The sequence below is a fragment of the Enterococcus sp. BWR-S5 genome (genome assembly GCF_016745255.1).
GTDB lineage: Bacteria > Bacillota > Bacilli > Lactobacillales > Enterococcaceae > Enterococcus_L.
This window is the reverse complement of the sequence record NZ_JADOEQ010000014.1, coordinates 57,672-115,342: the sequence shown is the minus strand read 5'-3', so window position 1 is coordinate 115,342 and position 57,671 is coordinate 57,672. Positions and strand designations below refer to the sequence as shown.

55 protein-coding genes, 2 pseudogenes and 1 other annotated feature (1 of these 58 only partly in view) are annotated in these 57,671 nt (G+C 40.2%); of the genes and pseudogenes, 1 reads left to right on the top strand and 56 read right to left on the bottom strand.

Annotated features, from left to right (window positions below):
• From IW510_RS15725 to IW510_RS15705, 5 genes are all read right to left on the bottom strand, one after another.
• A protein-coding gene (locus tag IW510_RS15725) for a glycoside hydrolase family 2 protein (protein WP_202061267.1) crosses the window boundary here: on the bottom strand, positions 1–902 show its 5' end (the start). Its footprint begins 907 nt before the window's first position; only the first 902 of its 1,809 coding nucleotides appear in the window; it begins with the start codon at positions 900–902; its stop codon lies off the left edge, out of view.
• A gap of 15 nt (positions 903–917) precedes the next feature.
• Entirely contained in the window at positions 918–1,328 is a 411-nt protein-coding gene (locus tag IW510_RS15720; protein WP_202061265.1) for a hypothetical protein, read from the bottom strand.
• Between the two features lie 6 nt (positions 1,329–1,334).
• The gene (locus IW510_RS15715; RefSeq protein WP_202061263.1) at positions 1,335–2,171 is read right to left on the bottom strand and encodes a carbohydrate ABC transporter permease; all 837 of its coding nucleotides are present in this window, start codon (positions 2,169–2,171) and stop codon (positions 1,335–1,337) included.
• Positions 2,172–2,182: 11 nt separating this feature from the next.
• Entirely contained in the window at positions 2,183–3,091 is a 909-nt protein-coding gene (locus tag IW510_RS15710; RefSeq protein ID WP_202061350.1) for a carbohydrate ABC transporter permease, read from the bottom strand.
• 198 nt (positions 3,092–3,289) lie between these two features.
• Positions 3,290–4,558 (bottom strand): extracellular solute-binding protein, encoded by a 1,269-nt coding sequence (locus tag IW510_RS15705; RefSeq protein WP_202061261.1) that lies wholly within the window; start codon positions 4,556–4,558, stop codon positions 3,290–3,292.
• 245 nt (positions 4,559–4,803) lie between these two features.
• Between IW510_RS15705 and IW510_RS15700 the strand changes: the two genes are divergently transcribed.
• Complete coding sequence (locus IW510_RS15700; RefSeq protein ID WP_202061259.1) at positions 4,804–5,715, top strand: ArsR/SmtB family transcription factor; 912 nt, start codon at positions 4,804–4,806, stop codon at positions 5,713–5,715.
• A 387-nt stretch (positions 5,716–6,102) separates the two neighbouring features.
• Here IW510_RS15700 and IW510_RS15695 read toward each other — a convergent pair whose 3' ends face one another.
• The 51 genes and pseudogenes from IW510_RS15695 to IW510_RS15445 all read right to left on the bottom strand — a co-directional run bounded on the left by IW510_RS15695 (position 6,103) and on the right by IW510_RS15445 (position 57,627).
• On the bottom strand, positions 6,103–6,360 hold the full coding sequence (locus IW510_RS15695) for a hypothetical protein (protein WP_202061257.1): 258 nt from the start codon (positions 6,358–6,360) through the stop codon (positions 6,103–6,105).
• Positions 6,360–6,698 carry a hypothetical protein gene (locus IW510_RS15690; protein ID WP_202061255.1) on the bottom strand — a complete coding sequence of 113 codons (339 nt, stop codon included), beginning with the start codon at positions 6,696–6,698 and terminating at the stop codon, positions 6,360–6,362. The genes IW510_RS15695 and IW510_RS15690 overlap by 1 nt, the downstream gene beginning before the upstream one ends.
• Before the next feature lie 16 nt (positions 6,699–6,714).
• Positions 6,715–7,902, bottom strand: a complete 1,188-nt coding sequence (locus IW510_RS15685; RefSeq protein WP_236674771.1) for a hypothetical protein — start codon at positions 7,900–7,902, stop codon at positions 6,715–6,717.
• A complete protein-coding gene (locus IW510_RS15680; RefSeq protein ID WP_202061254.1) occupies positions 7,899–8,444 on the bottom strand; it encodes a hypothetical protein in 546 nt (181 codons plus the stop codon). The genes IW510_RS15685 and IW510_RS15680 overlap by 4 nt, the downstream gene beginning before the upstream one ends.
• Positions 8,445–8,555: 111 nt before the next feature.
• Positions 8,556–9,035, bottom strand: a complete 480-nt coding sequence (locus IW510_RS15675; protein WP_202061252.1) for a hypothetical protein — start codon at positions 9,033–9,035, stop codon at positions 8,556–8,558.
• 305 nt (positions 9,036–9,340) lie between these two features.
• A pseudogene (locus tag IW510_RS15670) lies at positions 9,341–9,640 on the bottom strand (DNA/RNA helicase domain-containing protein); the annotation flags it as partial.
• 48 nt (positions 9,641–9,688) lie between these two features.
• Positions 9,689–12,673, bottom strand: coding sequence for a type I restriction endonuclease subunit R (locus tag IW510_RS15665; RefSeq protein WP_202061251.1), 2,985 nt, complete (start codon positions 12,671–12,673; stop codon positions 9,689–9,691).
• Complete coding sequence (locus tag IW510_RS15660) at positions 12,663–13,985, bottom strand: restriction endonuclease subunit S (RefSeq protein ID WP_202061250.1); 1,323 nt, start codon at positions 13,983–13,985, stop codon at positions 12,663–12,665. The genes IW510_RS15665 and IW510_RS15660 overlap by 11 nt, the downstream gene beginning before the upstream one ends.
• Positions 13,978–15,990, bottom strand: coding sequence for a type I restriction-modification system subunit M (locus IW510_RS15655; protein WP_330932663.1), 2,013 nt, complete (start codon positions 15,988–15,990; stop codon positions 13,978–13,980). Before IW510_RS15655 ends, IW510_RS15660 begins: the two co-directional genes overlap by 8 nt.
• A 113-nt stretch (positions 15,991–16,103) precedes the next feature.
• Complete coding sequence (locus tag IW510_RS15650; protein ID WP_202061249.1) at positions 16,104–16,241, bottom strand: hypothetical protein; 138 nt, start codon at positions 16,239–16,241, stop codon at positions 16,104–16,106.
• A gap of 268 nt (positions 16,242–16,509) precedes the next feature.
• Entirely contained in the window at positions 16,510–17,904 is a 1,395-nt protein-coding gene (gene sufB / locus IW510_RS15645; RefSeq protein WP_202061248.1) for a Fe-S cluster assembly protein SufB, read from the bottom strand.
• A gap of 88 nt (positions 17,905–17,992) precedes the next feature.
• Positions 17,993–18,454, bottom strand: a complete 462-nt coding sequence (sufU, locus tag IW510_RS15640) for a Fe-S cluster assembly sulfur transfer protein SufU (protein ID WP_202061246.1) — start codon at positions 18,452–18,454, stop codon at positions 17,993–17,995.
• Complete coding sequence (locus IW510_RS15635) at positions 18,441–19,676, bottom strand: cysteine desulfurase (protein WP_202061244.1); 1,236 nt, start codon at positions 19,674–19,676, stop codon at positions 18,441–18,443. Before IW510_RS15635 ends, sufU begins: the two co-directional genes overlap by 14 nt.
• Positions 19,673–20,959, bottom strand: a complete 1,287-nt coding sequence (gene sufD / locus IW510_RS15630) for a Fe-S cluster assembly protein SufD (protein WP_202061242.1) — start codon at positions 20,957–20,959, stop codon at positions 19,673–19,675. The genes IW510_RS15635 and sufD overlap by 4 nt, the downstream gene beginning before the upstream one ends.
• 14 nt (positions 20,960–20,973) lie before the next feature.
• Positions 20,974–21,747, bottom strand: coding sequence for a Fe-S cluster assembly ATPase SufC (gene sufC / locus IW510_RS15625; protein WP_202061240.1), 774 nt, complete (start codon positions 21,745–21,747; stop codon positions 20,974–20,976).
• Positions 21,748–22,088: 341 nt separating this feature from the next.
• Positions 22,089–23,114, bottom strand: coding sequence for an amidase family protein (locus IW510_RS15620; RefSeq protein ID WP_202061239.1), 1,026 nt, complete (start codon positions 23,112–23,114; stop codon positions 22,089–22,091).
• 268 nt (positions 23,115–23,382) lie between these two features.
• Positions 23,383–24,597: a phosphopentomutase gene (locus IW510_RS15615; protein ID WP_202061238.1), complete on the bottom strand. Its 1,215-nt coding sequence runs from the start codon at positions 24,595–24,597 to the stop codon at positions 23,383–23,385.
• 5 nt (positions 24,598–24,602) lie between these two features.
• Complete coding sequence (locus IW510_RS15610) at positions 24,603–25,754, bottom strand: YhfX family PLP-dependent enzyme (protein ID WP_202061237.1); 1,152 nt, start codon at positions 25,752–25,754, stop codon at positions 24,603–24,605.
• A gap of 8 nt (positions 25,755–25,762) precedes the next feature.
• Complete coding sequence (locus IW510_RS15605) at positions 25,763–26,113, bottom strand: PRD domain-containing protein (RefSeq protein WP_202061236.1); 351 nt, start codon at positions 26,111–26,113, stop codon at positions 25,763–25,765.
• Between the two features lie 11 nt (positions 26,114–26,124).
• Positions 26,125–27,048 carry a GntR family transcriptional regulator YhfZ gene (gene yhfZ / locus IW510_RS15600; RefSeq protein ID WP_202061235.1) on the bottom strand — a complete coding sequence of 308 codons (924 nt, stop codon included), beginning with the start codon at positions 27,046–27,048 and terminating at the stop codon, positions 26,125–26,127.
• A 21-nt stretch (positions 27,049–27,069) separates the two neighbouring features.
• On the bottom strand, positions 27,070–28,161 hold the full coding sequence (locus tag IW510_RS15595; protein ID WP_202061234.1) for an aminotransferase: 1,092 nt from the start codon (positions 28,159–28,161) through the stop codon (positions 27,070–27,072).
• 55 nt (positions 28,162–28,216) lie between these two features.
• On the bottom strand, positions 28,217–29,098 hold the full coding sequence (locus tag IW510_RS15590; RefSeq protein ID WP_202061232.1) for a phosphotriesterase family protein: 882 nt from the start codon (positions 29,096–29,098) through the stop codon (positions 28,217–28,219).
• 21 nt (positions 29,099–29,119) lie between these two features.
• Entirely contained in the window at positions 29,120–30,430 is a 1,311-nt protein-coding gene (locus tag IW510_RS15585) for a YhfT family protein (protein WP_202061230.1), read from the bottom strand.
• Positions 30,431–30,445: 15 nt separating this feature from the next.
• A complete protein-coding gene (locus tag IW510_RS15580; RefSeq protein WP_202061228.1) occupies positions 30,446–30,814 on the bottom strand; it encodes a DUF2620 domain-containing protein in 369 nt (122 codons plus the stop codon).
• A gap of 315 nt (positions 30,815–31,129) precedes the next feature.
• The gene (locus tag IW510_RS15575; protein ID WP_202061226.1) at positions 31,130–31,981 is read right to left on the bottom strand and encodes a MetQ/NlpA family ABC transporter substrate-binding protein; all 852 of its coding nucleotides are present in this window, start codon (positions 31,979–31,981) and stop codon (positions 31,130–31,132) included.
• 18 nt (positions 31,982–31,999) lie between these two features.
• The gene (locus IW510_RS15570) at positions 32,000–32,686 is read right to left on the bottom strand and encodes a methionine ABC transporter permease (protein WP_202061224.1); all 687 of its coding nucleotides are present in this window, start codon (positions 32,684–32,686) and stop codon (positions 32,000–32,002) included.
• A complete protein-coding gene (locus IW510_RS15565) occupies positions 32,679–33,713 on the bottom strand; it encodes a methionine ABC transporter ATP-binding protein (protein WP_202061222.1) in 1,035 nt (344 codons plus the stop codon). Before IW510_RS15565 ends, IW510_RS15570 begins: the two co-directional genes overlap by 8 nt.
• 175 nt (positions 33,714–33,888) lie before the next feature.
• Positions 33,889–34,160 (bottom strand) — a binding site (T-box leader).
• Positions 34,161–34,220: 60 nt separating this feature from the next.
• Entirely contained in the window at positions 34,221–34,541 is a 321-nt protein-coding gene (locus tag IW510_RS15560; RefSeq protein ID WP_202061220.1) for a glycine cleavage system protein H, read from the bottom strand.
• Complete coding sequence (locus tag IW510_RS15555) at positions 34,538–34,897, bottom strand: arsenate reductase family protein (RefSeq protein WP_202061218.1); 360 nt, start codon at positions 34,895–34,897, stop codon at positions 34,538–34,540. Before IW510_RS15555 ends, IW510_RS15560 begins: the two co-directional genes overlap by 4 nt.
• Positions 34,898–34,967: 70 nt before the next feature.
• Positions 34,968–36,146, bottom strand: coding sequence for an FtsW/RodA/SpoVE family cell cycle protein (locus tag IW510_RS15550; RefSeq protein WP_202061216.1), 1,179 nt, complete (start codon positions 36,144–36,146; stop codon positions 34,968–34,970).
• 483 nt (positions 36,147–36,629) lie between these two features.
• Positions 36,630–37,068, bottom strand: a pseudogene (locus IW510_RS15545) (peptidoglycan amidohydrolase family protein); the annotation flags it as partial.
• The gene (locus IW510_RS15540) at positions 37,058–37,303 is read right to left on the bottom strand and encodes a phage holin (RefSeq protein ID WP_202061213.1); all 246 of its coding nucleotides are present in this window, start codon (positions 37,301–37,303) and stop codon (positions 37,058–37,060) included. The pseudogene IW510_RS15545 and the gene IW510_RS15540, both read right to left, overlap by 11 nt.
• A 2-nt stretch (positions 37,304–37,305) precedes the next feature.
• Positions 37,306–37,635 carry a hypothetical protein gene (locus tag IW510_RS15535; RefSeq protein WP_202061212.1) on the bottom strand — a complete coding sequence of 110 codons (330 nt, stop codon included), beginning with the start codon at positions 37,633–37,635 and terminating at the stop codon, positions 37,306–37,308.
• Positions 37,636–37,654: 19 nt separating this feature from the next.
• Entirely contained in the window at positions 37,655–38,755 is a 1,101-nt protein-coding gene (locus IW510_RS15530) for a hypothetical protein (RefSeq protein ID WP_236674770.1), read from the bottom strand.
• Between the two features lie 18 nt (positions 38,756–38,773).
• Positions 38,774–40,249: a hypothetical protein gene (locus IW510_RS15525; RefSeq protein ID WP_202061208.1), complete on the bottom strand. Its 1,476-nt coding sequence runs from the start codon at positions 40,247–40,249 to the stop codon at positions 38,774–38,776.
• Positions 40,246–40,725, bottom strand: a complete 480-nt coding sequence (locus IW510_RS15520; protein WP_202061206.1) for a hypothetical protein — start codon at positions 40,723–40,725, stop codon at positions 40,246–40,248. The genes IW510_RS15525 and IW510_RS15520 overlap by 4 nt, the downstream gene beginning before the upstream one ends.
• Positions 40,715–40,906: a hypothetical protein gene (locus IW510_RS15515; RefSeq protein ID WP_202061205.1), complete on the bottom strand. Its 192-nt coding sequence runs from the start codon at positions 40,904–40,906 to the stop codon at positions 40,715–40,717. The genes IW510_RS15520 and IW510_RS15515 overlap by 11 nt, the downstream gene beginning before the upstream one ends.
• 5 nt (positions 40,907–40,911) lie before the next feature.
• Positions 40,912–41,577, bottom strand: coding sequence for a hypothetical protein (locus IW510_RS15510; protein WP_236674769.1), 666 nt, complete (start codon positions 41,575–41,577; stop codon positions 40,912–40,914).
• Complete coding sequence (locus IW510_RS15505) at positions 41,574–44,138, bottom strand: phage tail tip lysozyme (RefSeq protein WP_202061204.1); 2,565 nt, start codon at positions 44,136–44,138, stop codon at positions 41,574–41,576. Before IW510_RS15505 ends, IW510_RS15510 begins: the two co-directional genes overlap by 4 nt.
• Before the next feature lie 18 nt (positions 44,139–44,156).
• Complete coding sequence (locus IW510_RS21345; protein WP_236674768.1) at positions 44,157–44,867, bottom strand: hypothetical protein; 711 nt, start codon at positions 44,865–44,867, stop codon at positions 44,157–44,159.
• 167 nt (positions 44,868–45,034) lie between these two features.
• On the bottom strand, positions 45,035–45,832 hold the full coding sequence (locus IW510_RS15495) for a hypothetical protein (RefSeq protein WP_202061203.1): 798 nt from the start codon (positions 45,830–45,832) through the stop codon (positions 45,035–45,037).
• Between the two features lie 2 nt (positions 45,833–45,834).
• A complete protein-coding gene (locus IW510_RS15490; RefSeq protein ID WP_202061202.1) occupies positions 45,835–46,368 on the bottom strand; it encodes a hypothetical protein in 534 nt (177 codons plus the stop codon).
• A 28-nt stretch (positions 46,369–46,396) separates the two neighbouring features.
• Positions 46,397–47,479, bottom strand: a complete 1,083-nt coding sequence (locus IW510_RS15485) for a hypothetical protein (protein ID WP_202061200.1) — start codon at positions 47,477–47,479, stop codon at positions 46,397–46,399.
• A 14-nt stretch (positions 47,480–47,493) separates the two neighbouring features.
• Positions 47,494–52,734, bottom strand: a complete 5,241-nt coding sequence (locus tag IW510_RS15480) for a hypothetical protein (protein ID WP_202061198.1) — start codon at positions 52,732–52,734, stop codon at positions 47,494–47,496.
• Between the two features lie 232 nt (positions 52,735–52,966).
• The gene (locus IW510_RS15475; RefSeq protein ID WP_202061196.1) at positions 52,967–53,188 is read right to left on the bottom strand and encodes a hypothetical protein; all 222 of its coding nucleotides are present in this window, start codon (positions 53,186–53,188) and stop codon (positions 52,967–52,969) included.
• Positions 53,189–53,271: 83 nt separating this feature from the next.
• Complete coding sequence (locus IW510_RS15470) at positions 53,272–53,829, bottom strand: hypothetical protein (RefSeq protein ID WP_202061194.1); 558 nt, start codon at positions 53,827–53,829, stop codon at positions 53,272–53,274.
• Between the two features lie 74 nt (positions 53,830–53,903).
• Positions 53,904–55,226: a hypothetical protein gene (locus tag IW510_RS15465; RefSeq protein ID WP_202061192.1), complete on the bottom strand. Its 1,323-nt coding sequence runs from the start codon at positions 55,224–55,226 to the stop codon at positions 53,904–53,906.
• 16 nt (positions 55,227–55,242) lie between these two features.
• Positions 55,243–55,401, bottom strand: coding sequence for a hypothetical protein (locus tag IW510_RS15460; RefSeq protein WP_202061189.1), 159 nt, complete (start codon positions 55,399–55,401; stop codon positions 55,243–55,245).
• A 234-nt stretch (positions 55,402–55,635) separates the two neighbouring features.
• On the bottom strand, positions 55,636–55,878 hold the full coding sequence (locus IW510_RS15455) for a hypothetical protein (RefSeq protein WP_202061187.1): 243 nt from the start codon (positions 55,876–55,878) through the stop codon (positions 55,636–55,638).
• Between the two features lie 45 nt (positions 55,879–55,923).
• Positions 55,924–56,250 (bottom strand): hypothetical protein, encoded by a 327-nt coding sequence (locus IW510_RS15450; protein WP_236674767.1) that lies wholly within the window; start codon positions 56,248–56,250, stop codon positions 55,924–55,926.
• Between the two features lie 957 nt (positions 56,251–57,207).
• The gene (locus IW510_RS15445; protein ID WP_202061186.1) at positions 57,208–57,627 is read right to left on the bottom strand and encodes a transcriptional regulator; all 420 of its coding nucleotides are present in this window, start codon (positions 57,625–57,627) and stop codon (positions 57,208–57,210) included.
• Positions 57,628–57,671: the final 44 nt, after the last annotated feature.

The window sequence follows — 57,671 nt, the reverse complement described above, 5'->3', positions numbered from 1 at the left end:
TGGTTATTCAGGAAAATCATGCCGTTTTCTACATGAATTTTTCTCATTCCGAAATAGCTCTCTACACAATCGGTTACTTCACCATCAACCAGCAGCTCCAATGACACATCAAACAAATTCGGATGCTCCGGAGACCAAGTCCAACCATGGTCATGAAAATTCGTCCGAAAAATCTTGTGGTTGTAAATATCAACACTTCGTTTTGTACAGGGTGAAAGCAACGTCGTTTGATCCTCTACAATTACCGTGTCCTTAAATGAAATCTTGTAACGCAACACACTCCCTAAAGCTTGTTTAGGCACAGTAACCGATAAAAGAACACTGCCTTCGTCCAGATTTGGTGTGAACGCTACTTTTTCTATGTGCCTAGTATCGACTTCTTCCAACCAGACCGTCTGCCAAATACCAGTGCTGTTCGTATACCAAATCCCTCGCGACTCTGCTTCCCAAAACTGCTTGCCTCTCGGAATCGTTTCATCATCATGAGGGTCCCAAGCGCGAACGGTGATGGATTGCTGCCCATCAACCAGAAAATTCGTGATATCAAAGCTAAAAGACGTATGGCCACCGATATGTTGACCGACATAACGGTCATTCACATACACATCCGCCTGATAATCGACGGCACCAAAATGCAGCAGCGTTTTCTTGTTTTTTCTTTTTTCCCAGTCAAACCCTTTTTGATACCAAACAATATCATGAACGCTTCGATCATCGATACCGCTCAATGAAGCTTGATAGACAAAAGGCACTTGGATTGTCTGGTGGAAGGCTTTCGAGTGCTCATACCAGCTTTCCTCCAACCCACTATTCTCATCATCAAATGCAAAGGACCACTCCCCGTTTAAAATCAAAAAGCTTTCACGCCTAAACTGCGGACGAGGATATTCAACACGCATCATATTCTTAACTCCCAACTAAGTTTTTTGAGTCTGCCATTTAATCCCTTTGTTTCGAGCCAATAAGATAACTCCTGCCGACATTGCCAACGCAAGGCTGATAATATCCAAAATAAAATAGGATAGAAGCCCTTGAAGGATTAAATACACACCAATTTTGACATTTACCTGATTATCCTTTATGTAACGTTTACTAATGACCAGATTGATTAAGCCCAAACCAATCAGTAACGTGCCAAAGGTGCAAACAAACATAAAGACATTACCAAACACCGCTTGAATCGCATTCACCTGTGTTTCTCCAGCAGTAGTGACTCCGGAGAACACCTGTTGTTGATAGAATCCATAAACAACTATTGTCAGCAGTCCATCCAATATTTGCCAAATCCCTAGAATTCGGATGAGCTGTCGTTCTCTTTTTCGATTCATTTTCTCCTATCCTTTCACGCCGGCAGACAATGACATTGACTGCAAAAAGTATTTTTGAGCTACTAGATACAAGATAAATGTCGGAATAATCGCAACCAAGGCTCCTGCCATCAATAAGGTTGGCTGCGCCTGATACATCCCCTGAAGCAGTTGTAAACCGGAAGTAATCGGCATTTTTTCAATATCATTGAAGACAATAGATGGCCATAGGAAATCATTCCACGAACCAGTGAAAGCAAAGAGCGACACAACCAATAGAACCGGCTTAATCAACGGAAAAATAATTTTTCTGAAAATCAGCCATTCTCCTGCCCCATCAATCTGAGCTGCTTCGTCGAAATCCTTTGGAATGTTATCCATAAACTGCTTCACCAAAAAAATATTGAACACGCCGGCTGCTCCCGGAACAATCATTGCCAACGGTGTATTTACCCAGCCTAAAATATCAACGATTTTATAGAGAGGAATCAAGTTCACTACGCTGGGAAACATCATGCTCGCCAGCAAAAAAGAGAACAAAACATTCTTTCCCTTAAAGGAAAGCCGACTGTAAGCAAAGGCAGAGAAGGAAACCACGACAACAACCAACAAGGTGTGAGTGACAGAAATAAACAATGAATTCAGAAACCACTTCACAAGAGGAGTACTGGAATTATTTACTAAAAGCTCCGTGTAGTTTGTCAGCACCCATTCAATCGGTAACAGCTTAAATCCGGCAGTCATCAACTCCATTTCTGATTTAAACGAAGTCAGTACACCGTATAATAATGGCACGATCCAAATGACGGCCATCAACACTAAAAAGATAAATGCAATGATTTTTGATATTGGACTCTTTTTCATCCTCGTGCCTCCTAATCTTTATTTCGCAAAAATTTGAACTGAACAGCTGATACAGCCATAATACAGACGCCTAGAATCACGGCCATTGCTGATGCAATTCCGGCGATGGATTGACCTGAGCCGAAGGCATTTTGCTGAATATACATTAGCAACACCCGTGTTGAGTTATTGGGGCCGCCCGCTGTCAGCATCAACGGCTGACCATACACATTGAATTGAGCAATCGTAGTCATCACAACAGTGTATAAAATCTGCCCTCTAATCGCTGGCAAGGTAATCTTAAAAAATTTCTGAAAGGCTGTTGCGCCATCAATATCGGCTGCCTCATAAAAATCCTTGGATATCCCATTCAGCGCAGCCTGATAGATAATCATATTCCCGCCGATAGTCCACCAAACAGTCACCGCTACCAACGCAAGCCAGGCATAAGGCTGCGTACCTGTCCAAGGTGTGTCTGTCTCCAACAAAGTATTAATTGGTCCATAGTTTACATTGAAAATCAGTGTCCAAATAATCACCACTGCCGATATCGCAAAGAGAGACGGCATGTAAAAAATAGACTGGAAGAGCTTTCCTAATTTTGGTTTTGTATTCAGTGCAGCAGCCAATAACAACGGAACTGCGATACAAAACGGCACGGAGAACAAGACGAAAAGAAATGTATTTTTCAAACCAATCCTTAACTGCTCATAGAAGGTCGAATCTACATTGAAGAGCAGGTCCTTATAATTATCCAGCCCAACAAAGGTCGGTGAACTGAACAAATCCCAGTCTGTAAAAGAAATATAAATACCAAAAACCACAGGAATCAGGAAAAATATCGAAAAAATAATCAAGTGCGGTGCCAAAAACAGCCATGGCACCAGCTTCTTTTTCTTCGAACGGCGTCTCTCTGCAGGTATCGTTTCTGTAGAAGTCATCATGTTGCGAACAATCCTTTCTTGGTTAAATGCTTATCTCAGGAGTATGGCAAAAGGGACAGCTCTATTCGTTTCAAGTCGCTGATTGAAACCTTCAACAAGCAATCTGATTTACAACCGTCTGCCTTTGCCATTTCCTTCCAGCTGTTTGTGATGAGGTATACTCAGTATTGAAGAGTACCCAATAGCCCAAACAGCTTAGTCATTTGAACGATCCTTAGCGATTTTATCTGTTACTTCCTTTTGCATCCCAGAAGTGAAATCGTCAACTGATTGTTTGCCAAAAATCGTATCGAATCCATGAGCATCTAAATATTCAGAAACGTAGCCATTGTATTTATAGTCAAAAATTGACAAGGTCTCCTGCTGCTCCGGTGTATTAATAAAGAAGGACTGCGGCATTTCCTTGTATTCTTCGTTTGTCAAAATATCCAAGGTCGCCGGATTTTGTCCTGCCTTCGCCCACTCCAAAGAGTTTGTACGCAGCCACTCGATGAAGTCCATGATACCTTGTGTTTTTTCTTCTGAACGGTCTGCGTTTTTAAACATCACAAACTGATGAGAAGAAGCCCAATTGACAATTTTCGTTGCATCATCTGACAGCTGCGGAGAGTTAGTCAATCCCCACTCAAAGCCAGCATCCTTGATATTGTTTTGCAGCCAGATACCTTCAGGGAAGAAAAGAAGCTTGCCGGCTAAAAACAGCTGTGTCGGATCCTCTCCATCTTTTGTGGTGACACCTTCTTGATACAAATCAGCCCACACACTCATCGCATCTTTTGACGCTGAAGTGTCCAGCGTTGGTGCTGTACCATCTGCCGTCAACTCCCCACCTTCTTGTTTAAAGGTAGCCAAGAAATTAGGCTTAGCCCAAGTAATCGCGATGCCTCTCACATCATCCGCTTTTGCCTTTTCACCGGCAGCCTTGATTTCATCAAACGTCAGAATGTTATCCTCTAATGCCTCAGGCGCATACTTTTCTAAAAGCTCTTTATTGTAATAGGTTCCCCAGTTATGGATATCAAACGGCAGACTATATCTCGCACCATCAAGCTCACCAAGATTCCACGCTTCAGCAACATAATTGTCTGCTTTTATATCAGAGTAGTTCGAAAGAAGATCATCATAAGTTTCCAGCATATCGTTATCTTTATAATTCTTGATTCGTTCTGCATGGACAATGTTCAAGTCCGGAATATTCTTACCTGAATTGACGACTGTCGGAATTTTCGCATACATATCTGTTTCCTTTAACGAAACATTTTTGATTTTAAAATCCGGATTTGTTTTATTGTATTCATCGATTAACGCTTTTAGATTAGAGCTGTCAGCACCTGTAAATGGATTCCAAAAAGTGATTTCCTTTTCATTGGATGAAGAGGAGCCTCCTGAACCTCCACATGCTGCTAATGCCATAAAACACGCCCCAGTAATAAGTGCTGCACCGATCAATTTCTTCATCTTCATTGTTCTTCCTCCGTTTTACCAAAAAGTTAAATATATTAATAATTCTGATTCTTATTAATTTAACTTTTTAGTATTTTTTATTTCTTCTTCGTACTTATAAGGCTAAATTATCATCAAATGTAAGCGTCGTCAACACTAATATATCAAAGATTACCAAAAACAACTATACAGTTAAAATCAATATGAGGTATAATGTTGTTACATAGAAAAGGATTAACTTTTAAGTTAAAAGGATGTGATTAATTATGGAACTCTCACTAGATTCGCTTTCATTACCTGTTTTTGAATGCTTGGCCAGCAACACTCGACTAGAGATTCTAAAGTTTATTGGAAGTGAAAAGAGAAGTATTGGAGAAATAGCTGCACACATGCAGATTAGCAACGCAATTACAACACGACACGTTCAGCAGATGGAGGATGCCGGTCTCCTAGGCTCTGAAAGAGGCATTGGAGAAAACCGAAACAAGAAGATGGTTTATCTAAAAGTGGATGATATTCATATTTCATTCCCTGAAAAAATTTATCAGGAATTTCAACTTCATTCTACCAGTCTAAAGCTGGGACATTTTGTGGATTTTTCAGTTACGCCGACTTGTGGATTGGCAACAGTGGATGATGTGGTTGGAAAGTCAGATGATCCAAAATATTTCATGGATTCCAAACGAGTCGATGCCGGACTCCTTTGGTTCAGCAGCGGCTTTGTGGAATACAAGGTGCCCAACCTGCTGCAAGAAAACGAATTGCCTGAACTATTGGAAATCAGCTTCGAGATTGCTTCAGAGTTTCCCTTGTCAAACAACATTTGGCCAAGCGACATCTCGATTTATGTCAATGATGTCAAAGTTGCCGTCTACACCGTACCAGGCAACTTTTCCGACACACGCGGACGTTACACGCCTAAATGGTGGAACGACAGCTTCAGCCAGTATGGCCTGCTGAAGCATCTCCGTATCAATAAGCTAGACACCGGCATCGACGGCCAAGCCTATTCCGATGTAACCATCTATGACCTGAAGCTTCACGAACAACCCTTTATCAAGCTGCGCTTCGCCGCCGAAGACGATGCCAAAAACCACGGTGGCCTAACCCTGTTTGGCGAAGGCTTTGGGAATCATAATCAGGATATCTTGATTAATACGTATTATTTGGATAAATAAAAAAGAGTAACAAGCAGCATGTTCGGATGAACAAATGCTTGTTACTCTTGGTTTTTGTGAGAGCGCCATTTAGAAACCTTCTTAAAATAAATCAATATATAATATATTTAATCAATTGTTGAGCAATTTCAGGAGAAACTTCAATCTCTTTTTCCGAAGGATAGTCGTAGTATATTGGAATACCAGTCAAAAAAACTTGCTTCTAATTGAATATAAATTTTGAAGAAAACAACATTTTGGCACATTTGATTAAATCCATTCATTTTTCCTTTTAGTAAATACTCTAAGAACAAATCAATTATCTGTATGATAAAGTACAACCTCTCCAACCATAGCCTAAACGTCAGTCTTTTAATCTTTAAAACCAAATTGTATGTAGCTGATACCCTAAAATTTATCTAGTTTTTCGCTTTGTGTTTTAAATGTTTCTTTTACTTGTTTCCCAAATTGCCCTTTTACAGAACTTCCAATATTTTCTGAAACACTGGCTAGATTAGATTTTACAGATGATAGTTCACTTTCACCAGCTTGCTCGGCCTTTTGTTTATTAGAATCCTTCTTTTGATTCATCGAACTACCAATTGCTGTACCAATAATCATTTTTTGTGCCTTTTTCTTTAACTCCTTTAATACATCTTCCAACATCAGAAATTCTCCTCTTTCTTAGATGATTCCTGTTCAGATAATTTGCGAAGATCACGATAATAATTATCTTCCAACTCTTCTACTTCTCGTTCGATTTTCTTTCTATCGTGTTGAGCAGCCTCGTAGACCTCTTCTTTCATATCCTCCAAGTTACGTAAAGCCTGTGCAATTACTTCTTGCTCCGCAACATAATCCTTCAAATAGTATTGAGCTCTATCTGCAATTTCTTCTAAATCCTGAATTCCCTTATCTCTTTCAAAAAGAATCTCTTCTTCTTTTTCTTCATAATTTCGCTTTTTTAATCGGAAATCACTTTCCAGCAATTCTTGTTTTTCCACCTACGTCCCCCCTCTATCAAAGCTGACTAGCCAAATCTCGATCACTTTGAACAAGCTTTTCAATACCAGACTGAATTTCAGAAACTAAAGCATCAAAGCTTTCGCCCATTTGTTTTGCCTTTGCTATTTTCTTTTCGTAAAATGCTGTAGGTTCAGTGACAACACTTGCTTCTGTCGCTCCTGCTGAAGCTAATGCTTCAATAATTTCTGATTCATTTAAATCTGTTCCAATCGACCGTGCACGTTGCAAACCATCAGTCCAGAGCTGCTCCGTTTCAACAATAGCATCCTGATAAAGTTTTATTACTGAAGCCAAACCTGTTTTCATCGTCTGCGAAGCAGCACTCACAGCTAATAGGGCTTGGCTGTTATTCAGATAAATTTCTTCATTTGCTGATAAACTACCTCCGCTTGCCTTAAGTCTATCTCTTAGTAATGATAATGAGTACATTGCTAATGCTGACTGATTTTGAATTTGAGCCAATTTAACTGCTCTTTTCTCTTGGCTATCTCCATTTACAATAAGGCGTCCATTTTTATCGAATTCCCATCCTTTTATATTATGACTATCCCCTTCAACCCAAATAATGGTTCCAAAATCTTCTCCTGTATATAAAGAAGAATTGAAATCATTCAAAAAAGTTGTCATATCTTTGTTATGGCGATAATTGATAAACAAATGTGGATTTTCTTTAATAAATTTTCGTGCCTCCGGTGATAGATTATTATAAATGAACCAACCATTAAATACTGTTGTTGGGATACCCAATCTCCCACCTACTTCAAGCATGTACGCAGATTGAGAATAGCCACTTAGCTGTGTAACTGTATATCCGTCTACATCGTTAACTCTATTTACAAAGTCTTCAGCAACCCCTAGCTGTCCCTCCTCGTGAAAAGGTGCTTTTCCATTAAATAGAGCACTCCACACATCCGTTGTTTTTTGACTAGGGTCTGTTCCAGCAGCTACTATTGAAATCTGATTATAATCCGGTTTACCATTGACAATTGGTGCTACAGCCAATCCTTGAAAACCGGTTTTATCATCATCCAACGTATCAACTACATGTACTACCTTATTATTTTTCATAGGAAGATCCTGTCCTTTTATAGGACGATCCAGCTTAGGTTTTTCAAGTTTTTCTTGATCCACATTATACACATACTCATTTAAAAGATTTAAATCCTCTTCAGTTAGGCTCATTCAGATTCCTCCCAATTATAAATAATCTCAGCATTTGGGCTACCTTCTTTTGATTTCCTTACTCCTTGCTCTCTCAATGTTTTAATCATCTCACCCTTAGTTCCTTTTGAAGTGTCATTTTCATCACGTGGATAAAATTCAAATATTCCGTCTGTATATTTCTCAACCCACTCTGGATGTCCAGCACTATATGAAAAAAATCCATTTCCCTCATCCACAGAATAATCATTGATTATCATAGAAGTATCAACACTAAGTGGTCCAGGACCTACGCTCCACCCAGTCCATTCAATTTTTTTTATTCCAACATAATTTTCAATGATATATTTTGATGCTTGTTCTTGTATTTCCCTTACTGCCTGATTTCTCTCTTCTCGTATTTCTTCTTGTTTGTCCATATACATTTTGCCTCCAATTCCTAAAATAATTATTGCGACACTACTTATTAATAGTACTATTTTCTTTTTATTCACAATATCTCCCATTTCTTTCGAATAATAAAATATATTTATACCTTCATTGCAGTCAGTAACTGAAGACATTACTTGCTGCTATCCAACAGGCTTTTCCAACACAGATTTCATTGATAATAGTTCAAAAAAATTAGTGATATGTAAATCAATAGCTAGAAAAATATTTCTCATCAACTAGCACTATTTATTCTCCTTTAAATTATAAATTATCTTTGCATTCGGACTTCCTTTAGCATCTTTTTTTACACCTATTTTTTTAAACTTATTTTCTTGTGTTTTTCCATCAATAATAGCATCATTATTTAAAACGGAATCCGTATATTTTTTTATCCATTCTGGATTTAAAGCACTGTAGCCTAACTGCACCTTACCATTTACCTCATCTTCATACCCATTAATTGTCATTGAAGTATCTATTCCTTTGGGACCTGAATAAAGAAGTGTATGGTTATCTGTACTCCAACCATTCCATTCAATCGTTTCAATACCTAAATAATTTTCAATGATGTACTTAGACGCTTCCTCTTGTGTTTCTTTTACAGCCTCCACATATTCTTTTCGTTCTTTCTCTGTCTGTTTATCCATGTACACTTTCCCCAAAATTCCTAAAATAAGTACAATTATAATTCCAATCAACAGCGCTAATCTTTTTTTAGACACAATATCCCTCGCTTCTATTTAAAAGAATATAACATTAATAATTATAGCAAACAGCATGTTTATAATACATACAAAAAACCATGTTTTTTCATTCTTTAAATCTTTTTCTATTTCGTATATCTTAAATGGGAAGTTGACTTCTTCAGTATTTATCCAAAATAGAAATAAATAGTACCAGCAATAAAGTCTAATAAATTCTCAAGAAATATTTTCTTTAAAAAATCAATTTGGCTCATATAATATGTTCTCCTCCAAAGAAAAAAAGTCTAGTGATTATATTTAAATCACCAGACTTCAGTTCCTTATTATTTTCCTTGAGCTTTTAGCAATGCTTCTCGCAGCTCATCATCTACAGCATAGATATATAGTCCGTTGACACCTCTGGTCAAAAGAACATTAAGTTCGTTCTTCAATAGCTTTTCTGCAACATACTCAGCCTCACCATTTTTCAATGTCCTGCGATTTTTAGCTTTGCGGTTCATGCTTCCTTCCCTATCAAAAATGATTTCTCCATTCCGATACTTTACAGAAGGACCGATGATAACTCCAGCATAATTCAAATCGAATCCTTGAACAGTAAATGTTGAGCCTACCTCACCAATGGTAAATTTGAACAAGACTTTCATCAATAGTGTAACACTTTTTTAGATGTATTAACTATGCACTTTTTTATAAACATCTTTAAGCATATAAGTTAGAACAAAGCTCTTAAATTCGTCATCTGTCAGATATTTATCGACAAACTTACTATTTGTTTCATACTTATCTATTAAGATATCTTGTGATTGTTTTTCAACACCTAAAACAAAATTGTCAAATGAGTTATTCTTAGCTTTCATTACGAAGCTTTCATCACTATGCATTTTGCTTGTCACTTGATCCATAAATAACTTATCTTCTGGATCAAAGTCAGTACCAAAACGCTCGTTAATTTTATCAATAATATCAGATAACCGAACCTTTTCCTCTTCTATAATTGAACTTACGCCATGACCAACACCTTCAATATATTCGATACCTGTTTTTTCCAAACCAATAGTACCAACAGCGGTTTGTTTAATTTTATAATAGTTCAAAGCTACATCATCAGGTAACGTAAAAGTATCTCTTTTTTTCTTAGGCAATTTTTTAATTAAGTAATTGACATAGAGATACATTTTATGAAGATCAACATCAGCAAAATCAATAATCTGTAATAGAAAGCCATAAGTTCTCAGATATTTAATTATTGCCTCTCTAACAATCTCCTGATCTTCTGCATTCAGTCTTTGATATCTTTCCACACCTTTGTCAATAATAGAGTTAAGTTTTCCTTGTTCAGATGCTGAGGATTCTAAATTCCCACTCATTACCAAGCTTGCTACTTTGTCTAGTTCCTCTAAAGTAACAATTTCATATTGATCAATTGTGTCTTTTAGTTCATATAACAGGTTAGGATCCGTTTCACTTTCTAGAGCTGTTGTTTCATAGTAAGGTTGAAATGCCTTTTTTATTTCTTCTGTTTCATTAACGAAGTCAAGAATGAATGTATCCGATTTTCCTGGGCAAGTTCGGTTTAACCTTGATAATGTTTGTACCGCTTTTACACCACTTAAAGGTTTATCAACATACATTGTTTGTAACAACGGTTCATCAAAACCGGTTTGATATTTTTCAGCAACAATCAGCACTTGGAAATCATCAGTATGAAATTTATCTGGTAGTTCACTTTCCGAAAAACCATTCATATTAGTCTCTGTATATGAAGTATCATCTCCATCTTCAACTTTTCCTGAGAAAGCAACCAATGTCTCCATGTCTTTATAGTGTCTTCTTTTGATATAATCATCCATCGCTAATTTATATCTTACGGCGTGTAGTCTACTAGATGTTACCAGCATCGCTTTTGCACGTCCATCTAGTTTATGCTGAGTACGTTCTCTGAAGTGTTCTACAATCACTTCTACTTTTTGTGCAATATTGTGTGGATGCAGAGAAACAAAACGACCAATTTTTTTCGTAGCTTCACTTTTTAGTACTTTCTCATCAGATGCAGAAATGATATTATAGTATGTTTTGTAGGTTGTATAATTCTGTAATACATCTAAAATGAATCCTTCTTCAATAGCTTGCCTCATAGAATATAAATGAAAAGGAGCAAACTTTCCTTCAGAGTTTTTACGCCCAAATCGTTCTAGTGTTTTAGGTTTAGGCGTTGCTGTAAAAGCAAAATACGAAACATTGGTTTGCTTACCACTTTTTACAATATCTTCTACAATCATTTCTTCTACATCCGTTAAATTATCCTCAATCAGTCGATCTTGTTCGTAAGCTTCTTCCAGCGTCATATTAGACAGCACCTGTGACATCGCTTTGGCTGATTTTCCACCTTGTGATGAATGGGCTTCATCAATCACTACTGCATAATTTTTACTGCTAAGTTTTGCTAGCTTATCCAAGACATATGGGAATTTTTGTAGAGTTGTTATAACAATACGCGTACCACTTTGAATCGCTTGTGCCAATTGATTCGAATCTTTATCAATTCTTTCAACTGTTCCTGCTTTATGTTCTAGCTGATAAACAGCATCCTGTAATTGTTTGTCTAATACTCTTCTATCTGTAATAACAATCACACTATCAAAAAAAGCTTTATTCTTTTGGTTATGCATTTTAGATAATCGATGTGCGAGCCATGAAATACTATTTGTTTTTCCGCTACCAGCCGAATGTTGGATTAAATAGTTTTGACCCACAGAAAATTTCCGAACATCATCTTCAATTTTTCTCACAACATCTAATTGATGGTATCGAGGAAATATTAGCGATTTTCTTTGATATAATAACTCTCCATTTGAATCTTTAATATCGTCTTTTTTGATATACATAAACTTAAAAATAATATCCAACAAACTATCTTTTTGTAAAACATTCTCCCACAAATAATACGTGCGATAATTTCCTTCACTTGGAGGATTCCCTTTTCCACCTTGGTTGCCAAGATTAAACGGTAAAAAGTTAGTATGCTCAGCTTTAAGCTCTGTCGTCATATATACTTCATCGGTATCAACAGCAAAATAAACGAGAGCTCTTTTGTTGAATTGAAACATTAATTCTTTGGGACTACGTGTTTCTCTAAATTGTTTCATTCCATCATACACTGTTTGATTAGTTAACTGGTTTTTTAATTCCATTACAACTAGTGGAAAACCGTTCACGAATAAAACCATATCTAAACTATTTTTTGATTCATGAGTATAGTAAACTTGTCGACTAACTGCAAAGATATTTTTCTCATAGTTCTCCACTAGTGTTCGATTTAATTCCGTTTCAGGTTTATTGTAGATTAATTTAAGATGTACCCCTCTATCTCTTACTCCATGACGAAGAACATCTAATAAACCTTTTCGATCTATTTCGCTCAAAATACGCTCCAGAATTTTATCATCTGCATTTCCTAAAGAATACTTACGCCGTAAATGATTGAGTTCTTTTTCTTGTGTAGACTCTAAAAAGCGCCATAACATCTTTTTATCAATTCCTGAAGATCGAAGAGAAGTTAGAGAAGGCTTATCAAAAACTAACGATTCATAGTTTGTATTCATCAAATAGTGTTCTATATTTCCCTCAAATCCTCGTTCTGATGTATCAATCGCCATTTTTTTCAGCCTCCTTTAAATAAGACTCCATTTCTTCAATAGGTATCTTCCCAGTAACCGCTTCGTGAATTAATGATTGACGGTATTCTTTCATTTTGGATATTTGTATTTTTATTAAATCTATACCGAGTACAATATCATCATTGCTACATTTTATTGTTTCTATAATCTCAATCTGTTCTTCTTTTGGAGGTACCATTATAGGAAAATTTTTAAACGTTTTAGTTTGAAGTCTCCATCTACCTAGTTTGGACACTCCCTGACCTAATCCATAAAAGATTTTCTGTTTATAGCACATTTGAAAATACATTAAAAAATATTCAGCCAAATCTTTACTATTATTCAGTGTAAAAACTCTATAATCTGGACTAGTTACCCCATACTTATAATTAGAGATATCTATATATCCTGTTAATAAATCCATTCCATTCATAACAAAATCATTCTTTAAAACTTGCTGATACTTTGAATAAGATTCTGCATGTTGTCCGGAGTAATCTTCAATGTTTTTCTCTTTTATCCCCCGTTGAGTCATAGAAAAAACTACAGGATTATCTATACAATTTACTCTTTTGTTGATTGTAAATTTATTTTTTATTTTGCTAATTTCCCAATGTTCAGGAATCTCTCCAATCCAATCTACTCCAGAGTTTTTCATTTTTACATTAGGATTTAATCCTTTTGTGACAGCTTCTGTTATCATTGCTTGACGTTGCTCTTCAAGAAGTTTGATTTGTTTTTCTTTGATGACAATTAGTATATCAACTTCCATTATTTTACTATTTAAAAAATCAACAATAAGTTTTTGAATGTAAAGTGGGGGCAACAATAATCGTAAATTATACAATTTACTAGCTTTAATTCCTAAAGCAGTTGATCCTGTTGCTAAAGATAATAAATTTTGATTAAACCCTTTTGATAGCACCCAATATTTAAAAAAATAATTGTCTAATACATCTTTTTTTCCTCTAAATTTAATCACTCTCTGAGCTAGTGCTATGTCTTCTCTATCAACATTAGCTACTTCACCAAGTGGAGCTTCAGTCGTGAACAAAACATCACTTAATTTTGGTAAACCTCTAGACATCACTGTAGGATAATCATCTATTGCTATATACTCTTTAGATATTTCATAATCAATCTTACCATTTTTAATATTTTTTGCTGTAACAAGAAATATACCTTCATCTGTTTTTTTAGGTGTTTTTCCTCGATAGTCTACCAATGTATCAATATATTTAGTCATTCCAACTAATTTCCAGTTATCTGGATATTTTCCTATCCACTCTGTATCAAAGTAACTTTTAATCATTGATAAACACCTTCTTCAATTGTTCAGAAATTTCAACTTCTAACTCTCGAATCTCACCAAGTATTTCTTTTGAGCTTCTAATCGGTGTATATTTATAAAAATGTCTTGTAAAAGGTATTTCATAACCAACTTTTGTTTTTGTTTCATCTATCCAAGCATCTGGAACATGAGGTAGTACTTCCTGTTCAAAGTATTCTTGTATATCTTCTTTTAAAGGAATAGATTCATAGTCTCTCAGTTCAGTATCTGCTTCGACAGTCGTTTTATTTTTCATGCAGATATCAGCAGTTTCATCTCTCTCAGATAATCCATTTAGAATCGCTTTGAAAATAGCATTTGGAACAGTTAGTTCCTCTTTTTTGAATAACTCTTTTAATTGTGTTGTAAATTTATCTCTATTTTTGACTAGGTTATCAGAGCTATGTGCCAGCAAAGTAGTTATAATTGCCTGTTGTAGAGTCCTACCCTCTTCAACTTGTTTCTCTCCAGCCTCTCTTTTTTTCTTTGAAGTAGCTAAATTTTGAAAGGCTTTTTCGTATTTTACACGTTCGATACGTTCTTCTGATAAATTAAAGTTTAAACGTAACGGTCTTTCAACAGTAATTTTATGAAAGCCAAAATCTTCGTTATCAAAAATTTTTACTTTTTTATTTTCTTTTGTCTCATTATAAAGAGAAACGATTTCGATTATTTGCTCTTCAGAAATCTCATTACGCTTATTTCCCATGCTCTTTTTCATTTTTTTAGAAAAATTAACCGCATTTACTAACGTTACCTTGCCTCTTCTATGCGGTTCTTTGTTATTCGTTAAAATCCAAATATACGTTGAAATTCCTGTATTATAAAACAAGTCATTTGGTAAAGCAACTAAGCCTTCAACCAAGTCATTTTCAAATAAATACCGACGAATTTCACTTTCACCTGATCCAGCATCGCCAGTAAACAAGGGAGAACCATTCATAATAATCGCTATTCTAGAACCATAAGGATTTTCTCTAGTCACAGGTTTCATTTTAGAAATCAGATGTTGTAAAAATAATAATTGCCCGTCACTCGTACGAGGAAGACCCGCACCAAATCGACCATTAAATCCCAAATCATTATGTTCGTCTTTTACAGATTTTTCTACTTTTTTCCAGTCTACACCATATGGTGGATTAGAAATCATAAAATCAAATTTGTCGTTCTTAAATTGGTCATTCGTTAGTGTATTGCCCAAACGAATATTATCTGCATTTTCTTTTTTTAGAAGTAAGTCGGATTTAGCTATAGCATAGGACTCCTCGTTTACCTCTTGTGCATGAAAAATTAACTCTCCTAAATTGTTATGACTCTTCATGTACTCGTTTGCTACAGAGCCCATTCCTCCAGTACCCGCCGCACAATCATATAGTGTCTTCGTGATTCCTTCCGTTGCAATATCAATGCGATCATCATTAAATAAAAGATGAACCATTAATCGTATTACTTCTCTTGGTGTATAATGGTCTCCTGCTTCTGTATTTTCAGAAAATCGGCGGATTAACTCTTCAAAAATATAACCCATTTCAATATTTGATACCACGCTGGGATGCAAATCAATCTCAGAGAATCGCTTAAGCACCTCATACAACAAATCATTTCGGTCTAATTTATCAATTTCAGGATCAAAGTCAAAATATTGAATAATTTCATTCGCATTTTTGGAATATCCATTCAAGTAATCTTTAAAGTTATCTGCAATATTATCTGGATCACTCAACAAGTTGCTAAAATCATAATTACTAATATTGTAAAAATCTTCTTTAGATGCTTTTGTTAGCAAAGCATGTTGTACTCCTTCAGGTTTATCTTTAATCATTTCATATTTTTTTAAAACTTCTTCTTTTGTGCTATCTAATACACAATCAAACCTTCGAATAACAACTAAAGGTAAAATTACCTCCCCATAATTCTCTGGTTTATATTCTCCTCTTAATACTTCAGCTATTGACCATATAAAGCTAACTTTATCTTGAAAATTCACATCTATATCTCCATTCTATTGTCTACTAAATAAATACATTATAACAAAAATAGTTCAACTTTATCAGTACTTTCAAAAACAGATTATCCTATTTCTTATCTACGTTAACGTAATTAATTATTCAAGTCCTTCATTAATTCTTTAACAGAAGAAAATCCTCCATACAAATTTCCATTTTCTGTGTCTTCAATTGCTCGTAATGTTTCTTGATTCATTTTATTTACTTCAAAAGGAGCTTTGGATTCTTTCAAAAACAGTTCCTCTTGTTTCAGATTACCTAGGATCTCATGCTCTTTCTCCTTATTTATGGATATCTCTATTCCTCATTTTTTCTACAGTATATTCTATAAAATAATAACATAAAATCAACCTAATTTTACCCTAATATAATTAAATTACATACACTAAAAAAGGGTTCATCATTCTCTTCAAGGTCAAAATCAAGATCACTAATTTTCATAAAAAACGAAAAACAGCTATAAACGCTGTTATCTCAACGTTTATAGCTGTCATAAATTTTTAACCTACACTGCCTTCCATCTCATAAGAAATCAATCGATTCAACTCCACCGCATATTCCATCGGCAGTTCCTTCGTAAATGGTTCAACGAATCCCATTACAATCATCTCAGTGGCTTCGACTTCTGATAGGCCACGGCTCATCAGGTAGTACAGCTGTTCTTCTGAGATTTTTGATACCTTGGCTTCGTGCTCCAAGGCTACTTGACTGTTGTGAATTTCATTGAATGGGATTGTGTCAGATTTGGATTTATCATCCATGATAATCGTGTCACACTCGATGTGTGAAATTGATCCGGCGCTATCTTTGCCGAAGGTTACTTGTCCTCGGTAGTTTACTTCGCCGCCATCCTTGGCAATCGATTTGGAAACGATTGAGCTGGATGTATTTGGTGCGTTGTGAATCATTTTTGCGCCTGTGTCCTGCACCTGGTTTTCACCGGCAAAGGCGATGGAAAGCATAGTTCCACGAGCGCCGCGTCCATCTAGGTAAACGCTTGGGTATTTCATGGTTGTTTTCGCACCAAGGTTTCCGTCAATCCATTCAACGGTTGCACCTTCGTAGGCTTTTGCTCGCTTGGTTACTAAGTTGTACACGTTGTCTGACCAGTTTTGAATGGTTGTGTAACGACAATACGCATTTTTTCGTGTGTAGATTTCAACGATAGCAGCGTGCAGGCTGTTGCTTGTATAGGTTGGTGCTGTACAGCCTTCCACGTAGTGAACACTGGCATCTTCATCCACGATAATCAATGTCCGCTCGAACTGTCCGGTATTTTCTGCATTGATACGGAAGTAGGTTTGTAGTGGTACGTCCACTTTTACGCCTTTTGGTACATAGATAAATGTCCCGCCTGACCATACTGCTGAGTTCAGTGCCGCCAACTTGTTATCTGTTGGCGGAACTAGTTTCGCAAAGTATTCCTTGAACAAGTCAGGATATTCCTTTAAAGCAGAGTCCGTATCGGTAAAGATAATACCTAGCTTTTGGAACTCTTCCTTCATGTTGTGGTAAACAACCTCTGATTCATACTGTGCAGAAGCGCCTGCCAGATACGCACGTTCGGCTTCTGGAATCCCGATACGTTCAAAGGTTTCTTTGATTTTATCCGGTACATCGTCCCAGTCACGTGCCGGGCGATCACTTGGTTTTTGGTAGTATTTAATTGCACTAAAATCAATGTCAGACAGGTCTGCGCCCCATTTTTGCATAGGCATTTTGTTGAACTGCTCTAATGATTTCAAGCGGAATTCAAGCATCCATTCCGGTTCTCCCTTTACACGGGAAATTTCTCGCACGACTTCCTCCGTCAGACCCTCGCCAGTACTAAAAACTGGTTGAACATCATCGTGGAAGCCGAATTTATATTCTTCTAACTCTGGTACGCCGCTCATTGTTTCACGCTCCCTCTTCTTCTATCTGCTAAGCGGGGAAATGTTTTCTCCTCGTTAAAACGTCTCATTCAGTCTACGTCTTGTTGTTTCAGCAATGCAGCTGACCTGCTGTTCCTTGGCCATCATTCTCAACGGCCTTTTCCAATGCCTTCCAAGCCAGTGTGGCACATTTGATCCGTGCCGGAAACTTACTGACATTTTTCAGCATGGACGCATCGCCCAGCTTTTCATCATCTGCTACTTCGTTTCCCTGTACCAGCTGTGAAAAGGCTTCTGCCAGGTCTTCCGCTTCGGCAACTGTTTTACCAATGACGGCATCCGTCATCATACTGGCACTTGCCGTGCTGATGGAACAGCCGCTGCCGGAAAAAGCAATGTCTTTAATGATATCGTCTTGAATGTCTACCTGCAATTCGATGACATCGCCGCAGGTTGGATTGTTCATTTCAATTTTTTTACTGGAATCTCCCAGTGTCCCATGGTGATGGGGATGGCTGGAATGATCCAATATTACTTGACGGTATAGGTTTTCTAATTTAGATAACGCCATCTTGGAAAAACTCCTTCGTTGCCATAATCGCCTCTATCAGACGATCTGCATCTGCTTTTGTATTATAAAGATAAAAACTCGCTCTTGCTGCTGACGGAACCTCCAAATATTTCAGTAAAGGCTGTGCACAATGGTGACCTGCACGTACAGCGACGCCTTCCATATCTAGGGCGGTTGCTACATCATGAGGATGTAAACCGTCTAGATTAAAGGCAATTACACCTGTATGATCCTTTGGGTCTTGCGGTCCGTAAACAGTCAGGCCTTCAATCGCCTGCAGCTTCGGCAGAACATAAGCAACAATTTCTGCTTCATGCTGATGAATATTTTCCAGACCGATTGACTGTAGATAGTCAGCAGCTGCGCCTAGTGCAATGGCTCCACCGATATTTGGTGTCCCTGCCTCGAATTTCCATGGAAGCTCCTTCCATGTGCTGTCGTAAAGGTTGACGAAATCAATCATCTCGCCACCAAATTCGATTGGCTCCATTTTTTCAAGCAGCGCGCGTTTTCCATATAATACACCAATTCCGGTAGGTCCGCACATTTTATGTCCGCTAAAAGCAAAGAAATCTGCATCCAGCTCTTGTACATCTACAGCCATATGAGGAACGGATTGTGCACCATCGACAACCATTACGGCACCATGTGCATGGGCAAGCTCTGCCAGCTCTTTCACCGGATTGATGACACCCAAGACATTCGATACATGGGCAATTGATACAATCTTAGTTTTGTCTGTAATCTGCTTTCCGGCACTGTCCATATCCAAGTAGCCTTCAGGCGTAATATCAATATACTTTAAGGTTGCGCCTTTGCGAGCTGCCAGCTGTTGCCAAGGAATAATATTGGAATGGTGCTCCATGTATGAAATCACAATTTCATCTCCGGCATTCACCGCAACATCACCATAGCTTTTAGCAATCCAATTCAACCCGGTTGTCGTTCCTCTGGTAAAAAGAACCTCGGCTGTTTCTCCGGCATGAATCAGCTTTCTCAGCTTTTCACGTGCTTCTTCATATTCCTTTGTTGCCCGCTCCGCTAAGGTGTGTACCCCGCGATGAACATTGGCATTGTCATGCTCATAATAATAAGTCAGCTTATCTAAAACTGCCTTTGGCTTTTGAGTCGTCGCTGCATTATCCAGATAAACAAGTGGCTCGTCATTGACTTCTTGAAACAAGATTGGAAACTCTTGACGAATCTTTTCCACGTCTATCATGCATTCAACTTCCTTTCAATCACTTCAACAAATTCATCTCGTACTTCTTTGACAGGAATTGCAGTAATTACGGAACCAAGGAAACCGCGAATCACTAAGCGTTCTGCTTCCGTTTTTGGTAAGCCTCGACTCATTAAATAGTACATTTCCTCCGGATCGACGCGACCCACACTAGCTGCGTGTCCCGCAGTGACTTCATTTTCATCAATCAACAGAATTGGGTTGGCATCCCCGCGCGCTTTATCAGAAAGCATCAAGACACGACTTTCCTGCTGTGCATCTGCTCCTTTTGCGCCTTTTAGGATGTGACCGATTCCGTTGAAGGTCAACGTACCTCTGTCACGAATAACGCCATGCTGCAGAATATGACCAATCGAATGAGACGCTTTATTTGTAACACGTGTATCGATTCCTTGTGTTTGTTTTCCAGCACTGATTGCTACGACCTTGACCTCAGAATGTGAACCCTCGCCCACTAGATCAGAATCGAAATCAGCTACGACATCGCCATCATTCATCACACCTAATGCCCAGTCAATAGAAGCATCACGCATGATATGACCCCGACGGTTCATATAAGTAGAAAGGTTTTCACCTAATTGATCGATTGCAGAGTATTTCACTTTTGCTCCGGCTTTTGCAATCACCTCAACGATGATGTTTGCCGATGTTTTGATATTTTTACCTTCCAAGGTTTGGTATCTTTCCAAGTAGCTGATTTCACTGTGCTCGTCGGCTACAATCAGCACATGCTTGAAGAATGGCTGTTCACTGGAAGAATCTTGGAAGAATAATGCTTCGATTGGTTCTTTAATGACCACATTTTTTGGTACATATAGGAAAACGCCGCTATTCATAAAGGCTGTATGGAATGCAGTCAGCTTGTCTTCATCCACCTGTACCGCTTTTGTCATATAATATTCTTTGACTAACTCAGGATACTCCTGCATCGCTGAGAAGATATCTGTAAAAATTACACCTTTATCTGCTAAATCAGCAGACAGCTGTTCAAAAATTGTTGCAGAATTCTGCTGAACAATCACTGGATTGTCCTTCATTTCACCAAAGCTTGGCACATGACCGGAAGCTGGTACATAATCTTCTGTGTTTACATTAAACAATGGCCAGCGATGAAATTTCACACGCTCGATCATTGGCAGCTCCAACTCAACTGCCTTTTGCAAACCGGAAACACGCAGCTCTGTCATCCATGAAGGTTCATCCATTTGAGCGGAAAAGGCGTGGATATCATCAAGATAAGTTGTTACGTTCATCTCTTTCATTTACCGTGCCCTCCTTATGCTTCTTCTTCTTTGTATTCAATACCCAATTCTTTACTGATTCCTGCATAGCCTTCTGCTTCCAAGCGTTTCGCCAAATCAGCGTTGCCTGTCTTCACAACTTTACCGTTCATCATGATATGCACCACATCAGGTGTGATGTAATTTAGTAGACGTTGGTAATGGGTGATGATTAGCGAGCCGAAGTTCTCACCACGCATTTCATTAACACCTTTTGCAACAACCTTCAGCGCATCAATATCCAAACCAGAATCGATTTCATCTAAAATTGCAAAGGTTGGTTCCAGCATCAACAGCTGCAGGATTTCATTTCGTTTTTTCTCCCCACCGGAAAAGCCTTCATTTAGGTAGCGTTCTGCCATTTCTTCCGGCATATTTAGTAAATCCATTTTACTATCTAATTTTTTTAGGAAGTCCATGACAGAGATTTTGTCATCTTCATCACGTGTTGCATTGATAGCCGCACGCATGAATTCCGCATTGGTGATTCCCGGAATTTCACTTGGGTACTGCATAGCCAGAAACAGACCTAAACGTGCCCGCTCATCAACTTCTAACTCAAGAATATTTTCACCATCTAAAAGAATTTCACCTTCAGTTACTTCATAATTAGGGTTCCCCATAATTGCTGCAGATAGAGTTGATTTCCCTGTTCCGTTTGGTCCCATGATTGCATGGATTTCTCCGGTTTTCATTGTCAGGTCTACGCCCTTCAGGATCTCTTTATCGTCAATTGATACGTGCAAATTTTTTATTTCTAAAACTGACATGCCTTGTTCCCTCCAACTTTAAATTATAATTTCGTTCTCATTCATTCTATCCTAATTGATAATGAATCGCAATCTCTTTGCCATCGAGATTCTTTATTTTTCATATGTTTCTACCCTATTATCCCTTCTTAATTGTAATATTTATAACTTGAGAAGAAGTTTTGATAGCAAATAATAAATTAACAGAAAACGATAATTATATGATTCATAGGTGTGATAGCGCTTTTCTAAAAAAATAGGTAAAATTTTATATAAGCTACCTCATCATTGTAAGAAATTACTATCAAAAAAGGTGCAAGCAATCGGAGGTCGTTCTCCATGATTGCTTGCACATCAATTGATTATTCACCAAATTCCTTTGGGTAGTACTCACCACAATCCGAAAAATACCGTGAATAGGGACTGCTATACGTAGGCCATTTTTCAGCTAACTGCAGCATATGACTGATTTTCTCTGGTGTCGACTCGCAAATCAGTAACGCGCCTACGGCAAATTCTTCGGTAGGAAGGGTAATCGCTGTCGCCCCCAACATATTCACGACACGCAGAAGTCCTTTGTTCCCTTGCCTTTGCAGATCCTGTGTTCGTTCATCAAAATGCCCCAATACCGTATCTCCCAATCCTGCCGTATCTACAGGCCCTTCTTTACTAATTAATACATCACAGCTTTTCAGAAGCTCTTTCAGTTCGGGCATCAAAGCTTCTCGTGAATCAAACTTGAAAGCTAAACTCTCTATGCTGGTCTGACCTTCCCATTCACCTGCTTCCTCCTTAGAGAAATCAGTTGAATCATAAATAATTGTCGGTATTCTCTCGGCTGACTTTACAGGTAAGCTAACAGCCAGTACTTGCTGCAATAAGTGAAAGCTTGCAGTGATAAAGCCCAGAGACGGATGAAAGGAAATACCATCTGTTGATACCTTGCTCGCTTGCTGCTGCATATTTTCTTCATCCAATAACGGACTGATAAACCCAATAAGATTAACCGCCATTGCCGGAGCAATGACAGAGCCGCCACCATCTGTTCCCACACCAATATCATTAATACCCAATAACACATTAATCGCTGTTCCACTGGAGGAGCCCGTCATCGGTCGTCCTGTATAGGGATTCTTTAGTTGGATATCCACCGCTCGTCCGGCGACTGAGGCTTTATCCAGCGTGTGAAGATAGACACCGACAGCCTCCAAAGATTTGATAAACTCTGAAGATACTTGGCTGCGATTTTTGACTCCGGCATAATAGACCCATGTCTCCTCTTGAAATCGATCAATAATCATCGGATACACTTTTTCCACAGAATCATAGGGATTCTTTAACGCAATAAAACTCTTTTTTGCTCCTTCAATCGCTGTAGGTTGATTCATCTGCACACACTCCAATTCTATGATTGACTAAATGGCACTTCACTAAAAAAGGTCAGAGGATAGCTACTCCTCCGACCTCCTGTCTGGCAAAACTATGACACTAATCAATCCTTAGCTCCTTACAATCAGATAAACGGTGTTCCAAAAGCAACTCTCTCGGAAATAAGTAAAATAATTTCAAAAATATGAGAAGCTATTTTCGAATTATTTTGCTTATTTCTCGGAGCTGAACGCTTTTGTCACAGCCTTCTTGCACTTTCTATTTGTTTCAGTTAAATATCTTAGTTAAAAATGACTCGCCATGCTGGGGTGCTGCAACATCAAAATAATCTGCCACTGTTGCACCGACATCGGCAAGTGTTTTTCTTTCCCCGATTTGTTTTTTCTCGATACCCTTACTATAGACTAACAACGGCACACGTTCTCTTGTGTGGTTGCTGTGACCGATTGTCGGATCGTTCCCATGATCCGCCATCACAATCAGTACATCCCCTTCTTGCAGCAAAGGCAGCAGCTCTTTGATTCGTCGATCACTGACCTCTAAGCGATCAGAGTAACGCATCACATCTTCCGCATGCCCTGCCAAGTCTGTTTCCTGAATATTCAAACAGATAAAACCATTAGCTATCGCCCGTACTTCCTCAAGTAATGAATCAAACAGCTGGTCGCTGTCTACTCCTGGAAATAGACGTGTGCTTTCTGTCTGAACAATATCAGCTACCTTTCCAAGTAAGGAAACCGTGACAGCTGATTTATCTAAAATCGTCGGTACTTGCACATTCTTATCAATGCCATAGCCTAAATGAACCACCTGATAGCCGTGATTATAGACCCCAGATTCCGGTGCATCGACACCTGCGATTTCATTATTTTTCACTTTTCGGGCAGCCAATAAATCAGTTAAATCGACCTGCTCACCGCCAAAAGTAATCACTCGAGAAACCTGTACAACCTCACGTACGCAATGTCCGATTTCCTTTAGTGCTTCATAAGAAATCAAATCCAGACAACCGGTTACATTGTAGACCTGACCATAATCTGTTTCTAAATTATCGCCGACTGTCACACAGTCATTCACAACTAGAATTTTTGGCTCATCTACTGCGCCGACGCGACGGACAGCATAGCCATGAGCCTTCAACGCTTCCTCTACTACATCTATTTTGGCATTAAAGGGTTGAATCAACGGAATTTTTGGGGTTGTTCCCATGATTTCCTGATGCCCTAAAAATGAGTCTGCCCCGTGATGCGCAAGATTGGCTGTGCCCCAATTCGCAGTCTCAGAAAACTTATGCTGCTTATATTCTTTACCGATTGCATTCATCAAGCCCAGTGCTTCTAGCGTTGGCAGCTGAATCTCCGGATTTTTCTCCATAATATGCAGTGCTGTATTACTGCCTAAATCCCTTGGTCGAACCTCTTTTACATCAGCCATAGCGCCTACACCATAGCTGTCCAATACGATTACTACAAATCGTCCCATGGGTCTCACCTTCTTATTCTATTTCCTTGACTGTCAAAGATTCCTTCAAGCTTGGGACTGCCGCTTTGAATACCGGAAACAACTGCTACATCGCTTCTGGTAACAAATATTTGTGTTCGAAACGCTGCGATAACTGTTGCACCAACTTCATGCTCCTGCTCCGCTTGTAAATAGTAGTCAATATTTTCTGCTGAGAACGGGATCATTCGATCCAATCGTTCCTCTGTGCCATCAACAAGTATGTTCTCTAAATGCCCCCGACGATAGTAACCGCCGCCATAAAAATAGCTGTGCTTATCTAACGAATGAGAAATCTCACTGACATATACCATAGCCGGCAGCTCAGGCAAGTCCAGCTTTGCATGAAGCGGTGTGCTCCCTGTCAACGCGTGCCCTGGCTCCCCTTGTGTACCGCCTAATTCCTTGATAAATGGAATCGTGCGGACACAGGTTGCTGAGGGAATGTTCAACTCTAATTGAGTGATTCCTTGTTCCGCAAATATTGCTTTGGCTTTTCTAATGCTTTCTACATTGTGCGTAGGTACCAAGTCCTCTTCTCCATCGAACAAAAAACATGGAAACGAGGTCAAGCCAGCTAGTTCAACGTGTTCCATTGTCTGATATGCATGGATTAACTCAGGCAAATCAGCAAGATGAAACCCGCCATATTGCCCCTCATAAATTTGGTCGTCCGCTTCCAATATTTTAATTAGAATTCGTTGTTTACAGCCTAACTCCTGACACACCTGCTCGATTTTTTTCAGCATGTCCAAAGAATAGACCGTGATATAATCTGGTTGATGTGCAATAATTTTTTTCAGCAAATGAACAGGTATCTGTACCAAATGCCCCACATTGCCAATAGGCAGCCCATTGTCAATCATCACTAATGCTTCTTTATAATCAACAACAACGGCTTTATCAATTCCTGCTGTCCTGATGGCTTTCGCTACCAGCGGATTACGACCTAATTGCTTGGTCATATAAAACAATTCAATTCCAGACTCATCTGCCTGCTTTTTCATCACAGCAGCATTCGCCTGAATAGTATCCAAATCCAATATATACGTATCCGGGAGGACTTGCCCCGTTTGATGAAGCATTTTAGCTGTTTCGATTAGTTTAGGGTTTCTTCTGCGTACTACATCTAAAAACATCCAACCCCCTACCCTTCATTCAGCATATTGCAAATATGCAGGTAGAAGTAATCAAGCTCCGTTTCCTCAAAAGCAATTGGCGCAAGTGCTGCTAATTCCTGCCACAAGCTTTGAGAATGTAAGTATTGTGGATCGCTGATAATCTGCTCTTTAATAAATGGATCGAGTGCGTTCACCGTTTCGCCACTTTTCTGGCGTGCTGCCGCCATGGCCAGGTGAGTTAGAAAAACATCCGCTTCCTGATCGTCTTTGATTATCTGCTTTTCTTTCAAATAATCACATACTGCTAATACATAATGATGAACCTCCGTATCAATGATACCGGATTCCTCTAATACAATTAATTTTTGCTTAATCATAGTCCCTCCTGCTAATAACGGGGAACCATTTCTCCTGCCGTGACCTGCTTTTGAATCAACAAGATTTCTTCCTTCAATAGATTGTTTTTCAAAATGGCCTGCATCGCCTGATCGTCCTTATGACAGATAATCACCGCGGCGCTCATATCCTCTTGAATTTGTGATGTTTCCAAAAATTTATAGTTCATATTCTGATAGTTTTTATCAACGATTTCATCATAGTTCCAAACACCGGCATCGATTCGCTGTTGGTTCAGCCCATGAATCAATTGATGTCCAGGCATCTCAACAAGCTCAATCTCATGACCTTCAGTCAGTGTTTGTGTCAACAGCTGTTGGTCATAGGAGCTGTAATCGATTCCCACACGCATCCCATTTTCTATCTGATTTTTTGAAACATCCGCAAACAAAAGAATATGCTGTGACAGGTAGGTGTGTTCCCCAAAATCACTTACAATTCGAATTGGTTCATTTTGATTGATTGCTTCCTGTGCTGCAAAGCGTGAAACGACCGCAAAGCGATAGGTCTCCGTACAAATCGAACGAATTCTTTCCTTTGATCCTCGAATATATGCCATATTCAGCTTAATGTTCTGCTGTTCAAATGAGGAATACAGTCCGGTGGCAAAGCCTTCATAAAGTCTTGAGTATGGTAAAGGCATTGTTCCCAGAACAGATTCGGAAACAGCATATTCCTGTAAAATGGTGTAATTGATATCAACTAGAAATGTTCCTAAATGACCTCGGCTTTCACAAACAATGGCCTGCTTCTCCTTTAAAAAGTTCAACGCATTTTGAATCGTCCCTCTGGACACATCGAACTTCTTTTGATATTCACTGACAATGGGCAGCTTATCTCCCTTTTTTAGTTGGATCAAATCAGAAGCCAAATAGTTTGTTACAATCCCCTTTTTCTTTAGAAACATCTCGTTCATCTTTCAATTCACCCTTTTCTTTTAATTCTCTGTCATCGCCTGCTTTAAAATACGAATGATTGTATCTACACCGGCTCGCATTGGATTAATCCGAATCATTTGCTCCTCTGCCTCCGGATCAGCTGCACGAAAGGTACCGGAAATCCGATAAAACATTGGCACAAACTCATACTTAGACTCTGCGCCTACCGGATTCGGTGCTGCTCCCAGCTTTTCAGCTGCGGCCAGAACTTTTTTCGCCAACGGCTGCTGCAGCTTCACGATGACTACCTTTGATTGCGCATTCACAATGAAGGCACTATCAACGCCAGCGACTTCTCCTTCGTTCAGTCGTCGGCAGACTTCTTCGCTCACTTGCGCAGATAATGCAAGTGCCACAGGTGCATAAATCATCCCTTGCAAAACAGCAATGCTTTCGTGCCCTTGGACCTGACTACCGCCGGAATAATTTTCCTTGCGCAGCGTATCAATATACTGCTTCTCACCAACGATACAGCCAATCCCTTCCGGCCCTAACAATTTAAAGGTTGAAAAGCATGCGAGTGTACCACCGATTTGTGCACCGATTGCCGGTGTTTTCAATGTTGAATAGTTATCGTCTGTTACGATTGGAATCTCCTTGTCCACACTACGAATGGTCGCAATGAGCTCCTTTAAATCGTAAGAATCATCTGGTTTTTGTCTTGTTACTTGGATTAAGATACCATCCAGTCCGCCAGCAGAAACAGCGGTTTTCACAGCTGCACTGTCATTGAAATCAGCAGCTTTTGTCTGGATACCCATCATTTCGATGGAGGTTTTTGTCGTTGGATAGATTGGCGCTTCATGCACCAAAACTGTTCCGCCCGTTCCTATTGTAGCATGTAATGCCTGTCGAATGGCACTTGTTCCAGCACCTCTAACCAGCATTGCCGCTTCACAATCAAAAAAATGTGCCAGCACCTGTTCTACTTTTTTCGTCGTGATTGGCTGATTCAATCCTTGAATGACACCTAAATCACCACGAGTCAAAATCTCCGTTCCTGTAAAAACCTTGGTGACTTCATCTACTAGCCGAAATTGCAGTTGTGAGGCCTCGGCGACACTCAAGCTTGGTAAAGGATATACATTCATCGCTTGTTCTCACTTTCCTTCATTGATTTACTTTGTTCCATCTTTTCACTTAACTTTATCTATCCGAGAAAAACTTCTGTGGATTCGTTACCAGCATCTTTTGAATAAATGACTCAGAAATACCATTTTCCTTCATCAGCGGAACAAACACATCTAATATGTAAGAATAGCCAATACCATTTTGATATTCCAAATTAGATTTTCTGGTGATGTCCATTGAAAGGAAGACTCTATCCGTGTATCCTGCCGCTTCGATTTGCTGCAGCATCTTCACTCGTTCAATATCCGGCAGATAGTTTTCTTTCCCTACTGTATCAAATTCCACATAGACACCTTGCTCCAGCATATGAAGAACATAGTCGCCACTGCCGCTCAAATCCACATGTCCAATCACAACCTTGGAAAGCTCCACACCATTTTCTTTGAAAAACGCCACCTGCTCATGACCAAAGGTGCCTAATGTTGTATGGGTCGTAATTGGTGTACCGGTTTTCTTGTGTGCGATGACTGCAGCGTTGAAAACCTTTTTCTCTCGCTCTGTCCAGCCATCTTTACTTGAGCCAATCTCACCGATAATTTGTGCCTTAATTGATGTATCGGCAATTCCTTCTTCAATCTCTTTAACCATCAACTCAGCCAGCTGTTGCGTGGAATATTCATCAACGATTTCCGGCAAGAAACGTTCTGTATAAAAACCGGTCGCTTGAATGATATTGATTCCTGAGGCTTCTGCTGCCTTTTGAACATACAGCGGATTCCGCTTCATATCCATCACTGTAACATCTACAATATTTCTTACACCTTTAGTATACAACTTTTTGTATTCTGCGACAGTCTCTTCAAAACAATTTAGATTTGTATCATCAATGTTTTTGATACGGGACAGGTCAATTGTTGTATGCTCGTGCATATACGTAATGCCTTCTACTAATACCATCTATTTCATCCCTTCTGCTGTTTAGCCTGCCGGCGTGAACAGACCCAATAAATAAAGAATGTTTACAATAATACCAAGACTGATTGCTGCTACCGGGCCAACTGCCAAGTCAACAATCGGTTTCTTCGCTGTTTTGTTCAACAGAGAAAGACCGATGACCCAGAAATACCCAATGCCGGGCGCAATCGATTCAGAAGCCATTGCTCCACCAATCAGCAAAGCCACTTCCAATACCTTGTTCATTGAAGTACGGATATACTCACCCATCTCACGGACACCAGGGAAACGATCCAATCCTTTTGCCATACCATTAAGCAACAGAATTTCTACAAACATCACTGCCGCACCAACCACAAACGCTACGATTGGATTTCCTCTTAACAGAATACCAACGACGAATACAAAGGTTGTACCAGCCGGGCTATAAACACCGGTAACAATTGCTGTAGAGAAAACTAATGGAATAAAACCAATCCCTCGGGCAAATGCCGCTAAGGCTGCTTCACTGAATTTTCCTTCACTTAATAGATTTAAAGAAATCGGGTCACCGGCAATCATCAGTAAGCTTGTTGCTGCACTGACCAGACCACCTGTAAGAGACAACAATATCCAGTTTTTCTTGATACGTTCAACACGTTCAAGGAAAATACTCATCAGATTTTGGTTAGAATCATTGCCATCCCCTTTTACTTGAATCGCAAAGACAATCATGAAAATCATGCCAACTAGTAAGGACATCCCTTCCGCACTCAGCGTAAAGCTTGTTCCATTACCAATATTGAACGTTCCAAATTTTTTCACTGTGAACAGAGTTAGCATCGTTGCCAGAAAAGCAATCGCGCCTTTTTTGAAGTTGTGCTGATGGGCAATTGCCACTGCCGGGAAAATAGAGAATGCAATAACAACCGGAGAACCTACCATTGATAAAGAATCAAGGAAGTTGATTGGCAGCTTCGCAAACAAATCGACGACTGCCTGTAAGCCTAATACAATTCCCACACCATAAAGTGCACCGACAACACCGGAAATTACCATCCCCTTTGTTCCTTCAGGCGACCAAGAACCGATAATATCTGTTGCCAATAAAATACTGTGTACTAAAATAATTGAGGCACCGATTGACACCGGAATACCAAAACCGATAACTAACCCGAAGCTCAATGCAAAGCTTGTTGCTGCAATTTCCTTCTTACCAATTTTTCCTTCAAGAAATTCCGGAACAATCGGGCGTAATCCATCATTAAACACCGCAATCCCGCGATTTGCCAGAATTGAACACACGCCTCCTAACAATGCAATAACAACCAATTCCATTACCTTAGATCCATCCATTTCATTTCCTCCCTGTTATTCACCTAGTTTTCCCAGCTCATCCATCAAGATTGGTACAACAATCTCCTTATGCTGAGCGGTAAAACCAAACGCTTTTTTTCCATTACGAACGCTTTGACGAATCTCTTCTTCGTCCATTACTTTCCCCGGCATAGAGACCGTTTCACAATTTTCTCGTCCCAGCAATGCCAGTGCCATCGCTAATGCTCCACCGCCGCCAGTATTACAAGCACCTAAGTAAAAATCTGCCTGACCTGATTTGATTGCCATCGCAGCATCCAAATCACTTTTCACTTCAGCAGTGAATTTTCCGTCTGCATATTTCTCAACCAATGCAAACACTTCGTCCTTGTCAATCTGACCGCCTACTACGATTTTCTTCATAAATCATTCCTCCTGCTTGAATATTCTCAAAATACATTTTTTTGTATATTGATAAGTAAAGCTGTGAACTATCTGGATATTTCTAAGAATAGTTCAAAATACATTTTTTTGTATATTGAGAGATAAAAATAAAGTATTTATAAATACAATCGAAGTATAAAACATACCTGCTGAAATTGCAACCCTTTTCATGGAAATATTATCTGCTTTTTTGAATCCAATTTTGCTTATCATGCACCCTGCCAACTATCCAATTCTCTATGCAAAAAAAGATGGACAAATCTTTCTTTGCCCATCTTTTCGTTTTCTCATTTTTTATTTATCCACTGGTTTCACGGAACCATCCCATTTTTCAAGAATCCAGTCTTGTACTTCTTTACTGTGTAAAGCATCCACTAATTTCTGGATTGCTTCGTTGTCTTTATCTTCTGAACGAACGGCAATGATGTTCACATATGGTGAATTATCAGATTCCAGTAATACAGAGTCTTTCACTGGGTTCAAGCCTGCATTATAGGCAAAGTTCGCATTGATTGCGACTAACTCAGCTTCATCATTTTGATACGTTGTTGCTAAAAGCTCAGGATTGATGTCATGAACGAATTTCAGATTTTTTGGATTTTCATCAATGTCATCAAATGTTGCAGTTTCCAAATCGACACCGTCTTTAACAGTCACTAATCCTGCGTCCTGCAAAATTGTAATGACACGGCCCCAGTCAGATTCTGAGTTTGATGCAATCACTGTTGCACCATCTTTTAAGTCTTTGATATCATCGATCTGTTGAGAATATAGACCCATTGGTTCAATATGAATACCACCTGCATTCGCAAAATCATACCCGTTTTCTTTTACCTGCAGATTGAAGTATGGAATATGCTGGAAGTAGTTGGCATCGATTTCTCCATCAGCTAACGCTTTATTTGGAAGGATGTAGTCATCAAACTTCTTGATTTCCAAATCAATTCCTTCTTTTTCCAAAATCGGTTTTACCTGTTCCAAAATTTCTGCGTGAGGCGTTGGTGATGCGCCTACAGTTAGAACCGTTTTATCACCATCTGATGATGACTTAGAGCCATCTGTGCTGTCGCTATTTCCGCCGCCGCAAGCTGCCAAACCTAGTGTCAATGCTGCCAATGCTGCTAAACCTGCTAATTTTTTCTTCATACTTAATTCCTCCAATTGTTATCGTTTGTCTGTTCGTTTTGCTAAAAAGTCTCCCACACCTTGAACAATAAAAACTATAAGTAATATAATAACTGTCGCTACAAATGTAACGGTCAGGTTATTCCGTTGATACCCTTCCTGCCAAGCCAGACCACCTAGACCGCCGGCTCCGATTGCTCCAGCCATCGCTGTGAAACCAATCATTGAAACCGTCGTTACCGTTAAGCCTGAAATCAGCGCAGGAATACTTTCCGGGATAATGACCTTCCGGACAATCTGCCAATAGTTGGCACCCATGGCTTCCGCAGCCTCAATCACTCCAGAATCCACTTCTCTAAAGGCGATTTCCACCAGACGCGCATAGAATGGAGCGGCTGAAAATACCAATGCAGGAATGGCGGCTTTTGCACCTAACATCGTTCCTACAAGAACCTTTGTGAATGGAATCAATAGGACCATCAGAATCATAAATGGTGTTGAGCGGAAGATATTACTGATAATCGACACCGCTGTATATAAGAATTTGGCATAAGGCTTATTATTTCTGCCTGCTGTATAAAGCAGCAGACCCAAGACCAAACCAATTACCAGCACACAAATCATAGAAATGACTGTCATGTATATGGTGTCAATAAATGCTTGCTGTAGTGTTTCAGTATTCACTTTACTGAAATCAAAATATGTTTCTGCAAAGCTTTTATCCATGATGGATCACCTCCACCCCAACTTCTTTTTCTTTGAAGAATGCAAGTGTCTTTTCGACTTCTGCATCCTCGCCTGTAATCATAACAGTTAGTGAGCCAAATGCGCCCTCTTTTGCTTGCTGAACCTTTCCGTGAACAACATTGATATCAACAGCAAACTGGCGGATTGCCTGAGAAATAACTGGTTCGTTGGCGTTGTCTCCCTTGAAGAGTAAGGTTGTAACCAGACCTGCCGGATTTTCAGCCATTAAGTCAGCCAGCAAATCCTCCAAATCGTCTTCAGGATCGATTTCTCGTTGAACAAAGCGCTTCGTCACTTCCTGCTGCGGATGACGAAAGACAGTAAGAACGTCTCCCTCTTCAACAATTTTTCCTTGCTCCATCACTGCAACCTTGTTACAGATTTTTCTGATGACATGCATCTCATGGGTAATCAAAACAATGGTTAAATTCAATTCCTTGTTGATTTCAAGCAACAAATCCAGAACTTCGTCTGTCGTTTGTGGGTCAAGGGCACTGGTTGCCTCATCACAAAGCAGGATTTCCGGATTATTTGCCAAAGCTCGGGCGATACCTACACGCTGCTTTTGTCCACCGGAGAGCTGACTAGGATAAGCCTTTCCTCTTCCTTCCAGACCAACAAGCTTCAACAGCTCCTCTGCCCGCTTCTCACGTTCTGCTTTTGGTGTACCCACCAGTTCCAATGGAAGCATAATATTTTCTAAAATCGTTCTGGACCATAGTAGATTGAAGTGTTGGAAAATCATTCCGATTTTCTTTCTGAAATTTCTTAAGTCTCCGGAACCAAGAGTCGTAATATCCATATCCTTGATAACCACTTGACCGTCTGTCGGCAACTCTAGGCCATTCAACAAACGTACCAGTGTACTCTTTCCGGCACCGGAATAGCCAACAATACCATAGATATCTCCTTTTTCAATAGAAAGGGAAACATCATTAACCGCAGCAACCGTTCCGGCTTTTCCGGCAAATTCCTTTTTGACATGACGTAACTCAATCAAAGCCATGCTTTTCACTCAACTTTCTCTTTTTGTATTCATTTTCATCATTCATGTAAATCGACAGGCTGGTGTTCCTTACCTGTGTTGGCAAGTTATCGTTACCTTATTGCCGAAGAAATTAGTCTGTGAAGCTAGACAATAAAAAAACTTTCGTCCTCTACTGATTATAATACATATCAGTAAAAAGGACGAAAGTATCTCTCTCGTGTTACCACCTTTGTTTGCGCTCACCTCACGATGACCGCCTTAGCCAGTACTTGATATTAAGTCCTCAGACTCTTCACTATCGCATACTGCGGTGCTGTAACGGGCACTCCCGTAATAAGTTCACTAACTGCTCACTTATTCTGCTCTAAGACCATCTTCCATCACAATTTTGCTGCCTCTTTTCAGCTAACTGAGGCTCTCTCTTCAAGCATTCTTGCCATGTACTCTTCTTTTCAGTGCTTTATGATTTATCAATTGATGAAATTATAGCAATCCAACGATGGACTGTCAACGATTTTCTGCTGATTACTCAGAGACGTCCTCAAAAATCGCCAACCAAGCCTTTGAATCATCTTCATCATCCAAAAGGCTAGGGTTTTTATCTGCTGCTTCATTGACTTCACGAATCGTTCCGCTTAAAGGGCTGGCAAACTCACTAACAGATTTCTCTGCTTCAAGCTCGGCAAAAGAATCCCCTTTGTTCAATTTTTTCCCTACCTTTGGCAATGTCACGAAACTGATATTTCCCAGCTCTTCCTGAGCTTCATTTGTCAAACCAACTTTATAGCCGTTTTCAACTGCTTCAATCCATAAATAATCTACAACTGTTCTGTTGTTTTCACTCATTTTTTGAATGCTCCCTCATAATCCGATTCCTTAAAGCCATTTGAAATGAAGTGACCATCCTTCACTAAAATCGGACGTTTGTTCAGCATACCATCCTTAGACAGTCGTTCGCTGGCTTCCTCTACAGAAAACTCATTAACGATGTCCTTCAGGTTTTGCTCTCTATAGTGACCACCACTTGTATTGAAAAAGCGGCGAATCGGTAATGGACTTTCTTCCATCCACTGTGTTAGCTGCTCTTTTTTCGGAGGTGTTTCTATCATATCAACGATTTCATACTCTGCTCCTGCTGCATCCAGCCAAGCCTTTGCTTTTTTGCATGTTGAACATTTCGGATACCAGTAAAATGTGTACATAAATAATTACCTTCTTTCAAAATAATTAGGTGATGCCCGAGGTCCTATGCAGGATACCAGCAGACAAGCCTTAGTCGCCGATTACCGTTTCTTTTTGATACTTCATTGAAAGAATCAATCCGACACCAATCATGTTTCCCAGAATGGACGATCCCCCTTGACTGATAAAAGGCAGTGGAATCCCTGTTAAAGGAAGCAAGCCGATATTCGCACCGATATTTTCAAATACGTGGAAAAGAATCATCATAATAATTCCTGTTGCCAGATACGCATAAAATTCATTGTTTGTTTCAAAGCAGACACGAATCATTCGGTAAATCAATATAAAGTATAACAAAATGATAAAACAACTGCCAATGAAACCAAAATTTTCACCAACAACAGTGAAAATCATATCTGATTCTCGAACCGGAACATACACATCACTCACATTAAAGCCTTTTCCGAACAATCCGCCTGATCCAATAGCTGTAATCGCCAGCGCCGGCTGGAAAGAACGATTTTGATCGTTATGGAACGGGTTCATCCATAAATCAATACGCTCAAATTGGTACGCTTTAAAACCAACCTTATTCAAAAGCTCACGACCCGTATCAGTAGTAACCAGATAAATCATTCCCGCACCCAGAATTAATCCTGCTAAAAACACCGGTAAAATGATTTTCCATGAAATTCCCGACATCAGGAAAACTCCTGCAACAATTGCAATAAAGACCAGCATCGTACCAAAATCCTTTTGCAATAGAATCAGTACAATGACGGGAAGAGTGACCAACGCTATCTTACCAATCAAAATCCCATCTGTTTTCAGAGTACGTTCCCTATGCTTGACATTGTGCATTGTCACAACATAAGCCAGCATTAAAATGAAGGCAATCTTCATCAGTTCCGAAGGCTGAAAGGTTGTACCGCCAAAGCTAATCCAGTTTTTCGAGCCGGTCTGCTGCTCTAAATAAGGATCATAAAATTTCAGTAGCAGTCCCATCATCAGCAAGCCAATACCGTAAAAAACCGGCGTCAGTCGCCAGAGGAGCTTCGAATTGAAGTGCATAATCACGACAATACTCACGACACCAATCAAATACCACAGCCCCTGCTTAATCAGCATCGAGGCAATCTCAGGTCGATTTGGGTCATGATCCAGCGCTACATACAACGATAAAATCCCTATCAGAGAGAGTAGAAATACGGGTAAAATCACTCCGTAGTCAATACGGTTATCTATATTTAATTTTTTTGTTTTTTCCATCTGTCATCCCTTTTCCTTAAATCATACGCTCTTTATTATATCGTCCTTACCTTTGAAAAGAAAGTACGGACTTGAGGATTTGGCAAAAACTTTAATTCCTATAAGGCATACTCAAAATGGGAAACAACAAAAAAACTTTTTCAGCGCCGTATGTATACTACCTTTGAACAGCAAAATTTGAAGCAGCTCCTTTGAAATCACGCTATCTTCACAAAAGATGTATACAAAAAACCAGGGGAACGCTCCATCAAGAAGCGGTTCCCCTGTTTTTCCGTTAGTTGCTCAAATCCTGTTCCAAAACCCAGCTGCTGATTTCTTTTAAAAGATAGGCTTTTTTAGAATTCGACTGATTGACACTTTTGACCTGCTGAACAGTGTAGGTTTTATTTTTTGTCCAGGCAGGGATGGCCTCACTTGTTTGATAATGAGTTGCGTGATTTAACAGCTTCACTTTCTGACCGATTGCAAAGCTGTTCGCTTTCTCCGACTGTGAACCGCCAAAACGATAAATTGTATTTGCCGGTCCATTGTTATAGGACCAAATCTGATCGTGGTTATTCACAGTAATACCATTGTAGCCATAGTTACAATGAATGATATTGTCCTTATCCGTGAAAACCCCAGTATGACCGGAGGCACCGCCACTTTGGCCGCGAACGCCCCAGATGAAAATATCACCTCTTTGGGCATCGATGTAACCATTGACCTCAGGCAGCTGCTTCCAGCCGTTTGCCTCAAGATGGCCAAACAAGCTATCTGTGTTGCCCATCGTCCCTGAAGGTAAGAACCCACCAGCTGCCAACGCGAAATACACTGCACTGGAACAGTCGTAGCTGGTGGGTCCCAAGCGATTGTTCATAGAGTAAGTGACCTTCCCCTGTCGGTCACTCATCCATTGAATCATTTGCTCTTTATTCGCCATCTTTTTTCAACTCCTTCAAGCGTTCATCTGCCTCGATAGCAGCTGTGGTAAAGCTGTTGTTTTTCCACCATGCAACGACGGTTGATCCTATTGTGAAAAGCAGCGAGACGACTTGATACAGGTCATTCTCAGCGATATTAATCGTTCCCTTCCCAAGAATCGCCAGAACCTGATTGAGCAATGCCAGGACCAAAATGATTGTTCGCGCCATTGTATCTGCTGATATAGTATTCATGCTCATTTCTCCTTTCGAAAAAGTGTTTTGATTCGTTCATCATGCTTAATCACAGTATCTTCGATATCTCCGATTTTTTCTTCATGACTACCTAATCGTTCGACTACCTCTACGTGCCGCTCGTGTACCCATTTGCTTTCCTCTGCAACATTTTTTGATAACGCTGTAATTGCCGCCGATAGCCCATCCAAATTTTGCTTGATTGGATCAGATATATTATCCTTTACTGCGTTGTAGGCCTTTTTACAAATCCATACAATCCAAGCACTTAAAGTACCGATAATAGCTATCAAAGCTGCAAATTCAGCAATCGTCAAGCCTAAAAACCTCATATTTATCAACTCTCCCGTTTTAAGATGTTAAGTAAGTCATGCTAACGCAATGAGTATTGCCTACTCTGAAATTGTAAGCTGTACCGATACTCACATCGCTTGTATTCACCAACATGATATCCCCATTTGTTTCAATCGTGATAGCTGTATTCGCATAAATTGCTGTACTTGGATTCTCTGTTACCATGTTCACAGCAATTCTGATACTTGGCAGCACACTAGTGTCCGATATTTCGCCGACTTTAAAAACAGCATTTCTTGAAAAAGAAAAAGTTTTTATACTTTCTAAATTCACATGGAAAAAGATTGTCCTTCCCTGCTTTACGATACTTTTATCTTTCACGGAAAAATAATCTGTTTCATCAAAAGAAACTGTCGCTGATCGATCACTATAATCAGCGCCTCCTCCTGAAATTTCAATATTCCCTGAGCCAAGCAAGCTCTCTCCGTTCAACGTTTTGATTGTCGTTCCGGAGACAAGAACATCCTGCTTTGAGCTGAGATCCGCTGAAATTCGATCATTCGCTATCACAATGTTTTCTCCGGCAGACAGCGTATTTTGTTTCCCGCTCCATTCTGCCTTTTCTGCAGCCGTTACATGCTGCTCCTTATCATTTAAATGATCAGTAACAGCCTGACTGTCTGTTGCTGAGATTACATCGTACTCGATAGTAATATTCTCACCGGCAGTCAAGGCATTTTGTTTTGCTGACCAGTTGGCTTTTTCCGCAGAAGTCACATGAATCGTGTTGTTATTGATATGATTTTTCACTGCCTCTGATAAATCATCAATCGCCAACTCCTTCTGCAGCTGTTCCTTGTTTAAATTCACTTGAACATCGTACGTACCATTTCCTGACACATGTATCAGACCATCATTATTTGTTACTAAAGTTGGTTGTCCACTGCCACCACCGCCTTGCACGTTCAACTGGATAAATCGTTTCCCGTCATGACTCAATACCCAGACACTATTGTCAGGTAAAATATAGGCGTGATCACGGTTTGCCACTTTGATATCAGATAAACTGTTTACAGGCACCTCCCAGAGCCCGTCATCACAGAACTCCGGAAAAGCCGGTTTTGCTTGGTTATCATTACAAATTATTGGTTTCACCATCATTTTCTCCCCTTTCAATTAAATAATTTTTTCAATGTATGACACCAAATGCCATCCTGTCATGCTCTTGTCCAGTAGAGAAATAACTTTATAGTAGTTTGACTCTTGTGTTGCCGCAAAATTCACATGGATATAGTGCTCATAAACTGAAAGCTTGGCTGTTCCGTAGCCCAATCCCAGATTGTCAATATCCAATGTCGGACTGGTATCGCCGGTATTCAAAGTAATCAAAGAACTCGTATTTCCGCCCGTTTGAAGAGCTGTTGAATAAAACGAAGAAAAATGATACGCGACGGTTGCCTGCTCTGTATGATTATTGGTTACACTTAGAAGCCACTCATCTCTACTCGTTTTTGAGATATTGACAGAAATATTATCAATTGCTGCACTGTATGTGTCATTCTCTAAAGGATTCAAGCGATTAACAATAAAGACCTTTTCACCTGAACCGCCTGAAATCGTGATATCCCCTGAACCCAACACACTTTGACCATTGATTGTCTTGATGTTTACGCCCGATTCCAGCGTGTCCTGCTTTTTACTTAAATCCGGTTTATTTCTTATATAACCCACACTCAAGTGATTGGTATTGTTCCAATCAGGTAAGGCATTTCGTAAATCATATTTCCAAAGAATCAGCCCACTATTGATTTCATGGATGGATAGATACTTGCCTAAAGGCGAAACAGTTGAAAGGTCAACCGTATATTGAGTCATTGCATGCCAGCTCTGATACGTTCCCCTAAACGGTATACCATTACACTTTACTTCAAAGATGGCTGACGTATTTCCTTCCAACCGAATCGTAACCGTAGGGTCGCCAAAGCTATCCCAATCAAAATATCGAACAATCGGTAATTTATGGCTGAGTCCTTCTGCACTAATGACCTGACTATCAGAAATCGTCACATATTTTCCAGCTGTCAAAGCATCCTGTTTGGCATCCCAGCTATCCTTTTGAACTGCTGTCACGTGAATATCCTCATTGTTCAAATGGTCTGTTACAGCTTGACTATCCTTTGAAGAAATCACATCGTTCTCAATCGTTATATTTTCACCGGCAGTCAATGCGTTCTGCTTTGCTGACCATTCTGTTTTCTCTGCGGAAGTGACATGAATTGTACTGTTATTGATATGGTTTTTCATTTGCTCGGATAAATCATTAATCGCTAGGTCTTCCTTCAACTGCGCTTTGTCCAAATCAAGCTGAACGGTATATGTGCCGCTTCCTGAAACATTAATCAAGCCATCGCGATTCTCTATCTGTGTCGGTTGGCCGCTGCCTCCGCCACCTTGTACATTCAGCTGAATAAAACGTTTCCCGTCATGGCTCAATACCCAGACACTGTTATCCGGCAAAATGTACGCATGATCGCGGTTTGCCACTTTGATATCAGATAAACTATTGACCGGCACTTCCCAAAGACCATCATCGCAAAACTCCGGAAAAGCCGGTTTTTGATTTGCGTCATTGCAAATGCTTGGTTTTTTCATTCGTGTGTTCCTCCTTTCAATATATCTGCGAAGCAAGCCGCACATTCTGTGACCTCTACGCCTAAAAATTCTGTTAATGCTCGAAGAAATAACTTGTTTTTCTTTAAATAGCCTGATAGTAGGAATTCATCCTTATCGCTGGCTTGCCAAGCTTCAAAAGCGGTCATCATAGCAATGCCCAAGTGCTTAACCGTGCACCACTGCTCTTTCTCACCTTTCGCACCATATAGCTCATAAAGATAGAGCATATCTCCACGACGAAGCTCCGCTAAATCGCCAATTGCTTCTTTCAAGCTGGTAATTGCCGTAAATTGTCTCTCCATTACCTGCTCGTCCTCAATATCAATCAGTCCATTTTCCAGCTCAGAAACACGTTTTTCCAACAATGTTTTTGCGTGCATTTCCGCACTCGCCACTTGAACAAAGCTGCGAATCAAATCTTCTGCCAACCCATCCGTTGAATGCTTATTCTCCATTATTCCCACCAGCCTTCATGTGTTTTGCCAGCTCTCTCAAAAGCAGATTTTTTTCTTGCTGCCGGTCGTATGCAATCGCATCACTTTCTGCCTTGAACAAGCTGAGAACTGTTTGATAATCTGCCGGATGATTACTTAAATGCTGCTTCATCCGCTGCGCTTTTTCATCAAATTTATTCATTTGAATCACCTGTTTACGTGAGAGTATTTCAAATAATTAACCAAAGTGGCACTAAATACTCCCTTACCTTTCAGTTCGATTTTTTTATATCCAGGGGCTAAAACAGTTCCTTTCAGCCAATCCGGCATGATACCTGACACCTTAAGCAGGTCATAATTTTTCAAGCCATCTGTAGGAAATACTCCCTCACCGTTAACCCATTCATTGTTATAAAAGGTTTTCATATAGGGTGTAATATCATAGCCCGCTACCCAAATTTCAAAATCTGATACGTGACTTGAAAACATGGAGATTCCAGCATCCAATGAGTGATTATGCGGTGCCGAGGTATGGCTGTGAGGGTTGGGTGCAATCTGATTGTTCTGATTGATGGCCAGATTAGTTCCATTTATCTGTGATGTTGCCATTCCTGTTGCACCACCGCCACCAATAGGCATTGCAAAGGGCTGAATAATGATTTTGAACTCGAACCGCTCATAATAGATGAGATCAGGGCTGACAGAAATATAAAAAGCAGCAGGGTGCTCCGAATCACCCTGCCGCGTAAACTCCATGCCATACATATCTACTACCTGATTTCGCCGTTGCAGCTGATCCTGTCTATTTTCAATCGTTCGATCCGCCACACGCTCAGCCATCTTGTTTAATGCTGAATTATAGGTCATTGTCATTGCTGATCACTCTCCCTATCTATTTTCAAATATTTTTCCAGAGTGATGCTGTTTTGCTCCACTCCATTTTGGTCGATATCATAGCCGATACTTGTGACATAATACCAGTCATCCTTTTGAAGAATTTTCTTCATATAGTTTGAGCATTCTTCAACAATTAACAACTGATTGTCGTACATCAAACGAATCCGATCACCAATAGAAATATCTTCCGGTAATTCCTCAACGGTCAAGCTAATCTGATAACTGCGACGAGACTGTTTCAGCTTCTTCACGGCAGCGTCATATGCTGTTTTTGCTGCTTTTGCCCGGTCCTCATCCGTGATTGTTTCGCTATCCGTATTGAATGGAGATAAATCATTAAAGGAGAATGCTCCTTCAATGGCTTTACCGGATTCCAAGGCAATACTTTCTTCATCAATCACGGTGTATTCAAGATCACCATTCGGTGCCAGCTTCGCAAATTCAATATAGGAATAACCGCGTTCATTATTAATTCCTTTTCTCAGTATCCTTACCGGAAACCCTTTTTCCCACGCTGCTTCATCCTCGTACAGCTCTCTTAAGCTCATACTGGACATTCCGGAATCAGATTTCTCACTATAGACTGTCGCCATATTAATCACATTCTCAAAGGTATGTGTAATTTCCAATTCGCTGATGATTCGAATATTTTGACGCCCACTCGGCTTCATTGAAAGCATATACGGCTTCTTCTCACCAAAGGTACCGATTTCCACAGCACGACCAAAATGAAACCCAACGCGCCAAAATAAATCCGGTGTCAGCTCACAGGTTTTTGTCAGTCCTGCCAATTTGTCCTGACGACTGTAGACATAGTCAATGACACGCAGCGCTGAATCCTGTAAATATTTGACATTCCAGCCTGGATAACGAAAATCCAACGTGCTGTAAATATCATTGACCGTGCGGTTCTTAGCAGCCAGATTGGTTGATACCTGACGATACTCCCACTCAGAAATCACATGCGTCAAATCAACTGACAAGGTTTCATTCTCCTTGTCCAATGTGTAACCGGTCACGATACCATGGAACACCTTTTTATTGATGTACAGCTTGATTTCCTCACGCCCGTTGATCCATTCAATATAGTCAATTGGCAGAACAATCTGAGTTGTTGGAACATACATTAACTCATTACTCCAGCTAAGTGTATTCAAGATTTTCGTTCCGCGTTTGATTACCTTACCGCCTTTCAAAATCTCAAAATAAAACTTTGTATTGCTCTTCGCATAAGGATCAATATCAATATCAAAGGCCTGCTCATAAATAATGATTTTATCGAAAATCAGCTCATCTGTTTCCGTTCCATTTGTTCGTATCCCTTTGATATAGACTGCTGTTTCATTCGGTACCTTCAAGCTGACCTCAAAACCGGATTTTTCTACGCCAATTACCTTCGGATAGGCCTCTTTGACATCTGGACGATCAAGTGCCGGTGCCTCGACTCTGGCGATTTCCTGATCGGTTTCTGCGTTAATAAAGGCAATATATTCTGTTGCCTTATCTGAACTAAAATGCCATCCTGAAGCATGAATCGTTCCTTCTTTGATGCCCAAAAAGTCAAGAGAACCGACATTTGTTAAGGTTTCAAAGGTCTCCAGCTCTTCAAAATCAGAAGGTAAATTAGTCAAAAAACTGTACCAGCGATTCGCCGCATCAATTCTTTGCTGCTGCTTCTCGACACCCGCACGTTCAAAATTTTTCAAAAAGGCAACCGCTGCTTGACCGACATCGCCAACATTCTTAAAGCCTTCAACCGATTTAGGATCTACTGCACCAATCCATTGTCCGTTAAACATACACCAGTCGATTAATCGAGATTGAACTTCAGCATTTGTATAGTCTCCGTTGATCCCTGAATGCTGCAGCAATCGTTGAACGTATTCGCGGCCATTATAGGTTGGACTGCCAACCAATGGATAGGCCGAACCATCCCATTGAACCAAGCCATAAGCCGGTCCGTTAACTTGAGCGGTATCCGGATTCATAGATGCACCAACTTCAATCTCGATATTCCCTAAGATTCCGGCAATTGCCATCATGTTATAGCCTGCCTTATTTAGTACCTGTGCAATCGACCAGGCGCGTCGCTCTTCTTCTGTATTCAACTCAGGCGTTGCATTTGAAACATTGGGGTTACTGTAGATGGTTGCCGGTGGGCGACTGTAGCTATGGATTGTTCCATAGTTATCGACAGATATTCCGTTCGCGCTGGCATTGCAATGAATCACAGAGGCATTATCAATAAAAATTCCAGTGTGACCGGCAGCACCACCTGAACCGCCGCGAGTTCCCCAGATAAAAATATCGCCACGCTTTGGATTGCTTGTCTGTTTCCAGCCTTTGCCTTCCAGATGGCCAAACAAGGAGTCTGTATTTCCCATTGAACCGGAGGCGAAAAAGCCTCCGGCAATCAAGGCAAAGTAGACGGATGAACTGCAGTCATAGCTATTCGGTCCAAGGCGAGCAGCCATGCTGTAGGTCACCTTTCCTTTACGCTGATCCATCCAATTGATCATCGTTTCTATACTTGCCATTTTCGTTCCTCCTGTGTCTTACTTCACTTTTTTACGACCAACAACGATAAAGTCAACCGGAACACTATATGGATACTCTGGATCAGAAAATCCTTCCAGTTCATACGTATCAAAGTTCACGTTATAATTATCGCCAATTCTTGCAGCACTTTGGATTGCTACGGTAACCGCATGAACACGATTTCCTACTACCTGAGGTTGAGCTACAACCGTATCAACAATATCCATTTCTGCTACCGGGATGTTGATGAATGACTCCCCTACACTTGGTGCTCCTGACCAATACATCATGTTATTTGAGCCTACCTTCATGAATTTCTCAACCGGAACTGTATGATGGTACGTTTTTGTTACTGTCACATAGCCGTCTCTATCAATAACAATCTTCTCTAGGTCCTCGATTCGCTTCAGTAACTCCCAAAGCATTTTCCATTGCCCACAGTCGCTGCAAATCATTGCCTTGTGCATATTTTTCAGATTGCTCATCAAGTCATCAAGATAACTTTTCCAATCACAAATATCTGCTGCCGGCAATTTTTCCTGATGTGTACCAATTAAGCAGTCCAGCAAATCATTTAAATCCTCGCAGTTATTGTGCAAAACTGCCAAATCCGGATTCAACCCTGTATCTTTTTGCAGGCTGTTACATTCTTTATCTGTGATGCCATTTGCTACAAAATTCGGTGCATATTCTTTCAATGCACCACATGCAGAACAATTTTTAGACATATCGTATATTTCCTTTCTTGCAGATCAATATTTTTATAACAGATGAACAAGCAGTCTGTTAAACAGGAAGTTTCCGTTTTGTACTTTGGGTACCTCCTGCAACAGCTGCTTGTATATCATCCTTTTATTTTTACTATTTAATAGTACCTGTCATTAACCGTGAGCTATCACTCACCAATTTTTGATTGTCCTTTCCAGGTACCGCCTTTGCGGATTCTGGAGGTTCCGACATTGGCCTCTCCTTGCTCGCCCAGCTTCATTTTAGGAATTTCTTCCCAATTCCCATTCACCCGACGATTTAAAAAACCCGTCTCTCTATCAAGCGTTAAAAACTTACCGCTCTTTCGGATAGCCATTGGGCGAAAATCCGGGATCAATACTTCAATTGGGAAAATCGCTGAACCTACATAGGCACTGTCTTCTCCTGTAATCGTAAATCGAACATGGGTTGTATTCTCCGGTATTGGGAACATCCGTTGAAACTGAGAGTTTCTTGCCGTATGCAGCCAATTATGCGCAGGATTATAGTAATGTCCCCAAGAGGCTGTTGACCCTCCCGGACTGTATATATGCTGAAATTGCCATTGGTGTGTGAAACTTATTCCTCTATGAAGATTCGTCCATGATCCTTGATTATTTGCACTTACATCAATCTGGAAGACCCAATGATACTCGCCACTCTCGAAAACATAACAGCCATCCTGTGTTTCTCCCGGGCGATTATAAATTCTCGGAATCAATCCGTCCCCGCGCTGCATGGATACAGTTACAAGATTTAAAGCAATGGTTACATCATACCCGTCATTTTCAAAGCCGATGCCATAGCCAACGCCATTTCTATGCGCTTCATCCAATGGAACATCTCCATTAAAATTCGTAATTCTGCTATTTGGTGAACCCATTAAGTAGACATCACCATAGTTCCCTGTATGGGCATACCCGCCATATATTTCATGCCATTCCATTATCAAACACCTCCGACTAAATCATTTTCTGTCTTACGGTTATTGGTTCGGATATAATGTGAACCATCTGCAGCTCCGCCAAACAGGTTGATATTACCACCGGCAATACCCATACCTGGTTTGAAGCCTCCATCCATATCTCCTTCCCAGACGCCGATTTCTTTCAGTTTCTCAATGATTTTCTTCAGTGCATCCGATAGACTGCCTAATTGATCCTCCAATTCGTCCAGCTTGTTCCACTGACCACAATCTGAACACACCATCGCTTTATTCATCAACATTTGATTCGTGATGAACTCTCCTATAAAATCCTGAATATTACACAAATCTACTGCCGGAAGCTTGTCGCCCAAATAACCAATTAAACAATCATTCAAGTCATTCAAATCCTCACAGTTTCTATGCAAAACAGACAGGTTAGGATTCAAGCCTGTATTTTTTTGCAGGCTTTTACATTCCTTATCTGTGATTCCATTTACAACAAAATTTGCTGCATAACTCTTTAAATCGTCGCATGCGCCACAATAATCACTCATTGCTGTTGCTCCTTTCCTATCTTCTTTTTTAAATTGTCACACTATCTACCTTCACATATACACAAGTCATATCGCAGCAATCATTGGTCTCTACGATAATTCCATTCATTCCCTGATGAACAGAAAAGCCAAAGGTATTTCCTTCCGGAATAATCAGCTTATTGATATCAATGTAGGTCAGCTCTCCGCAACACCCTTCCTCCTGATAATAGATTTCTCCATTAGCAGTCAATGTCAGCGTGCCATTGTACTCACCCAAAATTTGCATCGTATTACCATTCAACGTAATGACCGGATCAACCACTGTACCAATAATCGTGATAGTGATATCTTCACTGTCAATGATGGTATCGCTATAGAATTGTCCAACAATCAAGTCCCTGCAAGACTCCTTCTTACAAATTTTATGCCCCAGCATTTTATCTGCTCCCCAGATTTTTGCTCCTGCTTCACAGTTATAGATAATCCTGTAGGTATCCCCACACTGCCCATAAAAGTTCAAAGCGACATCCTTCTTCAATTCACAAAAAGAGTTTTCTGCAGTCAGAAATTCGCAGTCACTTAGACATTTAGCACAAGGCTGTTTTGGTTTGCTGCAGGAAAGACAACACTCGTCACATTCCTCGGCTTCCTGAAAGCCAAGCTGTTCCGCAAAATCACAAATGCTGTACGGCTGCAGAAACACTTTCTTTGAATCTGCCTTATGCCATAATCCTTCATACAGTACAAAATCAATGTCAATACTGACAAAATGACGCTCTGTTGAATAGGTCTCGCTGAAATCATTCACAAATGCGTTCGTCCATAATAACTGTTCACCCTCGATTGCCCAAAGCTTACCGGGGCTCATAATATTCTTGAATAGATAGTCCTTGTAGAATTTCTGCTGATCACAGCTGAATTTTCTCGTATCCAATTTCAATGACATACTCAGTGACTGTTCCGCTGAAAACTGCTGCTTAGACTTAAATGCAGCATAGCTGCCATGACCGAAGCTATAGTCGGTCGTGGCAGTCTTAAAATTGCCGCTTAAATCTGCAGATTCCAGCATGTCATAATTATCAATCACAAGATCATTGAATTGTACATATTTTCTCGTTAGTATCATCATAATAATCGTTCCTTCTATCTCAAATAGCGGCTGGCCCGTTTCATAATGTAGTCAGCATTTCCGCCCACCACATGCTGGGTCACTCTATTTGCATTATTTGTTGTGTGATTGATGTTATTGATGACAGTAGAAACTGCCGGTGTCATACCTTGCACACCAAATCGATTCGTCAAGGAACGGAATGCCCCTTGAATATCCAGATTGTTGACCCGTTTCATGAAATCAACACCAAAGGTATTCACTGCTGCCCGTCTTTGAACAAACTCACCCGGAGTCAGGATTGCCGGAACAGTGTCTGTTCCTCGCCTTCTAAAGAAGCCAGAAGAGAAGCCAACTGCTGCTTTGCCGCCTGGGATAAGTCCGCCCGTCGCTACCTCTCGAGGTCCTTTATTATCACTTCCAGAACCATTAAGTGTATTGTTCGCTATATTCAACTGGTCTGTCACAGACTTGCTCATTCCAGCAACAGCTTCCTTGAAGCCATCAGAAAGTGACGTTCCTAAGCTGGTTCCTGCATTATAAAGCTGCAGTTTGTAGCCCTCCAGATTAAGGTTCGCCAGCTGATCGGTCAGTGGACTCATGAAATTACTTACACCGGTTGCAAAGCCTTCCTTCAGTTTTGTGCCATAGGCATTTCCGATTCCGGTAAATTTCGCTTTCATATCATCCGAGCCAAGTGTAGTGATTAGCGTAGTGATAATTGTCGTGATTTTACCTGGTACATCAAATGTCGTGAAACCATTCAGAATTGCTTGCGCATAGTTGGTCCCCACCTGAGTAAAGCTTGCAATCAGCTCATTCAGTTTTGTGACCAGTCCTTTAATACTTTCCACACTTTGAGTAATCAAATCGGTTTTCTCATTACTGATTTCCGGAAGTCCCTCAGCAAATGCCTTGATGGAATTCAGACATTCTCCAGCTATTCTCAAGGTTTCCGTCAGTAGGTCTTGTTGTATTGTCATTGTTGCGAGTTCATTGACTTTTTCAATGAGCTGTCTAAGGCTTTCAATCTTAGCTTTCACATCAACAACTTTTTCTTGAAGTTTTGCAGCAGTCAGAGTCGTTTCTGAATTCACTTGAACATCTGTACTTGGAATTTTTTTGTTGAAGTCAAGTGCTTCTATTGCTTGAACAGCACCAACGATTTGATCCATTAATCCCTTTAATTTCCCTACCGGATCTTCACCAAATTCGAAGCCAAGTGCTGTAACAAGCTGTTCACCCAGCTTGTTGATTTCGGTCAATTTTATAATCGCATTTGAAACGAATTCTTTCATGGTATCCCAATCCGGAGTCTCTCCCGTTGGTGTAAAATCTGTTTCCAAAATTTTGTTGATTGCCAGCTTCATGTTATCTACTGTTTGTTCAAAAATGCCCAGCTTCTCTCCATCAAAATGGAACTGAAGATTATTGGACAGTTCTGTTCCCAATTCGTTAATTTTCTTAAGCTTCATTATCGCTAACTCAATCGTCAGCTGCATTTCTACAAAGTTAAGCATCTCTTCAGGATTTGTCAGGGCTGCGCCTGCTTCACCACCAAAGTCCATCGTCATGATTTCCTGCAGTGCAATTACCATATTCGCCATTGACTCTTTGAAGGTTTCCAGCTTCGCTGCATCAAACGTGAAGCTTAACGCATCTTCCAGTTGAGTAATCAGATCATTGACAAGCTTCAGCTTATCAATAGAAGACTGTAACGCATCTGTATCCATTTCAAAGCTTAAATCAACACCATCAAACTCTTTAATAATATCCTGAATCGCTGTAATTTTTTCTTGAACCATCGTAAATGACAGCGTGATTTCCTGAATTTTGAGCATTTCTGAAGCAATCGTAGCAATCGCTGTCACATAATCTTTCGCTGCTGTCGCTGTCTCAGTGTCAATTTTGTTTTCTTCCATACCATCCTTAATCTTTTGACCTTCCGTCAGGAAAATATCAAAAGATTGCTGGATTTCTTCAATCTTGGCTTTGATCATGTCCATATTCAGCTCGATAGCTTGAATTTCTTCAAAGGCTCTTGCTACAGCGGCAATTGAACCAACATACGCCTCTGCTTTTGCTGCAAGGTCTGTATCAATATCGCCGCCTTCAAAGAATTGAGCCATCCGTTCTTTGATGCCTTTTGTCTTTTCAAAATGCTCAAAGACGCTTTGAATTTCTTCAATTTTTGTTCCCAGTGCGCCAATATCACCAATCTCAATACTCTCAAGTTCAGCAAGCGATTTGGCAACAGCTACCAAACTGCCGATTGCTTCTGCAGCCTGCTCTCCGATTGCAGTATCGATGCCTCCGCCATTGAGTGCTTGGCTGATGATGCCAGAGCTTTCCGGCAAGTACTCGAAGATTTCCTTGATTGATTCAATTTTGGTTTGTATGTCAGTCAAGTTTCCAATTTCAATTTTTTCCAGCTCTTCTACCGCTTTAGCAACAGCAACCAGATTGCCGATTTCCTCGGCTGCCATCGCGCTGGTTCCTGTATCCATTACACTTCCTAAGAACCTCTTGGCTTTATCAAGCAAGCTGCCGTCGCCTTCAAGGTACCCAAATACTTCCTTAATTGAATTGATTTTTTCTTCAATATTGTCTGGGACCTCTATCTCTGCTAAGCGCTCCAGCTCTTCACCAACACCAACCATTTGGCTGATTCCTTCTGCAACAACCGCCGTGTTTAACACACCGACTGCATTGCCAAGTAAATCAAATACGCTTCCTAAATTCGCTGACGTGAAGTGACCAATCGCTTCGACAATCGCATCAATCTTCTCTTTTACACCCGTGCTGTCGGTAGAGACATTATCATCTAATTCTTTGATGGCTGCTGAAACATGAACCAGCTCGGCAGCCAGTAAATGAACAGTTGCCAGACCAGCTCCGGCGATCATCGCTCCAACACCTGTCGCAGTCAATGCGCCAACTGCTGCTACCAGAACGCCCATACCACCAATCGCTATTGCGATACTTGCCAGCTTCGCAGCAACATCGCCAATGTTGGCAGGCACCTTTTCATTGATTTGCTTCAAGGCCTCTGCTGAATCTGTTAACAAGCCAATAATACTGCTAATCATGGTAAGACCAGCTTCTGCTGCAGCTGCATTGGTGTTTGCCAGTGCTCCCGCTATTGCCACTAATGCGCCCATACCGACTATTGCTATTCCCATGCTTGCTAATCTAGGAACCACTTCGCCTAAGTTAGCGGGTACTTTTTCAATAATCTGAGCCATTGTAGTTGCCGCTTCCTGTAATAGAATGCTGATATCCAGAATCATCATAAGACCGGCTTCTGCGGCCTCTGGGAATGAGGTTGCCAACGCTCCCGCTATTGCCACCAATGCACCCATACCGACGATCGCTATTCCCATACTTGCCAATCTCGAAGTCATTTCACCCAGGTCTGCGGGTACTTTTGCTGCGATTTGAGCCATTGTGTCCGCTGCTTCCTGTAACAGGATACTGATATCAATAATCATACTTAAGCCAGCTGAGGCGGCTTCCGGGAATGAGGTTGCCAACGCTCCCGCTATTGCCACCAATGCGCCCATACCGACGATCGCTATTCCCATACTTGCCAATCTCGAAACCATTTCGCCTAAATCGGCTGGTACCTTCGCTGCGATTTGTCCCATTGTATCTGCTGCTTCCTGCAATAAAATACTGATATCAATAATCATGCTTAGACCGGCGGCAGCTGCCTCCGGAAATGAGGTTGCCAACGCTCCCGCTATTGCCACCAACGCACCCATACCGACGATCGCTATTCCCATACTTGCTAATCTGGAAGCCATCTCACCTAAATCCGCTGGTACCTTCGCCGCAATTTGACCCATCGTATCCGCTGCTTCCTGCAATAGGATACTGATGTCGATAATCATACTTAGACCAGCTGAAGCGGCTTCCGGGAATGAGGTCGCCAAGGCTCCGGCTATTGCCACCAACGCGCCCATACCGACTATTGCTATGCCCATGCTTGCAAGTCTCGAAACCATGGATTCCAATCCTGCCGGTACTTTTGAGGCAATCTGACCCATAGTGTCAGCCGCTTCCTGTAACAGAATGCTGATGTCTACAATCATACTTAGACCGGCCTTTGCCTCTTGAGGAAACTCTGTCGCCAACTTCCCTGCTATGGCAACAAGAGCACCCATGCCGACTATTGCTATGCCCATACTTGCCAGCTTAGAACCCATTGACCCTAAATCTGATGGTATTTTTGTTGCAATCTGTCCCATAGATTCTGCTGCTTCACCAAGAAGTCCGCTGATTTCACGTATTGTTTGAAAACCAACCTTCGCTTCAGCCGAACGACCTGCAGCAACTTTACCGGCAATCGCAACTAAAGCGCCCATGCCAACTATTGCTATACCCATACTTGCCAATTTGGCCGCCATCGCGCTTAAGCCTGTAGGTACTTTCTCACCCACAAGTCTCATTGGTTCTGCTGCTTCACCCAACAATAAGCAAATATCACGAATCGCTTCAAACCCTGCTTTCGCCTCGGCGGTACGGCCTGAAGCTGCTTTTCCGGCAATCGCAACTAGTGCGCCCATGCCAACTATTGCTATACCCATACTCGCCAGCTTTGTGGCCATCGCACTCAAATCTGTTGGAACTTTGTCACCAACCTGCTTCAGGGCAGTTGCCGATTCGCCCAATAATTTACTGATTTCACTGACCGTTTTTAACCCGGCATCTGCTTCAGCAGCATGATCGGCCGCAAGTTTTCCAGCTACAGCAACCAGTACACCCATACCGGCAATCGCTGCGGCCATACCAGCCAGCTTTGGAAGCATGGACTCGATGTCATCCGGTACTTTATCACCGACTTCTTTAAGCGCTGCGGCTCCTTCGCCAACGACTTCTGCTAAGCCCTTAACAAATTTGAAGCCCTGTTCCTGCAGCTCACTTCCGACTTTTTCCAAATCGATATCGACTTCATTGATGCTGATGGATATCTCCGTATCAATCTTTCCGCCATCCAGCTGCTTGATTTTTTCACTCAAAACATCCAGCATAATCTCTGCTTCTGTAATTTCCTGTGTTCCAATCTTGATATCCGTCTTTTGGGCTGCCAACGCTGCAAGCTGCTTATTGATTTCAGCAAGCTGTTCCGTCGCATCATCAAGACTTTGTGTGTTCAATTTCAACGTTGTTTTCTTTTTATTCAACGCCTTGATCTGGGAATTGATTTGAGCAAGCTCATTCTCTATCTCTTTTGCGTTACTTTTTATGTCTATAGATATTTTCTCTATCGCCACTCCTTCGCCTCCCTTCTATTTTCTATAAAACAAAAGAACACGAGCGGCTGCCCATGTTCTTTGCGTGCGAACGACATTCTTTGTTTACAGAATTTTGTCATTTTCATTCACCTATTTCTACAGCCTTCAAATAAGGCTCTATTTTGCAATGGTTCTGTCGCATCCTCAAATTCAAAAAGCCAATCCGAATCGGACTACTTTTCTTTGAAATACATAGCTTTCTTGTACTGAACTATTCTGCCAGATCATCAGTTGTATAGAACAGAACTGCGTATTCTCGAGGTTTTTTGACTTTTCGTTTCGTCTCATTGCTAAGAGATTTCCATTCAAGGAAATTGCCATAGCTTTCTTCATTTGCATATTGACCATAGGCTATCAGCAATTCCGCAACACCCCAAGTATCCAAAATGACATTCGGGCGCTGCTTCAATACTTTCCCTACATAATGTGCCATATAAACATATATATTTAATGTAGCAAAGTAGGATTCTGATTCTTTTTCAACCGAGGTTTCATTCTCACAAGCCTTTTTATAGACTAACCGAAAAAAACATCAGCTTCATTGAAGACTTCCGGATGATTTTCCATAATCTTATTCAGGTTTTCGATAACGGAGAATGGCAGCATATACTCACCCATCTGATCATCGATTCCAAGGAAGGTTGCTACTAGATTGTAAATAGCCAAATGAATCTCATCTCCGGCACTGATAAAGATAGACAACAGCTCTTCTTTTTCAAGTGACTCGATCTCACCGTTTTCTCTTAACTTATTGAAAAATGGTGTGATTTTCATAATCGCATCAACGATTTTCAAATCTGAACGAGGTGTAATCATTACACCGTCAAATGCTACGCTAAACACATAGTACATTCCTACTTCTTTGGCACCCTCCGGCTTTTGCTCAAATTGAGACTGAGGAACCCGGAATTTCACACTATAATCACCAGTTTTTACTTCTGTTTTGTTTGCATCTCCGATTACGGAAACCTCTTGATCCTTTACGATAGCAAAAGGTGTGTCATCCTCATTGGTTTTTTTCAATTTGTTGCTGATTGCTAAAAAATCAGCGGCTTTCATGCCTTTTTCTTCCATCTCTGTTCCTCCTGATTTTCGACTGGATGGCACCCCCATTTTGGGAGCACCATCGTCCGATTTTCTTGTTTGTTTTACTCAGCTACTCGATACATTTCGTAGAAGTTGCCGTTTTTATCTCGTTGTACAGAAATTGTGAATTCGAAGGTTGTTTCTTCTCCGTTCACAGTTCCAGGGAATGAAGTAACCAGTACATTGTTGTAAATGTAATGTTGTTTCACGCCATCTGTCTGTTCTTGAACGAATGACATGCGTACACGACGTTCATTCAGTGAAGATTCGCTAGCTACAAAGTGCTCTACATCCACTTGTTTAGGGTAGCTAATCAATAATTTTTTACCTGCTAATGATTTATGGAAAACAATTTTTCCTGATTCAAAAACGATAAACTGCTTTTCATTGATATCCATCATTACCGGTGCATTTACACGAGTCAATAATGAATCTGTTACATTACAGCTATCAGCGATTGCTGCTGTTACGAAAGCACATTCGTCCATAAACATGTCAGGAATTTGAATGTAGCCATAGTCCAAAGTATCGTCTGTTAAGACTTCTTTTTCAGCAGTTTGGACTACCCAGCCGCTTGTCATATGACCTTTAGACATTAAAGGATTTAGTTTCCAGTAGTTAGCAGTTACGCTCTTACCAGTCAATGTTCTTTCAATTGCAATACTTGATGCATCGTAGCCGGCACCGAAGCAGCTTGCTTCAACTGGGTCTACTGTCAACTCGCCTGCAAACTCATCGATACAGCCGATTTTAACAACATCATTCACTTCGAAATCTTCTAAGCTGTTATAAATATAGATAGAAGAGAAGCCGATATCTGATTTGATTGTGCTTTCAGGTGTTACTTCCAATGTAATGTATACACCTTCACCTGTTTCTTGCCAACCTTTATTCACAGGTACTTGGGAAGTTGGTTTCAACAGGTCAATAACGACCGGCTGGAAACCAGCTGCTGCAACTGTAAATTGTTGTTCAAAAATGTCTGCTTCTGCTTGCCCTTTGTCTTTGATATCTGAAATTGTTGTTTTCAGATCATAAGTTCCAGCTGTTGGGAAATGAACATAATAAGTTACCACACCTGCTGCAAATTCTGTTGCATCTGCACGTAGCTCAAAAGCCGCAGCAGAAGCTTGACCAGCCGGGTTCATAACTGTCAGTGTCCCTGTGTTTTTACAGCCTTCCGCTAAACAGTTGAACATATCTTCCGGTGTACTGTACATGTTATATGCTGCTGTTCCTGCTGGAATGTCTGCATAATTTTTTGTGTTGATTTTTACGCAGCTGTCAATATCTGTTAATACTGCAAAATCCACTTCCATTAGTTTGTTCATAGATTTCATTCCGATTTTAGAAATCAATGTATCATTGCCACATCTTGTTGTCATTAATTTTTCCTCCTAATTATTGGTTACTTTGAACGACACGTGCTGCATCTCGCTCGTATCTTCCACCATTTTTTTTGTTTAAGACCATTAGCTTCCGTTGGATAAATGCTTGTTTATCCATCGTTTCTTTTTTAGCAGTTTCCTTTTTCGCGGTTTCTTTCTTTTCTTTTGCCATGTTCATTCCTCCTGTGAGTTACCGTAATCGGTTATTATTTATGAGCAAATCCTTGTTTTCAACCAAAGATTTGGACATACATTGTTCAGCGGATTATAGTACAGTCTCAATCTGATTGAGGGAGCGTTCTGTCATACAATCTCTTGCTTTTATTGATGTTGCTCTTTTTCTAAATGTTCAGAAATCGCCTGTTCTTCTTAGTTAAATAATAAATACGACTAAAACGAGTATTGCTTAAATTTCCTTAAACATCTCGACTAAGCTCCCATTTAAGCTATAGGTTTGCTTCACCAAAAAATGCCCGTCATTTTCCATCACGTCATACACTTCACCGGCGTAAAAAGTCTTTGTTTGCCCACTTGGCAAAACCATCCGTGATTCACGCTGAAATGTATGATTTGATACTCGTCTGCTTCCACAGGAAGAGCATCCGGATTTCATTACTTGCTGTTTGATCCCCATAAACTGGACCTTCATCTCGCAGCCCTCCAACTCATTTATCGGATTAATCCGACGGTAGATTTACTCGTCAATGATTTCAATCACAGAATAAGACAGTCTGGTTGCTTTGCCTCCGCATGATTTACAGATTGACTGGGTATAGTCAATCCCGGAAGCTTTCAATTGTGTCTCTAACTGCTTGGAGTAACGCCTTTCAGCTTTCGCTTGTTTTAGAGACTGAATAAACAAGTCGTCATCACCAAGCTCATATCTTTCACCGGGATTCAATCGAACATGGCTATACACAGCCTGTCCATTTTCAGTACGAGCAACATTCAAAGTCATTGCTGTATCGATCCCAGTGATTAATTTGAAATATTTCGTCATTTTTACTCCACTGCCCTTCAATTCTCAGTTCTCCACCACTAACGTGTTCACCTTTTTTGACTGTCTCAGATTCTTTAAAGATTCTGATAAACTACTGCTTCATAACTAGTTCCCTTATCCAAGCCACCTCACTTTAACGTTTTTTATAAATCCGATGAAAGATATGTGTTGCATATCTTGATCTATAAAAACGTAGATGAATCCTTCTTTCCCAAAGGTGTTCACTCAATTAGGATTTTGTAAGAAAAATCATCTGCCGGAATTTTTCTGGCTCTGCTAAAAGCCATCGAAAAACTAAACCTGCTTATCATCTATTCATACTAAAAAATGGATGATTTGATACTTTGTAGATGAACATCTAGGTTTCATTGCTGCTGCACCTTCAACTGGAAGTTATTCGCTAATTATTTGTGGGCTTCCGTCAGCTAGTGCAGTTGCAACTTGTTCTCGATGAACCTATCTTACATTGGAATGAGGAAGCAAAAATCCGAACATCGTCCGCTTTCTCGTTCATTTGTTCTATTCAGCAGTCATCGTTAATCTTTTGGAGTAAGAACCTCCGTTTTTCTGAGCCTCTGTCATTTCTCAACAAACCAGTTGATGACGAATAAACAACCTCTCATCTATTGAAACGCTAACTCTTTCACTGTTTTTTATGCGATGAAAAAGTACTGAATTTCAATATTATTCTGTTATTTTTCCGCTTCAACTACTTCTTGATGGTACTATCTTATAATGAAAGTCCACTACGAAAATCCGTCTATCGTCCGTATTGAAAATACGGTAATTCAAGTATGGAAATCCTGCTGTAAGGCTTCATTTTTGAGAATAGCCCTCCCACCTAGTAAATAGAAAAGCATCAGCTAAAAAGCTTTCCGCAAATTCTGCTTTCACTTTCTCTGCCAATGCTGTACACATTTGTTGATAATACTATTTTATAGTGAAAATCTATCTCAAAAATACGGAAATCGTTCAGTACTAAACATTAAGATTCAAGTCTCTTGCCACCTCTTCAAAAAATTGATCTCTTAGCTCAAATGCTTTGGTTCTACCAACAAAAATCAAGCCATTTGTAATTAATCCCTGAATCGTATACTTCGGCATTCGGCGCATATACAATTCTCGAATGATTGTTTGCGTGTCCTCACAACAATCCTCCAAAATATCAGAAATCACCCGTTTGTTCCTTTCTAAAGCAGCTAATCGCTGATCCTGTTCAATGGTTATCATCATATTCGCCTGAGTGTCATAATCAGCCTTTGTCCCCTTAATTCCTGCATTCAAATCATTTTCACGATAAGGATAGCGAAGTTCCTCTTCTCTCTGTCTGATGTACTCTTCTATTCTCGGATAATCCGCTAAAATATCCTTGATATAGTTAAATGTCGATTTTCTCATGTCTGTACTCTCCCTTATCCTTGATGCAGTTCATACTATTTTTG

Bases quoted from the DNA above. Each gene is read 5' to 3' on its own strand.
- IW510_RS15445 (WP_202061186.1), bottom strand. From the start codon at position 57,627: ATGAGAAAATCGACATTTAACTATATCAAGGATATTTTAGCGGATTAT.
- IW510_RS15490 (WP_202061202.1), bottom strand. From the start codon at position 46,368: ATGAGTGATTATTGTGGCGCATGCGACGATTTAAAGAGTTATGCAGCA.
- IW510_RS15615 (WP_202061238.1), bottom strand. From the start codon at position 24,597: ATGGGACGATTTGTAGTAATCGTATTGGACAGCTATGGTGTAGGCGCT.
- IW510_RS15705 (WP_202061261.1), bottom strand. From the start codon at position 4,558: ATGAAGATGAAGAAATTGATCGGTGCAGCACTTATTACTGGGGCGTGT.
- IW510_RS15460 (WP_202061189.1), bottom strand. From the start codon at position 55,401: ATGGCAAAAGAAAAGAAAGAAACCGCGAAAAAGGAAACTGCTAAAAAA.
- IW510_RS15540 (WP_202061213.1), bottom strand. From the start codon at position 37,303: ATGAATACTATATCAGCAGATACAATGGCGCGAACAATCATTTTGGTC.
- IW510_RS15515 (WP_202061205.1), bottom strand. From the start codon at position 40,906: ATGAATAAATTTGATGAAAAAGCGCAGCGGATGAAGCAGCATTTAAGT.
- IW510_RS15570 (WP_202061224.1), bottom strand. From the start codon at position 32,686: ATGGATAAAAGCTTTGCAGAAACATATTTTGATTTCAGTAAAGTGAAT.
- sufU (WP_202061246.1), bottom strand. From the start codon at position 18,454: ATGGCGTTATCTAAATTAGAAAACCTATACCGTCAAGTAATATTGGAT.
- IW510_RS15585 (WP_202061230.1), bottom strand. From the start codon at position 30,430: ATGGATGGATCTAAGGTAATGGAATTGGTTGTTATTGCATTGTTAGGA.
- IW510_RS15550 (WP_202061216.1), bottom strand. From the start codon at position 36,146: ATGGAAAAAACAAAAAAATTAAATATAGATAACCGTATTGACTACGGA.
- IW510_RS15530 (WP_236674770.1), bottom strand. From the start codon at position 38,755: ATGGTGAAACCAATAATTTGTAATGATAACCAAGCAAAACCGGCTTTT.
- IW510_RS15685 (WP_236674771.1), bottom strand. From the start codon at position 7,902: ATGAGCCTAACTGAAGAGGATTTAAATCTTTTAAATGAGTATGTGTAT.
- IW510_RS15465 (WP_202061192.1), bottom strand. From the start codon at position 55,226: ATGACAACAAGATGTGGCAATGATACATTGATTTCTAAAATCGGAATG.
- IW510_RS15595 (WP_202061234.1), bottom strand. From the start codon at position 28,161: ATGAATGTATATCCTTTACCAAGCTTGAGTGTCGCCGAGGCCTCACAA.
- IW510_RS15720 (WP_202061265.1), bottom strand. From the start codon at position 1,328: ATGAATCGAAAAAGAGAACGACAGCTCATCCGAATTCTAGGGATTTGG.
- IW510_RS15555 (WP_202061218.1), bottom strand. From the start codon at position 34,897: ATGTACACATTTTACTGGTATCCGAAATGTTCAACATGCAAAAAAGCA.
- IW510_RS15665 (WP_202061251.1), bottom strand. From the start codon at position 12,673: ATGGCGATTGATACATCAGAACGAGGATTTGAGGGAAATATAGAACAC.
- IW510_RS15485 (WP_202061200.1), bottom strand. From the start codon at position 47,479: ATGATGATACTAACGAGAAAATATGTACAATTCAATGATCTTGTGATT.
- IW510_RS15635 (WP_202061244.1), bottom strand. From the start codon at position 19,676: ATGATAGACGTGGAAAAGATTCGTCAAGAGTTTCCAATCTTGTTTCAA.
- IW510_RS15525 (WP_202061208.1), bottom strand. From the start codon at position 40,249: ATGAAAAAACCAAGCATTTGCAATGACGCAAATCAAAAACCGGCTTTT.
- IW510_RS15475 (WP_202061196.1), bottom strand. From the start codon at position 53,188: ATGGCACATTATGTAGGGAAAGTATTGAAGCAGCGCCCGAATGTCATT.
- IW510_RS15520 (WP_202061206.1), bottom strand. From the start codon at position 40,725: ATGGAGAATAAGCATTCAACGGATGGGTTGGCAGAAGATTTGATTCGC.
- yhfZ (WP_202061235.1), bottom strand. From the start codon at position 27,048: ATGAACGAGATGTTTCTAAAGAAAAAGGGGATTGTAACAAACTATTTG.
- IW510_RS15535 (WP_202061212.1), bottom strand. From the start codon at position 37,635: ATGAGGTTTTTAGGCTTGACGATTGCTGAATTTGCAGCTTTGATAGCT.
- IW510_RS15680 (WP_202061254.1), bottom strand. From the start codon at position 8,444: ATGTCTTCAGTTACTGACTGCAATGAAGGTATAAATATATTTTATTAT.
- IW510_RS15575 (WP_202061226.1), bottom strand. From the start codon at position 31,981: ATGAAGAAAAAATTAGCAGGTTTAGCAGCATTGGCAGCATTGACACTA.
- IW510_RS15470 (WP_202061194.1), bottom strand. From the start codon at position 53,829: ATGGAAGAAAAAGGCATGAAAGCCGCTGATTTTTTAGCAATCAGCAAC.
- IW510_RS15620 (WP_202061239.1), bottom strand. From the start codon at position 23,114: ATGAATCAACCTACAGCGATTGAAGGAGCAAAAAAGAGTTTTATTGCG.
- sufD (WP_202061242.1), bottom strand. From the start codon at position 20,959: ATGAAAGAGATGAACGTAACAACTTATCTTGATGATATCCACGCCTTT.
- IW510_RS15715 (WP_202061263.1), bottom strand. From the start codon at position 2,171: ATGAAAAAGAGTCCAATATCAAAAATCATTGCATTTATCTTTTTAGTG.
- IW510_RS15560 (WP_202061220.1), bottom strand. From the start codon at position 34,541: ATGAGTGAAAACAACAGAACAGTTGTAGATTATTTATGGATTGAAGCA.
- sufB (WP_202061248.1), bottom strand. From the start codon at position 17,904: ATGAGCGGCGTACCAGAGTTAGAAGAATATAAATTCGGCTTCCACGAT.
- IW510_RS15510 (WP_236674769.1), bottom strand. From the start codon at position 41,577: ATGACAATGACCTATAATTCAGCATTAAACAAGATGGCTGAGCGTGTG.
- IW510_RS15660 (WP_202061250.1), bottom strand. From the start codon at position 13,985: ATGATTAAAAGTTACTTTGATACAGAGTGGATAGGAAAATATCCAGAT.
- IW510_RS15590 (WP_202061232.1), bottom strand. From the start codon at position 29,098: ATGGTATTAGTAGAAGGCATTACGTATATGCACGAGCATACAACAATT.
- IW510_RS15700 (WP_202061259.1), top strand. From the start codon at position 4,804: ATGGAACTCTCACTAGATTCGCTTTCATTACCTGTTTTTGAATGCTTG.
- IW510_RS15580 (WP_202061228.1), bottom strand. From the start codon at position 30,814: ATGAAGAAAATCGTAGTAGGCGGTCAGATTGACAAGGACGAAGTGTTT.
- sufC (WP_202061240.1), bottom strand. From the start codon at position 21,747: ATGTCAGTTTTAGAAATAAAAAATTTGCACGTATCAATTGACGATAAA.
- IW510_RS21345 (WP_236674768.1), bottom strand. From the start codon at position 44,867: ATGTCTAAAAATTGTTCTGCATGTGGTGCATTGAAAGAATATGCACCG.
- IW510_RS15610 (WP_202061237.1), bottom strand. From the start codon at position 25,754: ATGTTTTTAGATGTAGTACGCAGAAGAAACCCTAAACTAATCGAAACA.
- IW510_RS15605 (WP_202061236.1), bottom strand. From the start codon at position 26,113: ATGATTAAGCAAAAATTAATTGTATTAGAGGAATCCGGTATCATTGAT.
- IW510_RS15695 (WP_202061257.1), bottom strand. From the start codon at position 6,360: ATGTTGGAAGATGTATTAAAGGAGTTAAAGAAAAAGGCACAAAAAATG.
- IW510_RS15455 (WP_202061187.1), bottom strand. From the start codon at position 55,878: ATGAAGGTCCAGTTTATGGGGATCAAACAGCAAGTAATGAAATCCGGA.
- IW510_RS15710 (WP_202061350.1), bottom strand. From the start codon at position 3,091: ATGACTTCTACAGAAACGATACCTGCAGAGAGACGCCGTTCGAAGAAA.
- IW510_RS15495 (WP_202061203.1), bottom strand. From the start codon at position 45,832: ATGGAATGGCATGAAATATATGGCGGGTATGCCCATACAGGGAACTAT.
- IW510_RS15565 (WP_202061222.1), bottom strand. From the start codon at position 33,713: ATGGCTTTGATTGAGTTACGTCATGTCAAAAAGGAATTTGCCGGAAAA.
- IW510_RS15505 (WP_202061204.1), bottom strand. From the start codon at position 44,138: ATGGCAAGTATAGAAACGATGATCAATTGGATGGATCAGCGTAAAGGA.